This window comes from Alkalibacillus silvisoli, assembly GCF_039521975.1.
GTDB classification, from domain to species: Bacteria; Bacillota; Bacilli; order Bacillales; family Alkalibacillaceae; genus Alkalibacillus; species Alkalibacillus silvisoli.
Map to the genome: position 1 here is coordinate 1 of NZ_BAAACZ010000005.1, position 57,671 is coordinate 57,671.

Annotated in this window: 58 protein-coding genes and 3 pseudogenes (1 of these 61 running past the window's edge); 22 read left to right on the forward strand and 39 right to left on the reverse strand. The window is 36.4% G+C overall.

Translation table 11 applies throughout. The annotated features are described in order from the left end of the window. Window positions 1-126: 126 nt before the first annotated feature. The 5 genes from ctaF to cyoE all read right to left on the reverse strand — a co-directional run bounded on the left by ctaF (window position 127) and on the right by cyoE (window position 5,184). A complete protein-coding gene (gene ctaF / locus ABDZ63_RS02205) occupies window positions 127-456 on the reverse strand; it encodes a cytochrome c oxidase subunit IVB (RefSeq protein WP_343781481.1) in 330 nt (109 codons plus the stop codon). Window positions 457-459: 3 nt separating this feature from the next. After that, window positions 460-1,080, reverse strand: a complete 621-nt coding sequence (locus ABDZ63_RS02210) for a cytochrome (ubi)quinol oxidase subunit III (protein ID WP_343781483.1) — start codon at window positions 1,078-1,080, stop codon at window positions 460-462. Continuing rightward, window positions 1,073-2,929 carry a cytochrome c oxidase subunit I gene (gene ctaD, locus ABDZ63_RS02215; protein ID WP_343781485.1) on the reverse strand — a complete coding sequence of 619 codons (1,857 nt, stop codon included), beginning with the start codon at window positions 2,927-2,929 and terminating at the stop codon, window positions 1,073-1,075. The genes ABDZ63_RS02210 and ctaD overlap by 8 nt, the downstream gene beginning before the upstream one ends. Before the next feature lie 37 nt (window positions 2,930-2,966). Further along, window positions 2,967-4,148, reverse strand: coding sequence for a cytochrome c oxidase subunit II (coxB, locus tag ABDZ63_RS02220; RefSeq protein ID WP_343781487.1), 1,182 nt, complete (start codon window positions 4,146-4,148; stop codon window positions 2,967-2,969). 97 nt (window positions 4,149-4,245) lie between these two features. After that, on the reverse strand, window positions 4,246-5,184 hold the full coding sequence (gene cyoE / locus ABDZ63_RS02225) for a heme o synthase (protein WP_343781488.1): 939 nt from the start codon (window positions 5,182-5,184) through the stop codon (window positions 4,246-4,248). Between the two features lie 346 nt (window positions 5,185-5,530). On the opposite strand from cyoE, the gene ABDZ63_RS02230 reads away from it, so the two are divergent. Beyond that, on the forward strand, window positions 5,531-6,451 hold the full coding sequence (locus ABDZ63_RS02230; RefSeq protein ID WP_343781489.1) for a COX15/CtaA family protein: 921 nt from the start codon (window positions 5,531-5,533) through the stop codon (window positions 6,449-6,451). A gap of 219 nt (window positions 6,452-6,670) precedes the next feature. Here ABDZ63_RS02230 and pyc read toward each other — a convergent pair whose 3' ends face one another. The 3 genes from pyc to glsA all read right to left on the reverse strand — a co-directional run bounded on the left by pyc (window position 6,671) and on the right by glsA (window position 11,635). Next, a complete protein-coding gene (gene pyc, locus ABDZ63_RS02235) occupies window positions 6,671-10,114 on the reverse strand; it encodes a pyruvate carboxylase (protein ID WP_343781490.1) in 3,444 nt (1,147 codons plus the stop codon). A 200-nt stretch (window positions 10,115-10,314) separates the two neighbouring features. Then, window positions 10,315-10,605, reverse strand: coding sequence for an Fpa/YlaN family protein (locus ABDZ63_RS02240; protein WP_343781491.1), 291 nt, complete (start codon window positions 10,603-10,605; stop codon window positions 10,315-10,317). Window positions 10,606-10,705: 100 nt separating this feature from the next. Continuing rightward, a complete protein-coding gene (gene glsA, locus ABDZ63_RS02245) occupies window positions 10,706-11,635 on the reverse strand; it encodes a glutaminase A (protein ID WP_343781492.1) in 930 nt (309 codons plus the stop codon). A gap of 107 nt (window positions 11,636-11,742) precedes the next feature. Here glsA and ABDZ63_RS02250 point away from each other — a divergent pair, with 107 nt between their 5' ends. Next, on the forward strand, window positions 11,743-12,219 hold the full coding sequence (locus tag ABDZ63_RS02250; protein ID WP_343781493.1) for a hypothetical protein: 477 nt from the start codon (window positions 11,743-11,745) through the stop codon (window positions 12,217-12,219). Between the two features lie 68 nt (window positions 12,220-12,287). Further along, window positions 12,288-12,896: a YhcN/YlaJ family sporulation lipoprotein gene (locus ABDZ63_RS02255; protein WP_343781494.1), complete on the forward strand. Its 609-nt coding sequence runs from the start codon at window positions 12,288-12,290 to the stop codon at window positions 12,894-12,896. 92 nt (window positions 12,897-12,988) lie between these two features. On the opposite strand, the gene ABDZ63_RS02260 is transcribed toward ABDZ63_RS02255, so the two are convergent. Continuing rightward, on the reverse strand, window positions 12,989-13,249 hold the full coding sequence (locus tag ABDZ63_RS02260; protein WP_343781495.1) for a hypothetical protein: 261 nt from the start codon (window positions 13,247-13,249) through the stop codon (window positions 12,989-12,991). 144 nt (window positions 13,250-13,393) lie between these two features. Here ABDZ63_RS02260 and ABDZ63_RS02265 point away from each other — a divergent pair, with 144 nt between their 5' ends. Next, complete coding sequence (locus tag ABDZ63_RS02265; RefSeq protein ID WP_343781496.1) at window positions 13,394-13,606, forward strand: YlaI family protein; 213 nt, start codon at window positions 13,394-13,396, stop codon at window positions 13,604-13,606. A 284-nt stretch (window positions 13,607-13,890) separates the two neighbouring features. Here ABDZ63_RS02265 and ABDZ63_RS02270 read toward each other — a convergent pair whose 3' ends face one another. Beyond that, a complete protein-coding gene (locus ABDZ63_RS02270) occupies window positions 13,891-14,229 on the reverse strand; it encodes a YlaH-like family protein (protein ID WP_343781498.1) in 339 nt (112 codons plus the stop codon). A 131-nt stretch (window positions 14,230-14,360) separates the two neighbouring features. Here ABDZ63_RS02270 and ABDZ63_RS02275 point away from each other — a divergent pair, with 131 nt between their 5' ends. Then, window positions 14,361-14,546: a DUF5325 family protein gene (locus ABDZ63_RS02275; RefSeq protein ID WP_343781499.1), complete on the forward strand. Its 186-nt coding sequence runs from the start codon at window positions 14,361-14,363 to the stop codon at window positions 14,544-14,546. Between the two features lie 52 nt (window positions 14,547-14,598). On the opposite strand, the gene ABDZ63_RS02280 is transcribed toward ABDZ63_RS02275, so the two are convergent. Next, window positions 14,599-15,399 (reverse strand): inositol monophosphatase family protein, encoded by an 801-nt coding sequence (locus ABDZ63_RS02280; protein ID WP_343781500.1) that lies wholly within the window; start codon window positions 15,397-15,399, stop codon window positions 14,599-14,601. A gap of 156 nt (window positions 15,400-15,555) precedes the next feature. On the opposite strand from ABDZ63_RS02280, the gene ABDZ63_RS02285 reads away from it, so the two are divergent. Beyond that, complete coding sequence (locus tag ABDZ63_RS02285; protein ID WP_343781502.1) at window positions 15,556-16,197, forward strand: YktB family protein; 642 nt, start codon at window positions 15,556-15,558, stop codon at window positions 16,195-16,197. Between the two features lie 34 nt (window positions 16,198-16,231). Here ABDZ63_RS02285 and ABDZ63_RS02290 read toward each other — a convergent pair whose 3' ends face one another. The 9 genes from ABDZ63_RS02290 to ABDZ63_RS02330 form a co-directional block, all read right to left on the reverse strand. Next, on the reverse strand, window positions 16,232-16,504 hold the full coding sequence (locus ABDZ63_RS02290; protein WP_343781503.1) for a UPF0223 family protein: 273 nt from the start codon (window positions 16,502-16,504) through the stop codon (window positions 16,232-16,234). A gap of 11 nt (window positions 16,505-16,515) precedes the next feature. Continuing rightward, complete coding sequence (locus tag ABDZ63_RS02295; RefSeq protein WP_343781504.1) at window positions 16,516-17,472, reverse strand: NAD(P)H-dependent flavin oxidoreductase; 957 nt, start codon at window positions 17,470-17,472, stop codon at window positions 16,516-16,518. Window positions 17,473-17,625: 153 nt separating this feature from the next. After that, on the reverse strand, window positions 17,626-17,736 hold the full coding sequence (locus tag ABDZ63_RS02300; protein WP_343781505.1) for a GapA-binding peptide SR1P: 111 nt from the start codon (window positions 17,734-17,736) through the stop codon (window positions 17,626-17,628). Window positions 17,737-18,000: 264 nt separating this feature from the next. Next, window positions 18,001-18,900: a polysaccharide deacetylase family protein gene (locus ABDZ63_RS02305; RefSeq protein WP_343781506.1), complete on the reverse strand. Its 900-nt coding sequence runs from the start codon at window positions 18,898-18,900 to the stop codon at window positions 18,001-18,003. A 208-nt stretch (window positions 18,901-19,108) separates the two neighbouring features. Then, entirely contained in the window at window positions 19,109-20,518 is a 1,410-nt protein-coding gene (gene lpdA, locus ABDZ63_RS02310; RefSeq protein WP_343781507.1) for a dihydrolipoyl dehydrogenase, read from the reverse strand. Between the two features lie 4 nt (window positions 20,519-20,522). After that, on the reverse strand, window positions 20,523-21,821 hold the full coding sequence (locus tag ABDZ63_RS02315; RefSeq protein ID WP_343781508.1) for a dihydrolipoamide acetyltransferase family protein: 1,299 nt from the start codon (window positions 21,819-21,821) through the stop codon (window positions 20,523-20,525). 29 nt (window positions 21,822-21,850) lie between these two features. Beyond that, window positions 21,851-22,828: an alpha-ketoacid dehydrogenase subunit beta gene (locus tag ABDZ63_RS02320; RefSeq protein WP_343781509.1), complete on the reverse strand. Its 978-nt coding sequence runs from the start codon at window positions 22,826-22,828 to the stop codon at window positions 21,851-21,853. A gap of 3 nt (window positions 22,829-22,831) precedes the next feature. Continuing rightward, the gene (gene pdhA, locus ABDZ63_RS02325; protein ID WP_343781809.1) at window positions 22,832-23,875 is read right to left on the reverse strand and encodes a pyruvate dehydrogenase (acetyl-transferring) E1 component subunit alpha; all 1,044 of its coding nucleotides are present in this window, start codon (window positions 23,873-23,875) and stop codon (window positions 22,832-22,834) included. Window positions 23,876-24,361: 486 nt separating this feature from the next. Next, a complete protein-coding gene (locus ABDZ63_RS02330; RefSeq protein WP_343781510.1) occupies window positions 24,362-25,018 on the reverse strand; it encodes a YkyA family protein in 657 nt (218 codons plus the stop codon). A gap of 327 nt (window positions 25,019-25,345) precedes the next feature. Here ABDZ63_RS02330 and def point away from each other — a divergent pair, with 327 nt between their 5' ends. The 4 genes and pseudogenes from def to ABDZ63_RS02350 all read left to right on the forward strand — a co-directional run bounded on the left by def (window position 25,346) and on the right by ABDZ63_RS02350 (window position 29,789). Next, window positions 25,346-25,903 (forward strand): peptide deformylase, encoded by a 558-nt coding sequence (gene def / locus ABDZ63_RS02335; protein WP_343781511.1) that lies wholly within the window; start codon window positions 25,346-25,348, stop codon window positions 25,901-25,903. A gap of 410 nt (window positions 25,904-26,313) precedes the next feature. Then, entirely contained in the window at window positions 26,314-26,523 is a 210-nt protein-coding gene (locus ABDZ63_RS02340; protein ID WP_343781513.1) for a DNA-dependent RNA polymerase subunit epsilon, read from the forward strand. A gap of 3 nt (window positions 26,524-26,526) precedes the next feature. Further along, window positions 26,527-28,194, forward strand: coding sequence for a ribonuclease J1 (gene rnjA, locus ABDZ63_RS02345; RefSeq protein WP_343781514.1), 1,668 nt, complete (start codon window positions 26,527-26,529; stop codon window positions 28,192-28,194). A gap of 366 nt (window positions 28,195-28,560) precedes the next feature. Beyond that, window positions 28,561-29,789, forward strand: a pseudogene (locus ABDZ63_RS02350) (ISL3 family transposase). A gap of 67 nt (window positions 29,790-29,856) precedes the next feature. On the opposite strand, the gene ABDZ63_RS02355 reads toward ABDZ63_RS02350, so the two are convergent. From ABDZ63_RS02355 to ABDZ63_RS02365, 3 genes are all read right to left on the reverse strand, one after another. Continuing rightward, window positions 29,857-30,525 (reverse strand): potassium channel family protein, encoded by a 669-nt coding sequence (locus tag ABDZ63_RS02355; RefSeq protein ID WP_343781515.1) that lies wholly within the window; start codon window positions 30,523-30,525, stop codon window positions 29,857-29,859. Window positions 30,526-30,649: 124 nt separating this feature from the next. Beyond that, complete coding sequence (locus ABDZ63_RS02360; protein ID WP_343781517.1) at window positions 30,650-32,473, reverse strand: ABC transporter ATP-binding protein; 1,824 nt, start codon at window positions 32,471-32,473, stop codon at window positions 30,650-30,652. Window positions 32,474-32,488: 15 nt separating this feature from the next. Then, complete coding sequence (locus ABDZ63_RS02365) at window positions 32,489-34,240, reverse strand: ABC transporter ATP-binding protein (protein ID WP_343781519.1); 1,752 nt, start codon at window positions 34,238-34,240, stop codon at window positions 32,489-32,491. 378 nt (window positions 34,241-34,618) lie between these two features. On the opposite strand from ABDZ63_RS02365, the gene ABDZ63_RS02370 reads away from it, so the two are divergent. Next, window positions 34,619-35,608 carry an ATP-binding cassette domain-containing protein gene (locus tag ABDZ63_RS02370; RefSeq protein WP_343781520.1) on the forward strand — a complete coding sequence of 330 codons (990 nt, stop codon included), beginning with the start codon at window positions 34,619-34,621 and terminating at the stop codon, window positions 35,606-35,608. Further along, the gene (locus tag ABDZ63_RS02375; RefSeq protein WP_343781521.1) at window positions 35,605-36,417 is read left to right on the forward strand and encodes an ABC transporter permease; all 813 of its coding nucleotides are present in this window, start codon (window positions 35,605-35,607) and stop codon (window positions 36,415-36,417) included. The genes ABDZ63_RS02370 and ABDZ63_RS02375 overlap by 4 nt, the downstream gene beginning before the upstream one ends. Window positions 36,418-36,739: 322 nt before the next feature. Here the strand turns inward: ABDZ63_RS02375 and ABDZ63_RS02380 are convergent, their stop codons facing one another. Both ABDZ63_RS02380 and ABDZ63_RS02385 read right to left on the reverse strand, forming a co-directional pair. Then, complete coding sequence (locus ABDZ63_RS02380; RefSeq protein WP_343781522.1) at window positions 36,740-37,180, reverse strand: TlpA family protein disulfide reductase; 441 nt, start codon at window positions 37,178-37,180, stop codon at window positions 36,740-36,742. Window positions 37,181-37,267: 87 nt separating this feature from the next. After that, on the reverse strand, window positions 37,268-37,810 hold the full coding sequence (locus tag ABDZ63_RS02385; protein WP_343781524.1) for a peroxiredoxin: 543 nt from the start codon (window positions 37,808-37,810) through the stop codon (window positions 37,268-37,270). A 209-nt stretch (window positions 37,811-38,019) separates the two neighbouring features. Here ABDZ63_RS02385 and ABDZ63_RS02390 point away from each other — a divergent pair, with 209 nt between their 5' ends. Then, the gene (locus tag ABDZ63_RS02390; RefSeq protein WP_343781526.1) at window positions 38,020-38,841 is read left to right on the forward strand and encodes a mechanosensitive ion channel family protein; all 822 of its coding nucleotides are present in this window, start codon (window positions 38,020-38,022) and stop codon (window positions 38,839-38,841) included. 76 nt (window positions 38,842-38,917) lie between these two features. Continuing rightward, entirely contained in the window at window positions 38,918-40,255 is a 1,338-nt protein-coding gene (locus ABDZ63_RS02395) for an FAD-dependent oxidoreductase (RefSeq protein ID WP_343781528.1), read from the forward strand. Window positions 40,256-40,725: 470 nt separating this feature from the next. Here ABDZ63_RS02395 and ABDZ63_RS02400 read toward each other — a convergent pair. The 4 genes and pseudogenes from ABDZ63_RS02400 to cbpB all read right to left on the reverse strand — a co-directional run. Continuing rightward, window positions 40,726-40,866, reverse strand: a pseudogene (locus ABDZ63_RS02400) (methyl-accepting chemotaxis protein); the annotation flags it as partial. 327 nt (window positions 40,867-41,193) lie between these two features. Then, on the reverse strand, window positions 41,194-42,306 hold the full coding sequence (locus ABDZ63_RS02405; RefSeq protein ID WP_343781529.1) for an N-acetyldiaminopimelate deacetylase: 1,113 nt from the start codon (window positions 42,304-42,306) through the stop codon (window positions 41,194-41,196). An 84-nt stretch (window positions 42,307-42,390) separates the two neighbouring features. Next, entirely contained in the window at window positions 42,391-43,107 is a 717-nt protein-coding gene (dapD, locus tag ABDZ63_RS02410; RefSeq protein WP_343781531.1) for a 2,3,4,5-tetrahydropyridine-2,6-dicarboxylate N-acetyltransferase, read from the reverse strand. Window positions 43,108-43,205: 98 nt separating this feature from the next. Further along, a complete protein-coding gene (gene cbpB / locus ABDZ63_RS02415) occupies window positions 43,206-43,655 on the reverse strand; it encodes a cyclic-di-AMP-binding protein CbpB (RefSeq protein ID WP_343781532.1) in 450 nt (149 codons plus the stop codon). Between the two features lie 142 nt (window positions 43,656-43,797). Between cbpB and trhA the strand changes: the two genes are divergently transcribed. Next, entirely contained in the window at window positions 43,798-44,436 is a 639-nt protein-coding gene (trhA, locus tag ABDZ63_RS02420; protein WP_343781533.1) for a PAQR family membrane homeostasis protein TrhA, read from the forward strand. Between the two features lie 39 nt (window positions 44,437-44,475). On the opposite strand, the gene fadH is transcribed toward trhA, so the two are convergent. Next, window positions 44,476-45,243, reverse strand: coding sequence for a 2,4-dienoyl-CoA reductase (gene fadH / locus ABDZ63_RS02425; RefSeq protein ID WP_343781534.1), 768 nt, complete (start codon window positions 45,241-45,243; stop codon window positions 44,476-44,478). A 194-nt stretch (window positions 45,244-45,437) separates the two neighbouring features. Between fadH and ABDZ63_RS02430 the strand changes: the two genes are divergently transcribed. Continuing rightward, a complete protein-coding gene (locus tag ABDZ63_RS02430) occupies window positions 45,438-46,310 on the forward strand; it encodes a metallophosphoesterase (protein ID WP_343781536.1) in 873 nt (290 codons plus the stop codon). Between the two features lie 99 nt (window positions 46,311-46,409). Continuing rightward, window positions 46,410-47,012, forward strand: a complete 603-nt coding sequence (locus ABDZ63_RS02435; RefSeq protein ID WP_343781538.1) for an SCO family protein — start codon at window positions 46,410-46,412, stop codon at window positions 47,010-47,012. A 74-nt stretch (window positions 47,013-47,086) separates the two neighbouring features. Here ABDZ63_RS02435 and ABDZ63_RS02440 read toward each other — a convergent pair whose 3' ends face one another. Both ABDZ63_RS02440 and ABDZ63_RS02445 read right to left on the reverse strand, forming a co-directional pair. Beyond that, window positions 47,087-47,278 (reverse strand): hypothetical protein, encoded by a 192-nt coding sequence (locus tag ABDZ63_RS02440; RefSeq protein WP_343781540.1) that lies wholly within the window; start codon window positions 47,276-47,278, stop codon window positions 47,087-47,089. A 75-nt stretch (window positions 47,279-47,353) separates the two neighbouring features. Beyond that, entirely contained in the window at window positions 47,354-47,701 is a 348-nt protein-coding gene (locus ABDZ63_RS02445) for a hypothetical protein (protein ID WP_343781542.1), read from the reverse strand. 75 nt (window positions 47,702-47,776) lie between these two features. On the opposite strand from ABDZ63_RS02445, the gene ABDZ63_RS02450 reads away from it, so the two are divergent. After that, on the forward strand, window positions 47,777-48,931 hold the full coding sequence (locus ABDZ63_RS02450; protein WP_343781543.1) for an aminotransferase A: 1,155 nt from the start codon (window positions 47,777-47,779) through the stop codon (window positions 48,929-48,931). 59 nt (window positions 48,932-48,990) lie between these two features. Here the strand turns inward: ABDZ63_RS02450 and ABDZ63_RS02455 are convergent, their stop codons facing one another. Further along, on the reverse strand, window positions 48,991-49,179 hold the full coding sequence (locus ABDZ63_RS02455; protein ID WP_343781544.1) for a Spo0E family sporulation regulatory protein-aspartic acid phosphatase: 189 nt from the start codon (window positions 49,177-49,179) through the stop codon (window positions 48,991-48,993). 303 nt (window positions 49,180-49,482) lie between these two features. Here ABDZ63_RS02455 and lepB point away from each other — a divergent pair, with 303 nt between their 5' ends. Further along, a complete protein-coding gene (lepB, locus tag ABDZ63_RS02460) occupies window positions 49,483-49,992 on the forward strand; it encodes a signal peptidase I (protein WP_343781545.1) in 510 nt (169 codons plus the stop codon). Between the two features lie 103 nt (window positions 49,993-50,095). Here the strand turns inward: lepB and ABDZ63_RS02465 are convergent, their stop codons facing one another. From ABDZ63_RS02465 to ABDZ63_RS02475, 3 genes are read right to left on the reverse strand one after another with little or no spacing between them, the layout of a single operon-like run. Continuing rightward, the gene (locus ABDZ63_RS02465) at window positions 50,096-50,299 is read right to left on the reverse strand and encodes a YvrJ family protein (protein WP_343781546.1); all 204 of its coding nucleotides are present in this window, start codon (window positions 50,297-50,299) and stop codon (window positions 50,096-50,098) included. Window positions 50,300-50,327: 28 nt separating this feature from the next. Beyond that, window positions 50,328-50,546: a DUF2922 domain-containing protein gene (locus ABDZ63_RS02470; protein WP_343781548.1), complete on the reverse strand. Its 219-nt coding sequence runs from the start codon at window positions 50,544-50,546 to the stop codon at window positions 50,328-50,330. A gap of 16 nt (window positions 50,547-50,562) precedes the next feature. Then, window positions 50,563-50,787, reverse strand: a complete 225-nt coding sequence (locus tag ABDZ63_RS02475) for a DUF1659 domain-containing protein (protein ID WP_343781549.1) — start codon at window positions 50,785-50,787, stop codon at window positions 50,563-50,565. Between the two features lie 429 nt (window positions 50,788-51,216). On the opposite strand from ABDZ63_RS02475, the gene ABDZ63_RS02480 reads away from it, so the two are divergent. The 3 genes and pseudogenes from ABDZ63_RS02480 to ABDZ63_RS02490 form a co-directional block, all read left to right on the forward strand. Next, window positions 51,217-52,395 (forward strand): zinc ribbon domain-containing protein, encoded by a 1,179-nt coding sequence (locus ABDZ63_RS02480; RefSeq protein WP_343781550.1) that lies wholly within the window; start codon window positions 51,217-51,219, stop codon window positions 52,393-52,395. A gap of 10 nt (window positions 52,396-52,405) precedes the next feature. After that, window positions 52,406-53,575, forward strand: coding sequence for a S1C family serine protease (locus ABDZ63_RS02485; protein ID WP_343781551.1), 1,170 nt, complete (start codon window positions 52,406-52,408; stop codon window positions 53,573-53,575). A gap of 90 nt (window positions 53,576-53,665) precedes the next feature. Then, a pseudogene (locus tag ABDZ63_RS02490) lies at window positions 53,666-53,773 on the forward strand (YjcZ family sporulation protein); the annotation flags it as partial. Between the two features lie 109 nt (window positions 53,774-53,882). Here ABDZ63_RS02490 and ABDZ63_RS02495 read toward each other — a convergent pair. The 3 genes from ABDZ63_RS02495 to ABDZ63_RS02505 form a co-directional block, all read right to left on the reverse strand. After that, window positions 53,883-55,838 carry an EAL domain-containing protein gene (locus ABDZ63_RS02495; RefSeq protein ID WP_343781810.1) on the reverse strand — a complete coding sequence of 652 codons (1,956 nt, stop codon included), beginning with the start codon at window positions 55,836-55,838 and terminating at the stop codon, window positions 53,883-53,885. Between the two features lie 45 nt (window positions 55,839-55,883). Continuing rightward, window positions 55,884-57,260 (reverse strand): TrkH family potassium uptake protein, encoded by a 1,377-nt coding sequence (locus tag ABDZ63_RS02500; protein ID WP_343781553.1) that lies wholly within the window; start codon window positions 57,258-57,260, stop codon window positions 55,884-55,886. Window positions 57,261-57,404: 144 nt separating this feature from the next. Then, window positions 57,405-57,671 carry the 3' portion of a YwpF family protein gene (locus ABDZ63_RS02505; protein ID WP_343781555.1) on the reverse strand. 162 nt of this gene lie beyond the right edge of the window, so the window shows 267 of its 429 coding nt (coding positions 163-429); its start codon lies beyond the right edge, outside the window; its stop codon occupies window positions 57,405-57,407.

A 57,671-nucleotide genomic window follows, 5' to 3' on the forward strand; every position in this document is an offset into this window, starting at 1 on the left:
CGCCAACGGCCGCCATCCAAAACCTCACTCTGAATTGTGTCTCTACCCCAACAAATATTGTAGAGCCAATTTTTTAAACAAAAAAAGAAGGCTCAGAACTTAATCTGAACCTTCTTAAAGTAATTTTTACCACCATACAATTGTTGTTAAAGCAAGGATTGTTAATGTTGCGGCAAAAATTCCTGAATAAATCATTGTAGCTGACCACTGATGCCCTTCTTCAGCCATATGCATAAAATAATACAATTGGAAAAGGACTTGAACACCAGCTAATATTAAAATAATTGGAACTGTAAACATTGCATCAACTTCAGCCATGACTAAGCCAAAAGCTAAAAGTGTAAAGGCAATCATCATCGCAAAAGTGACAACTTGATGCTTCATCTGCTCTTTATGCTTTTTCTTATAAAACTGCTTCTTCTCAGTTTGATTAGCGGAATTGGTGTTGTCTGCCATTGTTTAGCCCACCTTTCCCATCAAGTATACAACTGTAAAGATGAATACCCATACAACGTCAATGAAGTGCCAGTATAATGAAGCGATATAGAACTTCGGTGCGTTGTATAAGTTTAAACCACGTTTTGCATTACGTATCATTAACGAAATGATCCATACTAGACCAAACGCAACGTGAGCACCGTGGAAACCGACTAATGTGTAGAAGGCTGTAGAAAATGCTGACGTTGTAAATCCAAAACCATAATCATTCACGTAATGAACAAACTCATAGATCTCTAACCCTAAGAAGGCAAAACCTAACACGACTGTAATACCAAGCCAAAGTTGCATTTTCTTAAAGTCATTATTCTTCATATGATACATAGCATAAACGCTTGTTAATGAACTTGTTAATAGGATAACCGTCATTAAGAAAACTAATCCTAAACCAAAGATTTCCTGACCAGTTGGCCCATCAACAGTTGAGTTTCTTAATGCTAAATACGTACCGAATAAACTTGCGAATAAAACAGTTTCTCCGCCTAGGAAGAACCAGAAGCCCATAAACTTGTTACGGCCTTCAAGGGTGGCTCTTTCAGGGTTTTCTGGCAGATTACCTGATTTTAACACGTCTTCAGCCATTAGAACCATCCCCCTCTTCTTCTAATTCCTCTTTATGAACGTGATAACCGATGTCATCTTTTAATGAGCGATGTAGCATTGAGCCTGCTGTAATACCGAAACCAATTACAGCTAGAACCCACATAGCACCTTGATACATGACACCAAAGCCTGCGATAAATAAACCAAGAGAGATCATAAATGGTACAAATGATCTATTAGGCATGTGAATATCACCTAGTGGTTCTGCAGGTTTAATCTTACCATCGCCTTGCATTTTTTCTACCCATAAAGGATCTAAACCACGTACTAAAGGTTCTTGTTTAAAGTTATAGAATGGTGGAGGTGATGGAATTGCCCACTCTAAAGTTCTAGCATCCCAAGGGTCTGCTGATACTTTTTCACCTTTCATTTGAGTCATGACAACGTTAATTAAGAAAACAATTGTACCGAATGCCATACCAAATGCACCGATTGTACTAATTAAGTTAAATAGATCTAAACCTTGGTCCGATAAGAACTTCCAGTAACGGCGTGGCATACCCATTAAGCCTAAGAAATGCTGGAAGAAGAAAGTTAAATGGAAGCCAATAAAGAACAACCAGAAGAACCAATGGTTAAGCTTTTCATTTAACATCGTACCAAACATTTTCGGCCACCAGTAAATAATACCAGCGAAAATACCAAGTATCGTACCACCAACAATTACGTAGTGGAAGTGTGCTACTACGAAATACGTGTCGTGATATTGGAAGTCAGCTGCTGCTGCTCCTAACATAACACCTGTCATACCACCAATTGTGAAGGTAGGAATGAAACCTAGTGCAAAGACCATAGGTGATGTTAGTCTGATACTTCCACCCCACATAGTAAATAACCAGTTAAAAATCTTAATACCAGTAGGAACGGCAATGGCCATGGTGGCTACTGAGAATATTGAGTTCGCGATTGGGCCTAAACCTACTGTAAACATGTGGTGAGCCCAAACCATGAACCCTAAGAATGCGATTAAAATAGTCGCAAATACCATGGATGAATAACCAAACAGACGCTTCTTAGAGAATGTCGGAATAATTTCACTGAACACACCAAACGCAGGTAAAATTAAAATATATACCTCAGGGTGTCCAAAAATCCAGAATAAATGCTCCCAAATAATCACGTTACCGCCCATCTCTGGGTCGAAGAAGTTACCTTCGAATAAACGGTCAAATGTTAATAGGAATAAACCAACTGTTAAAGCTGGGAATGCAAATAAAATAAGTACACTTGCAATAAATGAAGTCCATGTAAACAATGGCATACGCATGTATGTCATACCAGGCGCACGCATGTTAATGACTGTTACTAAAAAGTTAATACCACCCATTAATGTACCGAAACCAGCAATTTGTAGACCAATTGCATAATAGTCTACTCCGTGGCTTTCAGAGAATAATGAGAGTGGTGCATATGCTGTCCATCCTACATCAGGTGCTCCTCCTGCAAACCATGAGATATTTAAGAAAATACCTCCAAATAAGAACAACCAGAAACCTAAAGAGTTAATGAATGGAAACGCAACATCGCGTGCTCCAATCTGTAGTGGCAACACAGCGTTCATTAGCGCAAAAATTAATGGCATAGCTGCAAGGAAGATCATCGTCGTTCCGTGCATGGTTAACACTTCATTGTAAAATTGCGCTGAGATAAATTCATTATCAGGTACAATTAGCTGGATACGAATTAACATCGCCTGTAGTCCGCCAAGGATAAAGAAAAACAATCCACCGATTAAATATAAGACCGCGATCTTTTTGTGGTCAACTGTCGTTAAATAATCCCATAAGACGGAGCCAAAGCCAGCTTTCTTATCTGCTGTCGTGCTCACGCTTGTAACCTCCCTTTATCATTAATAACTAAAATAATTACTCTTCTTCATCTTCGTCTTCTTCTACTTCATCAGACTCCTCTTCATCTTCTCCCTCTTCTTCTTCAGGGAATAGATCACTTAAATCAGAGTCAATATACACGCCATTGTCTGCACTTTCTGGCGTAACTTCACTTGGACTTAAAGTCATAAGATACTCAATAATATTATTGATTTCTTCTTCTTCTAAGTCATAAGGTGCACTAACCATCAAGTTACCTGGTTTCATTTCTTCACCTTTTGTATCAATCCACTCATAAAGATTTTCTTCTGTCATATCAAAGACACCTGCTAACTTATCACGATCAGCGAAGTTCGTTAAGTTAGGTCCAACCTTATTTGGTGATGAACCAATTGCGTGACAAGATAAGCAATTTTCTTCAAATGATTCTTGACCAGCTAGTGCTGTATCTGTTTCAGGCTCTTCTTCACCTGTAACACCTTGCATGTCTTCAACCCACTCTTCAAATTCACCCGGACTTACTGCTATTACTTTGAAGTCCATTAATGAGTGTGATGGACCACATAACTCAGCACATTTACCCCAATAAACGCCTTCTTCTTCTGCTTGAAGGAACATTTCATTACGGTTACCTGTAGGGTTTACGTCCATCTTACCTTGTATTGCTGGTACCCAGAATGAGTGAATAACATCATCTGAAATCATTGATAAGTTTACACGGCGATCAGTCGGGATATAGAGCTCTTGACTTGTCGTTATGTCTAAGTCTTCATATTCAAAATGCCACCAGTATTGTTTACCAGTAACATCAATCCATATTTGATCCATCTCTTCTCCCTCTTCATTCACTTCCGGACTCATATCCTCAAAAGCGAATGTATACTGAATTGTTGGCACCGCTAAGATTAATAGTAAAATAATTGGAATAACTGTCCATAAAGTCTCAAGTGCATGACTTCCTTCTACTTGCTTTGGAATGAAGTCTTCTTGTCCTTTCTTCTGACGGAACTTAATCACGACGTATATGTAGATCAGCATTACGACTACAAATACGAATAACATGATGACAAAACTTAAGATTATTAACTCTAATAACTTCGCAGCACCTTCTCCACTTGGTTGCAGTGTACTTAAGAATGGTTCACCACAACCAGAAAGGATTAGGGCCAATACAGTTAAAGCCATTACTGCCTTAAACCGACTTATCCAGCCTTTCATTTTGCTCGATACCTCTCTTTCTCTTTATTCATTGTTGTTATGCATTAAAGCATATTTATTCATAATTTAAGAAAAGGAAAACCTCTTCTTAATTGAATCACAGAAATGAAGGGATTGTTGCAACAACTAATCCGATAAAAAATAAAGTTAAATAGTTTAATGAGTAGATGAACATCCATTTAGCCCACCTGTCATCATTTTTCATAAAGAATCCATAGCCCGCTAAGATTAGCCAACCTATGTTTAACAATGTTGCAAACACAATAAACGCTGTTCCAAGTGAAAAGAAATAAAACGGTAATGGTAATAAACAGATTGTATATATGAACATCTGTCGTTTTGTGATGCCGTTTCCATGAACTGATGGTAACATCGGAATGTTAGCTTTTGAATATTCTTCTTTTTTCCTTATAGCTAACGCTAAAAAGTGTGGTGTTTGCCATAAGAACATTATTAAAAATAATATAAACGCAGCTGGATGTAAAGTACTCTCAACAGCTGCCCAGCCAATTAATGGTGGTGCAGCACCTGAAAAACTTCCAACTACTGTATTGATTGTATATTTTCTCTTAGACCACATTGTATACAAAACAACATAGAAAAACCAACCAATTACCCCAAATAATGCGGCTAATGGGGATGCAAAATATAATGTTATAAAACCAATAACAGAAAATGCAATACCTAAACCTATTATAACAGGTAACGGAATTGTACCTGTAATAGTTGGGCGTGATTTTGTTCTAGACATTTTAAAATCAATATCGCGATCATAGTAGTTGTTAATAACACAACCACCTGCGATTACTAATGCGGTTCCTAGCATAACTAAAATAAAGGATTGCCAATGGCTTAAAGGACTTTGATTAGTAAAGTATAATGCTAACCAAAAACCAGCAAAAGTAGTAATTAAATTTGAATTAATAATCCCTATTTTAATTAATGCAAGAAAGTCAGTCCATAACGTTTTTATATTAGTTTGAGGACTATCCACTATCTTTGATGTTGCCGTTTCTAAAGAGCGTGGTTCACTCATACTGTTCGACCTTCCTCTCAGCCTTATATAATCGAGTCAAAATTTGTTGAATGTTAAATTTAATTTACATAGATATTGTATCATGTAATTACCTACACATCTATTTAATCATATAAAAAGGCTAAAGTTGTGAAGAATATGTGAAAAATATGTGAGAAATATATTCAAAGATTAAATTAGCATATTTCGTCAATTTATGTAACTATTAAAAGAAGTCTTTTTAAGATTTTTCAATTGACAACAAATTGTTATAAATTTGTAACCAAATCTATTTTCTCTAACAGTTATTCTGTATTAAGATGTATACAGAAGCTTCTCAGGCAAAAGTGAGGTGTATTATTAAACAATGAAAAAAATATTCCATCCTAAAGTTACAGCTGTTGTCTCAGTAATTACTATGCTATTCGTTTTAGTTGGAGGAGCTATTGTGACTAAAACCGAATCAGGATTAGGTTGCGGAAGAAGCTGGCCTTTATGTCATGGTCAACTCATTCCTTCTGATATTAACATTGAGCTTATTATTGAGTACAGTCACCGAATAGTGTCTGGTTTAGCGATTATTATTATTCTTTTTCTATCTTATCAGGCATGGAAACATTTCCGACATGTTAAAGAAACAAAATTTCTTATTATCGTAACTTTAATATTTATCGTCATTCAATCGTTATTAGGTGCTGGGGCTGTTTTATTTGAACAATCTGATTTGTTTAAAGCCTTACACTTTGGAATTTCGTTAATCTCTTTCGCTTCAGTATTCTTGCTAGCTATCATTATCTTTAACTTGGATGAAAGGTTTAATACCGCAGCAGTGAACATACCAAAAAGTATAAGAATTCACTTTTATAGCTTGTTTGTCTACACTTTAATTGTAGTCTACACAGGTGCATTAGTTAGACATAAGCAATCTAGTTTAGTTTGTGGTGATTGGCCGTTCTGTTCGAATGACCAACCATTTGATATTGGCTCCTATTCAGTTGAACAGGCCGTTCAAATGGGGCATAGAGTATTAGCTGGTTTTCTATTTATTTGGGTAGTTGGCTTATTAATTTACATTTATAAAAACTATAAAAACGAGAAGTTCCTTGTAAATGGTTGGCTAATTGCGACACTTCTTATATTCTCTCAAGTCGTATTAGGAGCATTAATTATCTTTACAATTCTTAATCCGACTATAGCTCTAATGCATGCTATCATGATCTCATTATACTTTGCATTGTTGTGCTACTTTATTATGTTAGCATTGAGAGTCGCTAACAAAGAGAATTAATTACTATTATTTAACCGATAATTGTTCGCTTGAAATAACCCTCAGTTAATTGACTTGATCTGTCATTAGCTGGGGGTTATCTTATGTAATCAATTCAATCTAAATACCTAAAGCTGATCCGCAATAATAGAAAATCCGAACGAATCATCATCGTTGACTCGTTCGGATTTTTGCGCTTCAATACTGCTAATCAAAACGCCTCTTCTTTCGATCACTTCACTATTCAATTTCGATTAATAAATCACCTGTTTCTAATGCATCACCATCTCTTACGTGAATCTGTTTTACTTTTCCTTCAAATGGTGCTTGAATTGTTGTCTCCATTTTCATTGATTCAGTAATCATTAAGTGGTCATTCTTCTTAACTTGTTCTCCTTCTTTAACTAATACATTTACAACCGTACCTGGCATGGATGCCCCTATGTGGTTCTGGTTTTGTTCATCAGCTTTCACACGAGATGACGTCACATCTTGAACACTTTCATCTCTAACAACAACTTCTCTTGGCTGTCCATTTAGTTCAAAATAAACGACACGTGTACCATCTTTTTGGGCTTCACCAATTGAAACCAATTTCACCATTAATGTCTTACCTTGTTCTATTTCAACCGCAATTTCTTCACCTAACCTTAATCCATGCAAGAACGATGGTGTATCGAGTACGGATATATCACCATATTGCTCTACAAACTTTTGATAATCCATAAATACTTTTGGATATAATGCATAAGAAATAATCTCATAAGGTGTAACTTGACGTCCTAGTTGCTCATAAAGCTGTTCTTTTAACGCTTCGAAGTTGACAGGCTTCAACTCTTCACCTGGTCTATTATCAATCGCATGACGACCTTTTAATATAATTCTTTGTAATTCTTTCGGGAAGCCTTGATATGGTTGTCCAATGTAGCCTTGGAAAAATTCAACGACCGAATCTGGGAAATCTAATGACTCACCCTTTTCATAGACATCATCTACCGTTAAATTATTTTGCACCATAAACAACGCCATATCACCAACGATTTTAGAGGATGGTGTAACTTTAACGACATCACCAAACATATCATTAACCGTTCGATACATCTCTTTTACTTCATCCCATCGCTCACCTAAACCAACAGCTTTAGCTTGTTGCTGTAAGTTACTATATTGTCCACCAGGCATCTCATGGAAATAGACTTCCGGGTGAGGTGCATTTAAGCCACTTTCAAAATTACTATAATAATGACGGACATCTTCCCAATAACGTGCTAACTTATTATAAGAAGCAATATCAACTTGAGGTTGGCGCTTCGAATGTTCTAAAGCATAGTATAAACTATTGGCACTTGGTTGAGATGTGTTTCCAGCCATAGAACTAGCTGCAACATCCACTGCATCCACACCAGCTTCAACTGCCTTAGCATACATCATTATTCCGTTTCCACTCGTATCATGTGTGTGTAAATGAATGGGAATAGAGATCTCTTCTTTTAATGCTTTAATTAACTTAAAAGCTGCCTCTGGCTTAAGTAATCCAGCCATATCTTTAATACCCAAAATATGAGCACCACTAGCCTCTAATTCTTGAGCCATCTTTATATAATAATCTAAGTTATACTTATCACGTTTAGGATCTAAGATATCTCCTGTATAACATACTGAAGCTTCTGCAATCTTATTTTGTTTACGGACTGCTTTTATTGCAGGTTTCATTCCTTCAACCCAGTTCAAACTATCAAAAATTCTAAATACGTCGATCCCCGCTTCTGAACTCTTCTCAACAAAATCTTCAATAACATTATCAGGGTAATTTTTATAACCTACTGCATTACTTGCACGCAATAACATTTGGAATAATACATTTGGCATTTTTTCGCGTAACGTCTGTAGACGCTCCCAAGGATTTTCTTTTAGGAAACGGTATGAGACATCAAACGTTGCCCCGCCCCACATTTCAACTGAGAACAAGTTAGGTAATAATTTAGCTGTCGGTTCTGCAACTTGATATAGATCTTTAGAGCGAACGCGTGTAGCTAATAACGACTGATGGGCATCACGGAATGTTGTATCAGTTAATAACACTTCTTCCTGCTCTTTCAACCAATCCGCTACCGCTTCTGGTCCCAACTCATCAAGTATTTGCTTCGTCCCCTCTTCAAAAGAAAATTGGCGGAAGGCTTCTGGTAATCGCGGTTTTGGATAAAGAGGCTTCTTCTCAATCCCAGTAGCAGCAGGACTATTAACAGTTGTATAACCTAAGTAAGATAATAGCTTGGTTCCTCGGTCATGTCGTTTAGGAAAGACGAATAACTCAGGTGTTGAATCAATAAATGTCGTGTTATACGTTCCATTAATAAAGTCATTGTGTTGAATGACATTTTCTAAGAATGGAATGTTTGTTTTAATACCACGAATTCTAAATTCTTTTAAGTTACGAACCATTTTATTAGCTGCTTGTTCAAACGTTAAAGCCCAAGTTGATACTTTAACAAGTAAAGAATCATAATGAGGTGATATAACAGCACCTTGGAAACCATTACCTGCATCTAAACGAACGCCAAAGCCACCACCAGTACGGTAAGCCATGATTTTACCGGTATCAGGCATGAAATTATTTAATGGGTCTTCTGTTGTAACACGAGATTGAATCGCATAACCATGCGTTATTACATCAGCCTGTTTTGGAATTCCTACCTCAAAACTGCTGAGAGTATGACCCATCGCAATTCGAATTTGTGATTGGACAATATCGACACCTGTGATCATTTCAGTAATCGTGTGCTCTACTTGTACGCGTGGGTTAACTTCAATAAAGAAAAACTCATCGTCAGTGACTAGAAATTCAACTGTTCCGGCATTAACGTAATCAACCGATTCCATTAATTGAACAGCCGCCTCGCAAATCTCTTCACGCTGCTTTTCATCTAATGAAATACTTGGTGCAATTTCGACTACTTTTTGGTGGCGTCGTTGTACAGAGCAATCACGCTCGTATAAATGAACGATCTCTCCTTCATAATCTCCTAAAATTTGCACTTCAATATGTTTAGGGTTTTCAACTAGCTTCTCAACATAAACTTCATCATTACCAAAAGCCGCTTTAGCTTCTGACTTAGCACGTTCATAAGAGTCCTTTAGTGAACTACGAGAGCGAACAACTCTCATCCCTCGGCCACCGCCTCCTAAAGCAGCTTTAATCATTATTGGTAGTCCATGTTGATCGACAAATTGCTCGACTTCATCAATTGAGGATACCGGTCCGTCTGTTCCTGGTATAACCGGAATATTAGCGTTAATCGCTGCCTCACGCGCCCTTACTTTATCACCAAAAGTATTTAACATACCACTTGAAGGCCCGATAAAAGTAATGCCTTCTTCCTCACAACGTTTAGCAAACTCGATATTTTCAGACAAGAAGCCATAGCCAGGGTGGATTGCATCAACGTCTACTTCTTTTGCTAAATTAATTATCCCTTCAATATCTAAATAGGCATCAATCGGCTTCTTTCCTTGACCAATTAAGTATGATTCATCTGCTTTATAACGGTGGTAAGATCCTGTGTCTTCCTCAGAATAAATTGCCACAGTGCGAATATCCATTTCAGTACATGCACGAAAAACACGAATTGCGATTTCGCCACGATTAGCCACTAGTACTTTGTTAAAAGGTTTGATTTCTGCCATTTTAAAACCTCCATTTTTAGTCAGATTACATCCACAACATATTAATTCTACAAATTTATACTTCTTTTCTTGCAAATTATGAATCACAATTCATCTTTATCTGAATATTTACACATTACAATAAAATCCGACATTTGTCTATATGATTTCCTACTAAAAAAACCCAAACTAATGTTAACAACCATTAGTTTGAGTTTAAGTTAAGAAGACTTTTGTGCTTGTGCTGCTTCATGTAATGCACTAAGTTCACGTTCTAAGTTTTCCATGATTTCTTTACCTGTTTGTTCATTAATTAAATTTAAACGAACAGCAAAATTGATCTCACGAGATAGACCAAACATTTGTGTATCTAAAACCTCTTCATAAAGAGGACATTGAGGCATTGTCAAATTGTCCATTTGCACTTTAATTAATTGTAGTATCTTATCCGCATCTGCCTTTAAGAGGGCGACTGCTTGTTCGTTTTCTTCAAGTGCAATATTAGATGACATGAGAATTCCCCCTCACCTATTAATCCTATCTACATAATTATACTATCGTGTTCGGATACAAAATGCAAGAAATCTAGTTTTTTCTTTAATTTCTAGTCATTTAAAATATTGACCACTGCTTTTCTTGTGCTAACTTTTCTAACAGATGAATACCAACAACACTATTACCTTGATCATCTAATGCTGGACCAAAAATAGCCAGTCCACCTTCATTTTTCACAATCCCTATTATCGCACCTGAAACACCGCTTTTTGCCGGGATTCCAACGTTAATAGCAAACGTACCCGAAAAGTCATACATTCCACATGTAACCATAAATGTTTTACAAACCCGGGCAACTGTCGCTGGGATGATTGGGTTATTCGTATTGGGGTCGCGACCATCATTAGCAAATACAGCAGCAATCCTAGCCAACTGTTTAACATTCATTTGAATCGCACATTGCTTAGTATATACATCAAGTAATTCCTCGACACTTCCAGTTATAATCCCATTTTGTTTCATAAAATAAGCTAAAGAACGATTCAAAAAAGCAGTCTCAAATTCTGATTTAGCCACATCCTCATCATAAGTAATACTTTGATCATCACAAAGCCTTCTCACAAGCTCTAACATTTCGTTGACCATTTCATCTGAAGTACGGCCTCTAATCATATTTGTTACAGCCAAGGCTCCTGCATTAATCATTGGGTTTAAAGGAATTCCCGGTTCTTCTAATTCAAGTTTACGAATCGAGTAAAAAGGGTCACTTGATGGTTCCTTACCAACACGAGAAAAAACAGCACTCTCACCATGTTGTATTAAAGCTAAGGCTAAGGTTAATACTTTCGAAATACTTTGGATTGTAAAGGTATACTCAACTTGTCCTGCACTATTGCATTCGCTATCAAAAGAATAAAATGCCGCAGCACTTATTTCTGGTTGCTGATTAGCTAAAGCCGGTATATAGTCAGCTACCTTACCGTTGTTTGCGTATACCCGAACATGTTCTAACCAATAATTCAATTCTTTTTCAGAAATAATTGACATGAGAATCTCTCCTTAATGCATTAAACATTATTTTTCGATATAATCATACATGCAAGTTAAATTTTTGACTAATGTTAGTCTTATTTCCAAGAAAGAGGTGCAACGTCATGATCGTACAAATTCAAGGCAATGTTGGATTTTCTATAACATTAGATCCAACTGTTTGGATATTTGATGACCGTAAAATTGAACTTGAACAAGCATTTTATGATGGTGATCAAGAACAACAAAGGAATGAAGAACAAGATGTCTGGGACCGTAATGAGTATCAACAGAAATTAAGACCTCCTGTCAACCAAAGTGTCACGCGTTATAACAGGAAAAAAGTATTAGAAAATAGTTATGTGATGCCAATTCATCATTTTCTCAAAAATGCTGAACCTAACCATGATGCGAATGAGGCAATCTTACATACAGCTAATGGTGATTACACGATTACATTTGAACAATTAGAACAATCGTATTTATTATTCTCAATTGATGGTAAACCATTAACAGAAAATGGACCAGTTCATGTCATCTTTAACGATGGATCTAATAAAGATGCGCCCTTCACAGGTGTTGAACATATTTCAATTGTTTAATTAACTATATTTACTAATTATAAAAACTCCTTTTAACTGCAAAATAAGGTAAAAAGGAGTTTTCTTCTATGCGATACAACTTATTAACGACTACCGTTTTAACGGTGATATTATTAGTAGGATGTGGCCAAGGTGGAGGCCAAGGGCAAAACACTCAAAACCTAAACAATGACATTAATGAGGATCACATTATTCAAGTACGTGATTCAGAAATTGAACAAAACCGTGATCATACTAATACAGAAGCAGCGCAACGTCTATCTAGAATAGCTTCAGATGTAAATGAAGTTAATCGCGCAACAGCTGTTGTTTTTGGTGCTTATACAATCGTTGGAATCGATGTAACCGATGATTTAGACCGTTCACGCGTTGGCAGTGTCAAATATACAGTAGCAGAAGCGATAAAAGATGATCCCTATGGTCATTATGCATTTGTCATTGCAGATGGAGATGTCGTGGCAAGGCTAAACGAAATTAACAGAGGGATCCAAGATGGTCAAGCAAGTCATGTCATTGTAAATGAAATTGCTAATTTAATTGGGCGTTATATCCCTGAAACACCACCAACTGACCAAAGACCAGCTGCGCCATATGAGGAACAAATTGAAAATGAGCAACAGCGACAAGAAGAAGAATATGATACAGACATTGACCCAGAAGATATTGAGGCAAATTAATTTCACTCAAAAAACACTCGAAAGCTCCCAAAAGCGAACCTTTTGGGAGCTTTTTATGTTCTTGTTGTGTTTCAACTCTTCAAAGCGAATTTTCATGATTGGTCAGCTTTTACTTCATTATAATATTGAACACCAAATTGTGAACCCTCAGCTACCATTTCTGAATTCTTAATGTCATCTAATTCTGGATTACCAGCTTCTTCAATTGGTAAGTTTGTCTTGGGATTAGAACCATTAGTCCATTGTTTTGCCTTATTAACAATCCTATCTCTTCTATTTTCATCAATTAAAACATATGAAGTTAAAGCAGCACCTAAAGCGATGACTGATGAAAAGACTAACTTTTTAGCCATATTGAACCCTCCATTTTAATTACTAAATTCAATTCTTATTAATGTCATTCCCTCAGTGTACAAATTCAAACATCACTTAACTATAAACATTTAAAACATGTTACAATAACAGCAATATTAAAACTTTAGCATTTAAAAGTCGAGGTGAAAGTATTGCGCGCCAAATGTATTCTATGTGATCAAGTCGATAAAATCGAACCTTTCTCATTATTAGCGAAACAATTACGTAAAAAACGCAAATTGTCTTACTTATGTGATGATTGTTCTGAACGAATTACCCAGCAAACAAATGAACGGAAAAAAGATGGGAACTTCAACCTATATAAAGAAGAAAAAACAGAAGATTATATACGTTAAAAGAGGCTATCTAGAACATAGTAATGAAGAGTTGTTAAATTAAGAACAATTAGAAAGATGAGCAGCTACTAGGGCGAAATTAAAATGCGATGACACCTGATTAGTGAAAACGCCTCGTCCTCAAGCACCACTGACTGATACTAGCACGTCCAGGTCGCCTTAAATCGTGGCGTGTTGATGTAGCGGTGACGAAACACAAAAATCCGAACGAAATCATTTATAATGAATCGTTCGGATTTTCTAATTTTTTACCTCTTAATTTAAGAGTATCCACCAACATACTTCTATTCCGCTTCTTTTTCATTTCTTTCACGGTGTAACCTAAATCGATAAATTCCTAACACTAACGAAATAATGATTAACACTTCTACAATTGGTAATGAGAAAATCGCGAATAAAATTAGTAAGAAACAACCTAAAATGAGAAGTATGTAAACAATTAATGATTTTAATAAGGGTAATTGTTTTGCAAATCCAAGCTTATATGTGAGCACTGCGAAAACAGCAATAGTTAAAAATAATAACCAAAATCCAGCATCTCCACCTATATCAACTAAAAAGTACTTTTCAATCGGAGCAAAACTAAAATGCTGTTCAGCCGCTTGTACTGATTCTCTATCCATAACCTACCTCCTTTAATAAACCGTCTATCCTTCATTATCATACTAAAACAAAAAAAATAACGCCATATATAAAATGAATGTTTTCAAAATTTGTCACATCATGTACACTTAAACTATTGAGGTGAAGAAAGATGAAACATGAAATTAAAATGCTCTTACTCGCAATAGCCGTCGTATCATGCTTTATTGCAGCAGCAATTGTGATTAGTTATCGTAGCTATGGACTATTTACTCTACTCCTCTTTGCAGGATTTGCTTTAATGGGCTTCGGATTTAAATTAAAGAATAATTATCAAAAACAAAGCGATGATAATTAAAGAAATTAAGCGCAAACCATGAAATAAGGTGAGCGCTTTTTTTACGTTTCTTTTATTTAGTTTCAATGAAGCTAATCAATTCTTCATGAATAGCTTGATTTGAACAAATTACTGTATTTCCTGTTAGCATATTAATTTCAGTACCATCTACACGAGTTGTAATGCCACCCACTTCACCGACAATTACCATCCCCGCAGCAATATCCCATGGTGCTAATCTCATCGTAATATAAGCATCAATGATCCCTTCAGCAATATAAGCAAATTCTAATGCAGCAGACCCATAAGAACGAGTTCCTCTAACTTTTCGAACTAAATCATGTATTTTCTCTTCATTTAACTTACGATTAGGAATTGACCACGAATTATTAAGCCCAATTAACGCATCCTCTAATGCCTTATTTGGATCAATTGGCTTAAGACGCTGGCCATTTTTATAGGCACCTTCCCCGAGAGTACCTTCATATAAGTCATCAGCCATAACATCATAGATTATTCCAATTTCTCCTACACCATCAATGTAAATTCCAATTGAAATCGCAAAGAACCTCTCCTGGTGAATAAAATTCATCGTTCCATCAATCGGGTCAATAATCCATACCGTTCCATCTAATGATTGAACTTCATCTCCCATCCCTTCCTCACCTAACACTTTGTGATCAGGATATGTTTCATGAATTTTATCAATAAAGAATTGTTCTGTTTTACGATCTACCTCAGTCACTAAATCCTTTCTATCTAATTTTGTATCTACTTCAAACGGTTTGTGCATACTTTTCTTAATTAATTGTCCAGCTTCAATTGTCCACTGTTTAGCCTTTTCTCTTAATTGGTGAATTGTTTCTTGACTCATATATTTACAAGCTCCTTTTTGACTTAACTCATGTTTTTTTGTAACAAAAATAGTTATGTAAAGTTGAATCATTAAGTACCATTAGTCGAATTGTGTTAAAATATGTTTTAGCTAATAATGATAACAATCTAATAATCAAGGTTAAGGAGTGATTTCATGACAGCTTTTAACGGATTTGAACAAGCAGATTTTGATGTATTTATGATCGATGGTTTAGAAGAGCGTATGACTGAACTTAAAAGTCGCGTATCTCCTAAGCTTGAAGCTATTGCAGAAAACTTAGAACCAACTTTATCTTCTTTAGCCGGTGATGAAATGTATGTTCACGTTGCAAAACATGCTAGGCGTAAAACCAATCCACCTAGTGATACTTGGGCAGCATTAGCATCTAATAAACGCGGATATAAAAAGCTTCCTCACTTTCAAGTAGGAATGTGGGAATCACACGTATTTATATGGTTTGCGGTCATTTATGAGAGCCCAATTAAAGGTGATTTTGCCAAACAGCTAAAAAACAATAAAGATGAGGTTTTAAATACTATACCTGAGCATTTTGTTTGGTCAAAGGATCATACAAAACCAGATACGGTTTCCCATATAGATATGAAAGAAGGGAAATTTGATGAAATTGTAGACCGTTTAGAAAATGTTAAAAAAGCTGAGATCCTTTGTGGACAAACGTTTAACCGTGACGATGAACGTTTAAAAGATGGTGAAGCTTTTATTAAAACATGTGAAGAAACGATCGAAACATTAATGAGCTTATATAATCTAACGAAACAAGTGCATCAAGATTAGTAATAAATCGCCCCAAAAAGCCTACTTTTTGGGGTTATTTCATTGAAACCTTCGCATTTATATCTGCTTCCTGTGCTCGCTTTACAACTTGATATGGAATGTATCCGGATTGTTTTTCGAAGTCTTTAAACATCGATTTCTCGTCACTTTTAGCTGGAATTACTTGTTTAAACTTCTTGTAATGATCTAGTATTTGCTCTTTAACGACATGATCTTCATACGCCTGTTCAATTGTATTAAAAAATTGCACAACATCCATTACTTCCTCAGTTGTCCAATCTGGGTCTATTGGATAATGATAATTCATGTTTTCACCTCTTAGAAGTTGCTCCATTTCATTTGTATTTGTTTAACTTCATTTTTAATTTGTTTAAATAATTGTAAAACAGTTGGAACGTCTTGTATTCGCATTGAAACTTGACCAGCCCACGCAAAACCATCAGAGTCTATACCATCATGAATGTAGCGTTTATTAGCTTGCCCACTTATATAATCTTTAAGACCTTCATAGCCAACTTCTTGTTCTTCTAATTGTAAAATTCGCTCAGTCCATTCGTTTTTTAACGCTCTTGCTGGTTGATTTAAAGATTCTTTGATGACGACCGTTGATTTTTCATCTGCTTTTAGTAAAGCTTGTTTATATTCTTCGTGTGCATGAACACATTCTAAAGTGGCAATAAATCGTGTTCCCATTTCAATACCTTCAGCACCTAAGGCTAAGGCTGCCATTAACCCTCTACCGTCACTAATACCTCCAGATGCAATGACTGGTACATCAACAGCATCGACTACTTCTGGGGTTAAAACAAATGTGCCAATGTCATCTCGCCCTAAATGGCCTCCACCTTCATGACCAACAACCATGACAGCATCAGCACCTAATTCTGCTGCTTTAATCGCCTGACGCTTAGCAGCAACTAAAACTAACCTTTTAATAGACGTTCCTTCAACTAGATCTAAAACTGGTTTTGGATTGCCACCTGTTACAGAAATAACAGGCACACCCTCATCAATTGCTACTTGGACTCGCTTTTCAAAGGATCGATACCCTTGTCCAATAGCAAAATTGACTCCAAAAGGCTTATCTGTTAGTTGTTTTACTTTATGTATTTCATCTCTTAAAGCATCGTCACTCGGTAAACTCATAGCCGTAATTTGACCTAGTCCGCCAGCATTTGATACAGCCGCAGCTAAATCTGCATAAGCCAAATGAGCTAGTCCTCCTTGAATGATTGGCCACTCAATATCTAATAATTCTGTTACTTTTGTTTTCATGACACCCTTTTCACTCCCTTTCTAATTAGTATAGCATTGTTCGTTTTAACCTAACAACTAAGCCGAAATTTTAAAAAGCACATGAACTAAAATCATGTGCTAAAAGCTTAAATTATATCTTATCGTTTATTGTAATCGGTTGCAAATAATGGTTTAGTTTTTCTTCTTTTGACATGAACAGTGACTACTATATAACACTGTCACCTTTTCATAGTCAAAATGATCAATTACTCGCTGGCATTTTGAACAAAGAATAGTCCCCATTTTTACATTCCCCTTTCAAATGATGCTATAATAATTAAGTTAATTACAGTATATTATGTCATACTAATTATTGCAATAGGATATATAAATTAATTATTTATAACATACTAATTGATTGATTATCATATAATATTGATCATTATAAATCGTTATAATTGGGTTTTGGTACAATTGTGCATGTCGCTCTCATTCAATATAAAGTCTAGCCTTAACCAAAACTAAAAAAACTGAACGGCACAATGCCGTTCAGTCATAATTAACCATTTATTCTTCATCTTGAGGTGTTAAAATTGACTCCGGGTCCAACATTTCATAACCTTGCTCTCTTAATCCTTCAACAATGTCTTCTAAAGCATCATTAGTCCACTCTCGATCATGCATTAATAAGTTTGCGCCATCTCTTAACAATGAATTAGGAACATCGATTTCAGGAGCTTTACCTGAGATCATCGCTTCTTGTAGTTTTTCTGCCTCCATATAAGGCTCAAAATAGTCATAGCCATATGTCCAATTCATTAACAGCATACCTTCTTCTTTAACTAACTCACTTGCATAGTCTGTGTTAGCACCATGTGGAGCTCTGAAAAACTTAGGCTTCTCCCCTATTACTTCTTCAATTAATTCATTTAAACTGATAATTTCTTCATACTGTTCTTCTTCACTTAAGTCTTGTAAATTATGATGGCTATAAGTGTGATTCCCAATCGCAAAGCCCATGTCATGAATTTGCTTGATAATCTCGCGGTCTTTTTCGTTTTCCATAAAAATTCCATTAACAAAGAAAATAGCTGAGGCATCTAATTCTTTTAACGTTTCGGCCATTTCTAAAGCCTGTCCATCTGGGACATCATCAATCGTTAAGAGGACAACTTCAGGATCTCCATCTTCTATTGGTGTAAACGTCCATTGATCTGTCATTTGATACTGCGGCTCTATTTCTTCTACTACTTCTTCTTTATCTGCTTGTTCTTCTTTTTGATCAAGATTTTCTTTCTCTTCTTTATTCTCAGCGTCATCATCTCTTTGTTCATCTCGGTCTTCACTATTTACCTCTTCAACATCTTCTTCCTTATTATCTTCACCTTGTTCTGCACTATCTTCACTATTACATGCAGCTAATACAATAATGACCAATAACATTGTTATAAGCAGTAGTTTCTTCATGTCTTGTTCCCCCTCTAGTATCTACTAGTCTTATTATAAAGCAGGTTTAGTGCAAAAAAATACATCATTTATCACTTTTCACCCAAAAAATTACCATGAATTTAAATTTGTCCAATGAAAAAGCTTTAAAGATTAGTAGTTGTGATCAGCGCTCAAATAAACACAAAAACCCCTTGGCTAAAATTCGCCAAGGGGGTTTTTATCTTCATTATTTCGCAATATGAATTGGCATACCAATTGCCACTTCTGCTGCTTCCATTACTGTTTCACCTAGAGTTGGGTGAGCATGGATGGTAAGTGCTAAGTCTTCAGCTGTCATGCCAGCTTCAACTGCTAAACCTAATTCAGAAATTAAATCACTCGCATTTGGACCTGCCACTTGAGCACCGATCACAAGACCATCAGACTTACGCGTAACTAATTTTACGAAACCGTCTGAGTCATTAAGTGATAGTGCACGACCGTTAGCTCCGAATGGGAATTTAGACGCTTCTGCCTCAAAACCAGCTTCTTTAGCACTATCTTCAGTGTGCCCAACGCTTGCTAGTTCAGGGTCGCTAAAGACAACTGCTGGAATACCTAAGTAGTCAATTTCAGACTTCTCACCACTAATCGCCTCAGCAGCAATCTTACCTTCATAAGAAGCTTTGTGCGCTAGTGGAGGGCCTTCAACGATATCACCAATTGCATAAACGTTATCTAGGTTCGTACGGCATTGTTTGTCGATCTTAATTAAGCCTTGATCATCCATTTCAACGCCGATTTCCTCTAAACCAATTTCATCTGTATTCGGGCGACGTCCTACTGTAACAAGTAAGTAATCTGCTTCTACAGTCTTCTCTTCACCTTTTTCTTCATAAGTGACTTTAACGCCGTTGTCTGTTTCTTCTACACCTTGTGCCATCGCTTTCGTTACAACGTTAACACCTTTTTTCTTTAGACGCTTTTTCACAAGCTGTGTCATTTGTTTTTCAAAGCCGCCTAAAATGTCTTTCTCACCTTCAAGGATTGTCACTTCAGTACCAAAGCTTGCATACGCGCCCCCAAGCTCAGTACCAATGTATCCACCACCGATGACAACCATCTTTTCAGGAATTTCATCTAAAGCTAATGCGCCTGTTGAATCAAGTACGCGCTTTGAATATGGGAATGGCTTTAGTTCTACTGGACGTGAACCAGTTGCCACAATTGCGTGTTTAAACTTATACGTTTGAGACTGTTTATCATCCATAATCTTAGCTGTGTTTTGATCAACAAAGTAAACTTCACCTTTTACAATATCGGCTTTGTTTGCTTTTAATAACCCTTCAACACCGCCAGTTAGCTTATCAACTACTTGACCTTTCCATTCTTGTACTTTAGAAAAGTCAACTGATACTTTTTCTGCTACGATTCCCATATCCTCAGAACCGTTTGCATGCTCATAGCGATGACCTGCAGAAATAAGTGCTTTTGAAGGAACACAACCAACATTTAAACAAACGCCACCTAAGTTGTCTTTATCAACGATTGTTACACTTTGGCCCATTTGTGCTGCTCGGATCGCTGCAACATATCCACCAGGACCTGCACCTACAACAAGTGTGTCTACCTCTACCGGGAAATCTCCTACTACCATAAATCTACGCCTCCATCATAATTAGTTGTGGATCATTTAGTAAACGTTTTACATGGTTCATAGCATGTTGTGCTGTTGCACCATCAATCATACGATGGTCGAAGCTTAATGAAATAGCTAACACTGGAGCTGCTACTACTTCGCCATCACGTACAACTGGCTGTTCACTAATACGACCAATTCCTAAAATAGCTACTTCTGGATGGTTAATAACTGGTGTAAACCATTTACCTCCAGCTGAACCTATATTGGTGATTGAACTAGATGCACCTTTCATTTCTTCTGAAGATAGTTTACCATCACGAGCTTTAGTTGCCAACTCGTTAACTTCATTTGAGATTTGGAAGATGGACTTACTCTCAGCGTCTTTTACGACTGGTACTAATAAACCTTTATCTGTATCGGCTGCAATACCAATATTGTAGTAATGCTTTTGAATTAATTCTTCAGTATCATCATCAAAAGATGTATTTAACACTGGATACTTCTTAAGTGTCGATACTAAAGCTTTTACAACGTAAGGTAAGTAAGTTAGCTTAATGTCCTGCTCTTTTGCAACCTCTTTAAACTTCTTACGGTGATTAACTAGTTCTGTTACATCAACCTCGTCCATTAACGTAACGTGAGGGGCTGTATGTTTAGAGTTAACCATTGCCTTAGCAATTGCTTTACGAATACCACTAATTTTCTCACGTGTTTCAGGGTATTGTCCTTCTAAGACAGGTTCTTTTTTACTTTCTGCCTGTTCAGACGTTGCTTCTTCTGATTGTGATTCAGTTGCTGCTTCAGCTTTTTGATCTCCACTTAAGAATTGATCAACGTCTTCTTTTAAAATACGACCGTTTTTACCTGATGCTTGCACTTGAGAAATATCGACGTCATTGTCACGAGCATATTTACGGACTGATGGCATTGCAATTACACGTGTGCTAGCATCTCTTTCTGTTTTATTACTGCTATCTTTTTCACTTGCTTTAGCTTTTGCTTCTTCTTTAGAATCTTCCTTTGACTCTTCTTTAGACGCTTCTTCACTAGAGTCATCTTCTGAGTCTTCAGATTCATAACCTTCTGCATCAATTGTAACAATTGTATCGCCAACAATCGCGACTTCACCTTCATCTACTTTCACATCTTTAACAGTACCTTCAACTGGCGAAGGGATCTCGACTACTGCTTTATCGTTTTGAACTTCACATAATACATCGTCTTCTTGAATTTCATCACCAGGTTTAATAAACCACTTGGCAATCTCACCTTCATGTATACCTTCACCGATATCCGGTAGCTTAAATTCAAAGGCCACGATAATACCCTCCTATTCTAATGGTTTTATTAAAAATTAATCGATTGCTTCGCTTTCTCCACGATATCATTATGATTTGGTAACCATACTTCTTCAGCTTCAGAGAATGGATAAACTGTATCCGGTGCAGCAACACGTAGTACTGGAGCTTCTAGGTGTAAAATAGCACGCTCCTGAATTTCCGATACGATACTAGCCGCAACACCTGCTTGTTTTTGTGCTTCTTGAATAACAACTGCACGGTTTGTTTTTTCTACTGATTCAATAATAGTATCCATATCAATTGGGCTTACAGTACGTAAGTCAATTACTTCTGCTTCAATTCCTTCTTCTTTCAACTCATCTGCTGCTTTTAATGCTGCATGAACCATAGCACCATATGCAACAAATGTGATGTCATTACCTTCACGTTTTACATTAGCTTTACCTAAATCAATTGTGTACTCTTCTTCTGGTACTTCTTCACGGAATGAACGATAAAGTTTCATATGTTCTAAGAAAATAACAGGATCGTTATCACGAATAGACTGGATTAAAAGTCCTTTTGCATCGTATGGGTTTGATGGAATGACAACTTTTAATCCAGGTTGCTGTGCCATTAAACCTTCTAAACTGTCTGCGTGCAATTCTGGTGTATGAACACCGCCACCAAACGGTGAACGAATAGTAATCGGAGCATGCCAACGACCACCAGAACGATAACGCATACGAGCTGCTTGACCACTTACAGCATCCATTGCTTCATAAACGAAGCCGAAGAACTGTAATTCAGGAACTGGGCGTAAACCTTGTGTTGACATACCAACAGCAAGACCAATAATGGCTGATTCAGCTAACGGTGTATCAAATACACGTTCTTCTCCAAACTCTTCTTGCAAGCCTTCTGTCGCACGGAATACACCGCCGTTTTGACCGACGTCTTCACCGAACACAAGGACGTCTTCATCATTTTTTAATTCCGTATGAAGGGCATTTGTAATTGCTTGAATCATCGTCATTTGTGCCATTGTTTACTTCGACTCCTTTTCTTTATATTCTTCCATCTGTTCATTTAGGTTTTGTGGAAGTTCCTCATACATAATTGACATTAAGTCAGTAACTTTCTGTTTATCTTGCTGGTCTGCTTTCTTAATTGCCGCTTTAATTTCTTCTTTTGCTGTTTCAACTACTTCATTTTCTTTCTCTTCTGACCATAAGTCTTTACCTTCTAAGTACTTACGGAAACGCACTATAGGATCACGCTTCTCCCATTTATCATCCATATCATCTGTACGATAACGAGTCGGGTCGTCACCTGCCATCGTATGTGGTCCGTAACGGTAAGTCATTGTTTCAATTAACGTTGGGCCTTCACCGTTAACTGCACGATCACGAGCCTCTTTAACGATTTGGTATACGGCTAATACGTCCATACCATCAACTAAGTAGCCTGGTACACCTGCAGCTGCTGCTTTTTGTGCAATTGTTTTAGCAGCTGACTGCTTTTCTACAGGTACTGAAATCGCGAATTGGTTATTTTGCACTACAAAAATAGCAGGAGCTTGATAAGCACCAGCAAAGTTAACACCTTCATAGAAATCACCTTGTGATGCACCACCATCACCTGTGTATGTTATAGCTACATTTGATTTACCTTTACGTTTAAATCCTAATGCAACACCAGCTGCTTGTGTAATTTGCGCACCAATAATAATTTGCGGGCTCACTGCATTCACATCTTCTGGCATTTGGTTACCATGATAATGTCCGCGTGAGAATAAAAATGCTTGATATAATGGTAGACCATGGAAAATTAATTGAGGTACATCACGGTAAGCTGGTAATATGAAGTCCTCCTTCTCCATAGCAAAATGACTACCTAATTGTGAAGCCTCCTGACCAGCAGTTGGAGCGTAGAAACCTAAACGCCCTTGACGATTTAAAGCAATAGAGCGTTGGTCTAATACACGTGTATAGACCATACGACGCATCAATTCAACTAGATCGTCATCTGATAAATCTGGTACATTGTCTTTATCAACAATTTGACCATCTTCATCTAAAATTTGAATCATTTCAAACTTTTCTTCGATACCTTCAAGTGGATTTTTAAAACTCACTCTAGTCACCTCTTCCTTCCTAGCTTAAGATTATTACTTATTATAAGTTTGCCAATTCTTAGAGTACTAATCCTACCTTTTATATATGTACCCATTATTAATTAGCCTTAATCATAGAGAACTGTTACATTACTCAATTGAAAAGTGATTAGTACAATATTCACCTAATGAGTAGTTTATCTTAAAGCGACTTCATTAGTCAAACACTTTTATTGCAAAGGGTTTTCACTATATCCCTACTAAATCTACTAGTTAAGTTTATCAATCTGTTATAATATTTAATGCTAACTGTTTTATAACAGATATCCCTTGAATTCAAACTAAACAAAATTGATCTATCTCTTAATATCACTTTACTCTGCAAACGCTTTCTAAATTGGTTAATCAATAAAAACAGTGCATACTATTAAAAGTATGCACTGTATTACAACAACTATTGGATTAATCAACGAATTCTACTTCTAATTCAACCGCTTCATAAAATTCGCGTTTTATTTCATTAAACTCATTTGTGTGTTCGTTAAACGTTTCTTGTGCTTCAGTAATATCATCATAACTGCTATTCACTAAATCAACTTGTTCATCTAAAGTTTCACCTTCAAGTTCTTCATCTAATAACATTTCGTATAGCTCTTGATCATAATCTAATGATTGCATGTACGCATCGTATAATTCAACAAATGAATCGTAACGTTCGTTCATCTTTTCTAACATTTCATTAGCAATAGATTGCGTTTCTTCCTCTAAATCCTCTATATATTGCTCGACTTGATCAAACTCTTCTTTAGCCGCATCAATACTTTCCATTTCTTGTTCCATTAATTGACGACGTTCTTCAAGTAATTCTAATGCTTCATTCACTGTTCCTTCAATCTCATCTAACTCATCCACATTCACTTCAATCATTTCATTATAAAGTGCATGCTCTTCTTGTTCTAACTCCACTAATTCAGCTTGTGTTTCATGGAATGCTTCTTCAATTTCAACCGATGATTCTAAATGGTCATACATGTTTTCAGCTGCTTGGTCGCCACCATTACATGCCGCTAATACGATTAAGCCTAGTACTAAAACCGTTGATAATAATAATTTCTTCATTGTTTAACCCCTCTTTCATACGTCCTCTAGTATTACCGCACACCCGTTCATAATTTTAGTTATTGCCTTTGTTAAAGTATAATGATTATATTTAAACCTTTGCACTTAAATCACGACCTTCAACAAAGCTTAGTTATAAATAATTAACTACATAACGTTCTTTACATGTGGTTCACTAGATGTAACAGGCATATTCTAAAAATTAGTATACCACAATTAACTATTCAAAAATATTATGGATTAATTAAGAATTAAAATATTTTATGATAAAATTAATAAGGATCTAAAACGAACTAAGAACTTAACTCAATTGAAAGGATGAATTTAATGATTACTATGGAGGACATTGTAAAAGAAGGTCATGACGTATTAAAACAAAAAGCAGACGAAGTTTCCCTTCCTCCTTCTAAAGAGGATCAGGACACTTTAGCACAAATGTTAGAATACGTTAAAAATAGTCAAGATGAAAAATTAGCCGATAAATTTAATTTAAGACCAGGTGTTGGTTTAGCAGCCCCTCAAATCGGTTTGTCAAAACGTATGATTGCTGTACATTTTACTGATTTTAATGAGCGAGAATATAGTTATGGATTATTCAATCCAAAAATAATGAGCCACTCTGTTGAAGAGACTTACTTACCCGATGGTGAAGGTTGTTTAAGTGTAGATCGTGAAGTTCCTGGAATCGTTCCAAGATATGCACGCATTACTGTTAAAGCGACAACACTAGAAGGTGAAGAAGTGAAATTAAGACTAAAAGGTTATGCAGCGATTGTCTTACAGCATGAAATCGACCACCTTAATGGTGTCATGTTTTATGATCATATCAATCAACAATCCCCATTGACCCCTCCAGCTAACGCGATATCTGCAGAAGAAATATAACACGATAATTTAAGTGCTGAATTTTAGTTTTCAGCACTTTTTTATATTTATCATTTTAATTCTATGTTCTAACAGTATATAATAAAGGTAAGAAGTGGATAATAATTAAAAGAATTTGCAGTAATAATCACAATCTCTTAAGTAGCAAACGTTCCTATATCATACTGGAAGGAGATGTATGATATAATGTTAAAACGTTTAAGAGACAAGATTAAAAACAAATTAAAAAAATTATTACGATCAAAACAAGGTTTAAAAGCTTGAATCAAACCTTTTTTATAACTTTATTAAATTCTCTTACACAGCTAAGTAATTAACACTTAACATATTTTATAATGCATATTTGCATTTAATATAGCTATACGGGTAGGAATGCACGTTCTAAAACAACAAAATAAGGAGAGTAAACAATGATTTTTAAAGTGTTATATCAAGAAGACATTTCAGAATCACCTGTACGCGAAGAAACTCAAACGTTGTACATTGAAGCTGAAAGCAAACGTGAAGTCCGTAAAAAGCTAGCAGACCGTAATTACAATATCGAACATGTCCAAGAGCTGAGTGAGGATCATTTAGCTTATGAACAACAATCCGAAGATTTTACAGTGGAGAATCTCTAACAAATGAAATTCGTCAAAAATGATCAAGTCGCAATCTTTGCCTTAGGCGGTCTTGGTGAAATTGGTAAAAATACGTATGGTGTTCAATTTCAAGATGAAATTATCTTAATTGATGCCGGGATTAAATTCCCAGAAGATGAATTGCTTGGAATCGACTATGTCATTCCTGACTATACGTATTTAATCCAAAACCAAGACAAGATTAAAGGATTGTTTATTACACACGGACACGAAGACCACATTGGTGGGATTCCATATTTACTAAGAGAAATGAATATTCCAATTTACGGTGGAAAGCTAGCTATAGGACTACTACGCAACAAGTTAGAAGAACACGGTTTATTACGTGGTGCTAACTTAAATGAAATTCAAGAAGATGACGTCATAAAATTCCGTAAAACGTCCGTCACGTTTTACCGCACGACCCACAGTATTCCAGATTCATTCGGAATTGTCGTTAAAACACCTCCTGGTAACATTGTTCATACAGGAGACTTTAAATTTGACTTCACTCCAGTCGGTGAACCAGCTAACTTAACTAAAATGGCTGAAATCGGTGCTGAGGGCGTCCTTTGCTTACTTTCCGACAGTACAAATAGTGAAATCCCAGGATTCACTTTATCAGAAAGTGTTGTTGGAAAAAGCATACAAGACATATTTGACGACGTTGAGGGGCGAATTATTTTTGCGACATTCGCCTCAAACATATATCGCTTACAACAAGTCGTCCAATCTGCAGTCCAAAACGGACGTAAAATAGCGGTGTTTGGACGTAGCATGGAAAATGCAATTAAGATTGGTCAAAAGCTAGGATACATCCAAGCTCCAAAAGATACATTCGTAGAACCAAATCAAATTAACAAAATTCCTAGCGAAGAGTTAGTTATTTTATGTACTGGTTCGCAAGGTGAAACATTAGCTGCATTATCAAGAATTGCTAATGGTACACACCGTCACATTCAAATACAACCAGATGATACAGTCGTATTCTCTTCATCTCCAATTCCAGGGAACACGATTAGCATTAATCGAAATATTAATAAACTATATCGTGCCGGGGCGAATGTCATTCACGGTTCATTAAATGATATTCACACATCTGGTCACGGGGGCCAAGAAGAGCAAAAATTAATGCTACGACTTATGAAACCTAAGTACTTTATGCCGATCCACGGTGAATATCGCATGTTAGCTGAACATATTAATTTAGCTGAGGATTGCGGTGTTCCACGTAATAATAGCTTCATCATGGACAATGGTGATGTCCTAGCAATTGGCAAAAATAAAGTAGGTGTAGCAGGTAAGATTCCATCTGGTTCTGTATATGTTGACGGAAGCGGTATTGGCGATATCGGGAATATTGTCTTAAGAGATAGACGTATTTTATCAGAAGAAGGGTTAGTCATTGTGGTCGTAAGTATTGACATGAAAGAATTTAGAATCGCATCTGGACCTGACATCATTTCAAGAGGATTCGTATATATGCGAGAATCTGAAGACTTAATTAAGGATGCACAAGGTTTAGTTGCAAACCATCTAGAAAAGGTTATGGAACGCAAGACGACACAATGGTCAGAAATTAAAAATGAAATTACTGATACAATTCAACCGTTCTTATATGATAAAACAAAGCGTCGCCCAATGATTTTACCAATTATTATGGAAGTATAATATCATTCATTCCTATCCACATAGCAAAAAGACCCCGCAATAGCAAAATAGCTATTGCGGGGTCTTTTCTTTTGGCTCTACAATATTTGTTGGGGTAGAGACACAATTCAGAGTGAGGTTTTGGATGGCGGCCGTTGGCGTCAGGTGATCCGCTTACGGTGGATGCTTGCCCGCGGGCACGGCTCGAGCCTCCTCGGCCGAAAAGCGTGGCCTGCGGGGTCTCGAGACGCGTGCTGTTCCCGCAGGCGTCACCACCGACGCTCCTCAACTGACACCAACTTAGCGGTTTGTTGAAACAAAAAAAGCACGCAAACTCCTTATTTGTTATCCTTGTTTTATACCACCAAAACAAAGCAAAGGAGCTGCGTGCATATGCATCATAACATGACCTTACCAGGATTGGAAAGCTTTCACGTCATTGAAACGCGAGACGAAAATGGCTATTATCACATCTATGTCGAACGTCCGCGTGAGGTGATTGCGTGTCCTGCATGCCAAACATCGACTCAAAAGGTTCATGATTATCGCTGGCAAAAAATTAAACACAATCGAGTATTCAATCGCCCTACGATGATTTGGTATCGCAAACGGCGCTATCAATGTCACCATATTACTTGCCGGAAACGATTTGATGAAACGAATGATCTTGTCGATCGTTATCAGCGCCAATCACAAGAGTTTAATCAAGCTATAGGGCTTGAAACGATTCATGGTAAAACGTTCAAAGATACAGCCCAACGATTCGGCGTTTCACCAACAACGGTGATGAGACGCTTTGATACGATTAGTGAATCCCTTCTAAAGGAAACGCAACAACTTCCTTCCATCATTGCGATTGATGATTTTAAGGGGGATACAGATGGCGAACGCTTTCAAACCATCATCACAGATCCATCAAACGAGAGCCGATTGATATCTTAAAAGATCGTAAGAAATCCACGGTCTACCATTATCTCAAAGACCACGCAGATACCGTCGATGTCGTCGTCATGGATATGAGTCCATCCTATAAGGCCGCTGTGGATCAGGCATTAAACCAACCGGTTATTGTGGCGGATCGCTTTCATTTTGTTCGTTATATGTATTGGGCCTTGGATCGCGTTAGAAGGCGTGTTCAGCACGAATTCGATGACTATGATCGTAATAAGTGCAAAAACATGCGTCATGTTTTCATGAAACGACGTAGCACGTTAAGTACTAAACAAGATTGGTATCTTCATCACTATTGTGATAAATCGGATGTATTGACCAGTGCTTATTTACTGAAAGAATGGTTTTGCGATTGGTTTGACAACGCTAAACGTTTAGGATCTGAAGCCTTAAGTACCATTAAAACGGACTTATATGATTTTTACGATACCGTAAGAGCATCAGCGATACCCGAGTTCGAGAAGGCGATTGAAACGCTTCAGAATTGGCAAAAAGAAATCATGAACAGCTTTAGTTATAACTTACACAATGGTTACATTGAAGGGATTAATAATCAGACGAAAGTGATTAAGCGCCAAGCGTTTGGTTTTCGGCGGTTTGATCGCCTGCGACGAAAAGTGTTATTGCATCATAAATATAAGAATATACAAGGCCAAATGGCATAACTAAGGAGTGCTCTTAAGAGAGCACCCCAACATTTGACTTAGAACCTTTCTTTTATACTTTCAATGGTTAATCTTCAATCACTAACGCTTTCTCAAAGCGGTGAATGTCTTTATCTGCACCAATGACAATTATAATGTCTCCTTGCTCAATCACATCATTTGCCATTGGAGAAACGTTTATCTCTTTGCCTCGTTTAATAGCTACAACGTTACAACCGAAACGGGCACGAATGTCTAAATCAATTAATGTATTACCATCCATCTTCTCTCCTGCTTTTACTTCAACAACGCTATGTTCATCAGATAACTCCAAATAGTCTAGGATATTACTTGAAATTATGCTATGCGCAATTCGTTTTCCCATATCTCGTTCTGGGTGTACTACCTCATCGGCACCTATTTTATTTAACACTTTTTCATGGTAATCATTTTGTGCTTTGACTGTAATTGTCTCAATTCCTAACTCTTTAACAATTAAAGTTGTTAGTATACTAGCGTGCACATTATCGCCAATAGCGACAATTACATGATCTATATTGCGAAACCCAAGGTCTTTTAAAGCAATTTCATCTGTTGAATCGGCAATGACAGCATGAGAGGCTACTTCTTTAAATTCATTAACCTTCTCTTCATCATTGTCGATTGCTAATACTTCCATTCCTTCACGGCTTAGCTCTTTACAAATGCTTCCACCAAATCGTCCTAGTCCAATGACTGCATATAAGCGCTTTCTCAATCTGCCTTCACCCCTCCTAAATTGCTTTATCTGCAAATAGTCTACCATATTATAACTCATTTGTGACCATTAACGATAAATAGTATACAAAAAGTTAGCTGGCACCTGCCAGCTAACTTTTTAATTATAGATCATCTAACATTTGAAACTGTGATTTAACAAGACCATAATACTCACCTTGTTTTTCCATTAGTTCATCATGACTACCTTGTTCTAAGATCTTACCATGTTCTAGAACAATAATGTTATCTGAATCGCGAATAGTTGATAAGCGATGTGCAATTATAATCGATGTCCGCCCTTTTAATAACCTCTTTAACGCTTTTTGGATTTTAACTTCAGTTTCTGTGTCAATACTGGCAGTAGCTTCATCTAAAATGATAATTCGTGGGTCTGCCAGTAAAGCACGCGCAAAAGATAATAATTGACGTTCACCAGCCGATAAAATATTACCTCTCTCTTCTACTTCTGTTTCATAATTATCTGCTAATCGACTAATAAACTCATCAGCACCAACGACTTTAGCCGCTTCAATCACTTCATCATCAGATGCATCTGGTCTGCCGAAGCGTATGTTTTCCATAATCGTTCCTGAAAAGATAAAAGTATCTTGTAAGACGACACTAATTCTTTGTCTTAAATCATCTAGTTTCACATCTCTTAAATCATGGCCATCTATCTTAATCGCGCCCTTTGTTACATCATAGAAACGGTTAATTAAGTTAGCGATCGTTGTCTTACCTGAACCTGTGTGACCAACTAAAGCTACAGATTGACCTGGTTTCATCTCAAGTGAAATTTCGTGTAAGGCAATACGTTTTTCATCATAAGCGAATTGTACTTTGTCGAATTCAATATGCCCTTCAATATCATCTAAAGCCTTAGCATCTTCTTTTTCTTTTACATTCGGCTCTTCATCTAGAAATTCAAAAATACGCTCTGATGCTGACATCGCCATTAATAATTGGTTATACATTTGGCCAAGTCTTGAGATCGGCTCCCAGAACATATTCATAAATAACGCAAATGTGATAAAAACACCAACTGTCACATTACCAGTAATAATTAAAAACGAACCAAATGCTAATAAAATCGCAACTCCAAACGCGTTACTCATTTCAACAAACGGTCTAAACATCGCACTCTTTTTCGTCGCTGTTTTCCAATTAGAGTAATTATCAGTATTAACACCGTCAAAAAACTCTGTGTTTTCCTTCTCTTGAGCAAAAGATTGCGTAATACGAATTCCTTGTATACTTTCGTTTAAGTGTGAGTTCAAACGGGACTGTTGAATTCTTACTTGCTGCCAAGAACGGCGAATATTTTTACGTAAACGAGTTGAAATATAAAACATAATTGGAATGATCACAATAACGGCCGCAGCTAATTCAGGACTCAATACAAATAATATAATGATAATACTTACTAGCGTAATAACGTCCATGATCAAGTTGATAATCCCGTTAGTGAACAATTCTTGTAATGAGTTTATATCATTCATAATTCTTACGATGATACTTCCGGCTGAACGATTATCAAAAAATCGATTCGAAAGTCTTTGAACATGCGAGAACAAATGCTTACGTAAGTCATATATAACATTCTGTCCAAGTAGGTTAACGTATTTAATCCTAACCATGTTGCCGATATAACTCAAACCATACAATATTGCAATACCTACAATAAGTTGCATCAGTAAATTAGCGTCATTATTTTCAATAGCAACATCAAAAGCAACTGTACCAACTAAGATCGGAACAACTATTCTAACAGCTGTTGATACTAACATCGCGATAATAGCAATAGGTAAAATCGTTTTAGCATATGGTTTTAAATACTCTAATAAACGCACGAGCTGTTTCCAGTTAAACGGCTTATCAACAGCAACATCTTGTGTGTAGTGAAATCGTTTTAAATGAGGGCTTTCTTTCCTCGTCTCAGTAGCCATTCTCATCCCCTCCTTTTATACATGTTGTTTTCCTAATATTGCTTCTCTGTCTTGATATTGAATGTCATAAATGCGCTGATATGGTCCATTGTTTTGTAGTAAGAAATCGTGCTTACCACGTTCAACTATTTCACCGTCTTCTAATACTAGAATTTCATCTGCATGTTTTAGTGATGAAATACGATGAGCAATAATAAACGTTGTACGATCGTGCATGACTTCTTTTAAAGCGGCCTGAATTTTAAATTCTGTTTGCATATCAACTGCTGATGTTGCATCATCCAACACTAGAATACTTGGATCAATCAATAAAGCACGAGCAATAGATATTCTTTGTTTTTGTCCGCCAGATAAGCCCATACCACGCTCACCTAATAGCGTGTCATATCCATTTGGCATTTCGGTAATGAAATCATGTGCCTGCGCTCGTTTAGCAGCATCAATAATGTCATCCATAGTCGCTTCTGGGTTACCGTAAGCGATATTTTCTTTAATTGTCGTTGAAAATAAGAATGGCTCTTGAAGAACGAAGCCAATATGTTTACGCAAGTCTTTCAATGAAAAATCGGATGTCGGTCTACCATCGATCAGTACTTCACCTTGTTCTGGTTCATAAAATCGTGTCATTAACTGCGTAATGCTTGATTTACCAGACCCTGTCGCACCAATAAGTCCAACCACTTTCCCAGATGGAGCATCAAACGAAATATTTTTCAAAGCTTCATCGTCATCCTCTACATAAGTTAATGTCACATGATTAAAAGTGACATGGCCTTTAATATTTTCACCTTTTGGCTTTATTGAGTCATCTAATTCTAAATCAGACTCAAGAACTTCTAATAAACGTTCTCCTGACGCTTTTGCTTGTGAGAACATATTTACGACGAATCCAAAGTTCATCAGTGGACCTAAGAACATCCAAACTAAGGAAAAGAAAGCAGCTAACTCACCAGGTTGTAAACTACCCTGCATAACGAGAAAACCACCGTAAGCTAATAAAGCTACGACAGATACGTTACCGACAAACTCCATAAACGGCATATATTTTGACCAAATCTTAGCAGTTTTTAAGTAATGATCGCGGTAATTTTCTCCTTTTTCTTCATACCTTCCAATTTCAAAGTCTTCACGTGACAATGACTTAACAGTGTTCATCCCTGAAACATTCTCTTGCACACGTGTATTCATTCGACCGAACGAACGGCGTATCCCTAAAAATGCAGGGTGAACACGTTTATCAAACATATAAACTGATACGGCTAAAAACGGCATAGCCGCCATTGTGACAAGTGCAAGTGGTACAGAATAGTAGAACATAACTAATAAGCTAACTGTCACCATTGAGAAGATCCGTAACATCTCTGCAAAACCAAATGATAAGAAGAAACGAAAGCCTTCTACATCAGCTGTTAAACGAGACATTAAATCACCTGTTTTAGCGTTATCATAGTATTTAAAGGATAGACGTTGTAGTTTTTTATACAAGTCGTCTCGTACATTATAAACCGTTGAAATACCGAATAAGTCGCCTAAATACTGTTGAGTATATACCGTTAAAGCTTTGATCCCCATTAACACTATAAATGCTATTACGATCATAGGTATTAATTCAAAGTTTCCAGGATAAATAACTTCATCAATCGTCAACTGAAGCACAACCGGATATGCAGCGGTAATTACCGTTACAAATATCATCGAAATTAACGAAAGTATTAAAAACCGTCGATAAGGCCAATAATACTTTTTTAGTTTTTTTAATATGTCCAAGCCTTCTCCCTCACTTTCTGTTTAATCAAAAATGGTGCTTTTATAAATATATCGGGATACGAAATAAATTTCCACCCTTTTGCTTAAATTTTTCGAAAAAAATTTATTTTATAACTATTTTATCATTTTTCGAATAGAACAGCGCAGATCAAACTCAAAATATCCTAAACAAAATGATTAATCGTTATTGACTGTAAAATCGATAGGTCACGTAAACCTACAGATGAACGAAAGACCTATTAATAGGGTGAGCCAAGGAATTCGATTAACAATTCTAGTTAATGAACCAATAGACTGAATAAATTTCAGTCCCAAGTCTAACGTTCTCTTTTGATGACTGTGTTAATATCAATGAGTATGAACAAGGAGGGAAATCAAATGAAAGACACCAACACCACATTCGCTGTTGAGGCGAATAATATGGTAAAAGAGTTTGGAAAAGAACGTGCCGTTGACGGGATCAGCCTTAGAGTGCCTAAAGGGATCGTCTATGGATTTCTCGGTCCAAATGGCGCAGGTAAAACGACCATGATTCGTATGTTAGCAACACTGTTAAAACCAAATGAAGGGCATGCAAAAGTGATGGGGTATGACCTCGATCAAGAAGCCAATTTTGTCAGACAGTCCATTAGTTTAACAGGACAGTTCGCTTCTGTTGATGAAGAACTGTCTGGAAAAGAAAATTTAATCTTCATTGGTCGACTTGTTGGTTATTCAAAGAAAGAAGCAAAGATTCGGGCAAAGGATCTATTAGCAGCATTTAAACTAGAAGATGCCGCTAAACGCCAAGTGAAAAAGTATTCAGGTGGAATGAGACGCCGACTTGACATAGCCGCTAGTATCGTCACTTCCCCAGAACTACTATTTTTAGATGAACCAACAACAGGACTTGACCCAAGAAGTCGAAATGAAGTATGGGATATTGTACGTACTCTCGTTAAGAACGGTACGACGGTCTTTTTAACGACTCAATATTTAGAAGAAGCCGATCAATTAGCAGATTTGATTGGGGTTATTGACCAAGGGAAATTAATTGCAGAAGGAACAAGCAAGGAATTAAAAGCTTCGATTGGTGCAGGTAGTTTAGCTATTCATTTCGATGATGAAAAAGAGCTCGAAAAAGCAGTTAGCATATTTAAAGAACAATTTAACCAAACAGCTACAATAAAAGAAGAGGACATTTCATTAACTGTTACGATTACTGAACACGCAAAGGCTGCAAGAGCGTTAGGTGAATTAGCGAATGCTAACGTTCAAATTAAAGACTTTTCAATGAGTCAACCGAGCCTAGATGAAGTTTTCCTAACATTAACCGGTAAAACTTCAGACCAAGAGCAAGCACAAATAGAAGAGGAGGTGGCTACATGAAAAACCAATCATCATTAGAAAATGCCATTAGTCATACCGATCGACCTAAAAAACCAAGTGCTATCAGTGCTTCTGCTACATTTGCTTGGCGTTCTTTACTTCGGATCCGCTATGTGCCAGAACAGCTCTTTGATGTGACGATTTTTCCGATTATATTTTTATTAATGTTCACCTACTTATTTGGCGGTGCGATCTCAGGTTCGACAGGTGAATACTTAGATTACGTATTGCCAGGCATCCTCGTTATGACCGTTGCTATGATTACGATGTACACTGGACTTGATTTAAACAAAGATATTGAAAAGGGTGTGTTTGACCGCTTTCGGACATTACCGATATGGCAGCCTTCCGTTTTAGTCGGGGCATTGTTTGTTGATTTAGTACGTTATACACTTGCATCAACCATCATGATTACACTTGGCTACATTTTAGGCTTTAGAGCTGAAGATGGATTAAGTGGTCTCATATTTGCCGTTAGTTTACTACTATTGTTCGCATTTAGCTTATCGTGGGTGTGGACGATGTTAGGTATTATTGTCCGATCAGAAAAAGCATTGATGGCAATTAGTATGATGATCCTGTTTCCATTAACATTTCTAAGTAGTGTGTTCGTCGATCCATCAACCATGCCAAATTGGCTTCAGTATTTCGTCGATATTAACCCTATTACCTTCGTAGTTGATGCTGTTCGTGGACTTATTCATGGAACCGCTACAACAAGCGACATTATGATCATCCTATATATATCGATTGGCCTAATTCTTCTATTCGGAACCTTAACCATGTACTTCTTCCGAAACAAAAATTAACAAAGGTTTGAGACAAAAGATATACTTATGATGCCATTCGGCGCATTCATCAAAGCGCCTTAAACCAACGCTCTGTTAAAGTCCGTTGTTGTTATTGTGATTCGCTTTCGGTGGACGCTTTCACCCGCAGGGCGGCCGCCATCCAAAACCTCACTCTGAATTGTGTCTCTACCCCAACAAATATTGTAGAGCCAAAATAAAACCCGAACGAAATTATATTTTCGTTCGGGTTTTGTGTATTAATGCTTAGTTTTGTCAACCTCTTATACATTTTATTAAGTATATGATGTTATAAAGTCTATAAAGCTAAAACAGCTTTAAACTATTTACCTAAAACACGGTTAACACGTTTCGTTAACATTTTCATGCCGCTTCCACCAGCTTGAAAGTGACGTAGGTTACCCTCAGCATCAAATACATAATAGGCAGGGACATATTCATTCTCAAATGCGTCAGTTAATTTGTGTTCATTGTCAACGAAAATAGACTGAGTAATACCATGCTCTTCTGCTACTTCTTTAATTTGTTCAAGGTCTAAGTCCTTCTCAGAACGTGGCATATGAACAGCGATTACATTTAATTCATCCGCATAATCATCTCTGAATTGATTAATCTGTGGCATCGCTTCTTTACACATGCCGCAACTGACTGACCAGAAATGAATTAACGTTGGTTTATCGCCAACTAAGTCTTCTCGTGAAACTTCACCGTTAAGCCATTCTGTTGCGCCTGTAATTTCAGGCATTGGTGTACGTAATTTCATGTTTAATCCTCCTGAATCGTTCCTTATAATGAAAAAGGCCTAACACTAAAACGAATGTTAGACCCTTTTTATTTCACTACCCTTAACTTATAGAGTCTTTTGTCCTGGCTTCCAGTTTGCTGGGCAAAGACCGCCAGTTTGTAGTGCTTGTAATACACGTAGAGTTTCGTCTACATCACGACCAATGTCGTTATGAAATACTGTAGCATACTTTAATTCGCCTTCAGGGTCAATGATAAATAGGCCACGTAAAGCGATACCTTCTTCTTCAATTAATACACCATAGTCTTTAGATACTTGATGGTTCGTATCTGCTGCTAATGGGTATTTTAATTGTTCAAGACCGTTATCTTCACGGCTCGTGTTAATCCAAGCTAAATGCGTGTGGATTGTATCAGTTGAAACACCGATTACTTCTGCATCTAAGTCTTCAAACTCATCATAACGATCAGACATCGCTGTAATTTCCGTCGGGCATACGAAAGTGAAGTCCATTGGATAATAGAATAGGACTGTCCACTTATCTTCTTTCATATTCTCTTCAAGAGATACTTTGCCAAACTCTTTGTCTGCCATTACTGCATCCATTTCAAAGCGTGGTGCTTGTTTACCTACCATACGTTCTGCCATGATCAATACCTCCATTAATATGTATTTATTGTTTAGAACAAATATAAATTATAACAAATCTATACCATTCGTCAAGAATATATATTTGACACATACTTATCTATCAGTTTCATTGTTACCTATTTACCATTTTTTAAACATATGATTAGATAGGTTAAGAATGTGGTATATACTTAAAGAAGTAATAAAAAAGAAAGGGTTTTTAAACTATGGACTTTATTAACTTTGAAGCTATGATCGATTCATTACTTACAATAGGTGGACAACTTTTATTACTCATCATTGTCTACTTAATTGTTGCCCCACTTGGTAAAAGGTTAGTTGCTTCAAGCATTCAACAAGTAGCCAAAAGGCAAAAATTAAGTGAAGGACGCTCCAAAACGTTAGAGAACCTCTCATTGAATGTGTTTACATACGTTTTACTGTTTTTCTTTATCGTGACTTTCTTAGGCATTTTAGGTATTCCGCTTGGCCCGATATTAGCTGGTGCTGGTGTTGTCGGTTTAGCGATCGGCTTTGGTGCTCAAGGGTTAGTGAGCGATGTTGTAACAGGATTCTTTATTTTAATCGAAAAACAAATTGATGTAGATGATTATGTCACAGCCGGTGGTCATGATGGAGTTGTTGAGGAATTAGGGTTAAGAACGACTAAATTACGCGGCTTTGACGGGACTTTACACTATATCCCAAACCGTAACATCCAAGTCGTAAACAATCATACCCGCGGAAATATGCGTGCATTAGTTGATATGAGTATTGGATATGGAGAAAATATCGACGAAGCTATTCGTGTTCTTCAAAATGTATGTGACCAATTTACCAGTGATGAACGACTAAAAGAAGGACCTGATGTTGTTGGTGTACAGAGCTTTGGCTCATCTGATATTGTCCTACGCGTAATTGCCCAAACTGAAAAAATGGAACAATGGGCTGTTGAACGCGACTTACGTAAAGCCATGAGAGAGGCGTTAGATGAAGAAGGTATAGAAATTTCATTACCTCATCGCGTTGTTTTAAATAAAGATGAATAACAAGAAGTATTGAGCTCATGTTTATTAGCATGAGCTCTTATTTTATGTGAATATTATAGTCAAGAGGTGATTTAAAATGAAGTATGTCATTATAGGTGGGGATGCTTCTGGGATGAGTGCAGCTATGCAAATAACACGTGGAAGTGAAGATTCAAACGAGATTATTACATTAGAACGCGGTCAATATTATTCTTATGGGCAATGTGGCCTTCCTTATGTCATTAGTGGTCAAGTGGAATCTACTGAGGATGTGATTGCTCGTCCTGTTGAGGTTTTCCGTGAGAAATATGGCATTGATGCTCGTATTCATCACAACGTTACAGAGATAGATGAAAAAAAACAGATGGTAAAAGGTATTGAAACGATTTCTGGTAAGCCTTTTCAAATAGAGTATGACAAGCTTTTAATCGCAACTGGCGTTAGTCCTGTCCAACCAGATTGGGAAGGTATTAAATTAGACGGCATTTTATCAATGAAGGACATTCCTGATACTAAAGAGATTCTAAACTATATTGACCACCACCAACCTGAAACAGTTACGATCGCTGGCGGTGGTTTCATCGGCTTAGAATTAGCAGAAAACTTTAAAGAGATTGGGAAAAACGTCCGTATCATCCAACGGAGTAACCAGTTAATGAATCCAATTGATTATGATATGGCTGAACTAATTCATAAGGAGGCTGAAGAAAAAGGCGTAGAGCTTATCTTTGAAGAATCAGTTCAATCATTTAGCGGAGATCACCACGTTAATGCCGTTGTTACTGATCAAAACAAATATCCTACTGACATGGTCTTAATTAATGTAGGGGTTAAACCAAATACAGAGCTAGTATCAAGAGCTGATTTTCATCTTGGATCAAAAGGTGAAATGATTGTTAATTCATATATGGAAACAAACATACCAAATATTTATGCCGCTGGGGATTGCGCCAGTCATTACAATAGAGTTAAACAACTAAATGACTTTGTCCCACTTGGTACTACAGCAAATAAACAAGGTATGATTGCTGGTATGAATATGGTTGGACAGCATAGAGCATTTCAAGGAATTGTTGGAACGTCCATCTTAAAGTTTTTGGATTTAGATATAGGAAGAACAGGATTATCAGAGAAAGAAACTAAACAATTAAACATTCCATATGACACCGTTAAAGTCGAAACGAACGCGATTGCCGGCTATTATAAAAAAGGTCAAAAAATTACGGTTAAAATTGTGTATGAAAAACAATCTAAACGATTATTAGGAGGACAAGTAATTGGCGTTAAGGGCGTTGATAAACGAATTGACGTCTTAGCTACAGCTTTATATCATAACATGACAACTGAACAGCTACTTAACTTAGACTTATCTTATGCCCCACCCTACAACGGCGTGTGGGACCCTATTCAACAAGCTGCAAGAAAAACACTATAATAACCCTATCTATAAGCTTCCAAATAATTGGGGGCTTTTTGGTGCAGGATCATCGTTTAAAGATACAGAGTTTTACAAAAGTCTTTAAATTGTGAAAAGATATGACATCCTCTTCAACTATACTGGAACTTTTTCCGATATAATAAAACAATAGAAGCAAGACTTTTAATCTAGGGGGGCGTTTATATTGGGGAATAAAAAATTCCGCTTCAGTTTACGTTTAAAGCTTGTGATCTTTACAACAATCTTAGCCACTATTACTTAATCAACGAGTGGATTTTTCATTTGCGTACTTAATGATTATTTAAGTCATTATATTAATTTATCTGAAGTAGTCTTTACCTTAACAACACTAACATTAGGAGTGATTTGGTCAGGTATTTTAGCGTATTTCGCCGCTAGAGTAATTACTAAGCCGTTGAACAAGCTCGAGGAAGTAGCTGCGGAAGCTTCAAAAGGCAACATCGCTTGAGTAAATTTGTTTGTTCTGCTATGTCACCAACTAGTGAAATAATTTGCTCAACTTTATTAGCATTGTCTACTAATCTGTTAAATGACTCTAAAGAGGATTCTTGTTGAGAAGCGAGTTTGTGTATGCCATCAATTAATGACTGCGTAGGGTTTCCACTAGCCGTTTCTAGCATTCGAGGCATCGCGTGAGGCGGCGACTCCTGCGGGAACAGCGCGAGCCGAAGATCCACTTTGGCAAATGCTTTTCTTGCCAAAGTTAGCTGAGGCCGTGCCCGCGGAAAGCGTCCGCCGGTAAGCGATGCCTCGAATGCCTCCACCCAAACTTGTCAGAATTTTATCCAAACCCCAATATATATTAGAGCCTTTTAAAAAAAGGGTGGCACACTTTACGTCACCTCTTTTCCTAAAATATATCAGCGGTCGTATATACACCAGCACTAGAGAGCTTTTATCAGGCTCACCCACTACTAACTCCTCATCATTTTAGTCACAGCTTCAATTCCTACTTCAATTGCGTCTTCTTTTGGGTTAAGTTTGCTATTGTGAAGCCCGTGTGGTGAATTAACCCCTAACCAAAACATAAAGCCTGGTAATTCCTTTAGCATATAACCGAAGTCTTCTCCTGTCATTGCTTCTTCTGCTTCAATAAACTGAATGCTAGAATTAGTTACTGCTTCTTTAAATTGTTCGACATATATTCCGTTATTATAAACCATATAGTAATTAGCCCCATAGTCAACACGCGTCCTACAGTCATAACGCTCTTCAATGCCCCTAAGGATTCGCTCTATTGATTCTTTAATCTGTGGCATCGTTTTAGCTTTTGTTGTACGAATCGTTCCTTCAACGCGTGCTGATTCAGGGATAATGTTTTGAACTGTCCCTGCTTCCATCTTCCCTAACGTTACAACTGCATTTTCTAAAGGATTAACCATACGTCCGACGACTTGTTGTAGCTGCACGTTAAAGGTACTTGCTGCCATCATCATGTCTTTCGTTTCATGAGGATACGCAGCATGGCCACCTTTACCATGAAAATCAATAAATAATTCACTCGTATTCGCAAAAAGCAGCCCCTCTTTAGACGCAACAGTTCCCACTGGCCTGTTTGGGTCAACGTGCAAAGCAAAAATATAATCGATCTCATACTGTTTCATTTCGTCACTTTCAAGCATTGGTAAAGCCCCACCAGGTCCTTCTTCGGCTGGTTGGAATATAAATAATGCGTTATGTTCAATTCGTTCATGGACTATTTGCGTTAAAGAACCTAGTGCGATCGTCATATGAAAGTCATGTCCACACGCATGCATGCGTCCATCATGTTGCGAGATAAAATCTAGGTCTGTTTGTTCTGTAATTGGTAAGCCATCGATATCTGCGCGGTAAGCTACCGTTTTCTCCCCTACTACTCCCTTAACATAAACAAAAATCCCTGTCTTCCAAGTTGTCACTGCCATATGTTCTTGTGGAAGTGTATTAAGATAATCGAGTAAGTACTGTTGTGTTTTATATTCCTGAAAGCCTAACTCTGGAATTTGGTGAAGATCACGTCTTATTTTAATCCAATTAGTCTTTGTCATCATTCTTCCGACCTTTCCTTATGTATATCAAAAAAGCGGAAATCACAAAAGTGACTCCCGCTTTTAATTATGAATGATGACCTTTTAGTTGTCTAGCTTACGTAGTTCTTGTTTGATCTCTGTTTTATTACGTGTTTGTTCATCAATTTCTTTAATTTTCTTAGCTGGTGTACCAGCAACAACTGTGTTTGGTGCAACATCTTCTGTAACGATTGAACCAGCTGCAACTACTGCCCCTTCTCCAACTGTTACACCTTCTAAAATTACAGCGTTAGCACCAACAACTGCACCATCTTCTACAATTACTGGCTTAGCAGATGGTGGCTCAATCACACCTGCTAGAACAGAACCAGCACCAATGTGGCAATTTTTACCAACTGTTGCACGTCCACCTAGGACAACGTTCATATCGATCATCGTACCTTCACCGACAACTGCACCAATATTAATAGCTGCACCAAGCATAATAACTGCACCGTCTCCAATTTCAACTTGGTCACGAATAATTGCACCTGGTTCAATTCGTGCGTTAATATTTTTCATATCCAACGTTGGGATCGCAGAATTACGACGGTCATTTTCAATCACATAATCTTTAATAGCTGATTCATGCTTAGCTAATTCTTCTTTCACAACGCTCCACTCACCAAAGATTACACCAGAATTGCCTGTAATAAATGCTTGCACATCTTCATGAAAGTCAACATTATCTAAATCACCTTTAACGTAAACTTTCACTGGTGTTGATTTCTTTGCGTTTGAAATAAAATTAATAATCTCGTTTGCATCCATTTGGTTCATCGTACAATCCTCCATCATAAGTTCTTTTTACTATTTTAATTTATCAAAGGTCCCATATTTGTTACAAGTGAAAGATTCCTTTAAATTAAATTAAGTTTTTATGCTTTATTTTGTGAACGATAAAATTCATTACGGTATTGCTTCAATAACTGTCTTCTTGTGACGATTCCTTGCATTTGTTGGTCTTCATCTACTACACAAACAAAGTTGTAATCAATTAATTCGTGTAAGGCTTGCTCCATTGTGTCATGAACTAATAAAGTAGGAACTTCATGGTCCATACAATCACCAACTGTATTTTCTTCTAATTTTTCAACTTCAATCTTTTCAACACCAAACATAGCTTCTAGAATATTTGATTTGCTAATAATGCCTTCAAACTTCCCATGAAAATCTAGTACGGGTACGGCGTTATAACCTGTTTTAGTCAAAACTAATAGTGCGTGTTCTAGTGGGTTTTTGTTTTGAACGTGTGCGACCTTTTCAGCATCAATCATCATTTCTTTTACAAGAGTTGTGGTTAAATCAAACTCTTTAGCTTCTAGCATGTTTGTCCTCCTCATTAAACGAAACAGTTAAAATTTGTCTCGTTTCCGATAATGATTTTAACACAAATCAAGAAAAATGGGTATTGTTTCGCTAAGTTGAAAAATGAGCTATACTAGATCAATAGAAATGAGGTGGTGTTTGATGCCATATGAATACTCAAGAAAAGAAGAAACTGTCAATGCTCTAACTCATGGGCTTGGGGCTTTTTTAAGTGTTCTTGGGCTTGTTGTATTAATTGTATTTGCTTCACTAAATGGTAGCCCTTGGCAAGTTGTTTCTGTATCGATTTATGGAACGACGATGTTATTAATGTATTTATCTTCAACTATTGTACATAGTTTAAAGTCAGGTAAAGCGAAGGATATCTTTTTATTTATTGATCACTCTTCCATTTACCTGTTTATCGCGGGGACATATACTCCTATATTACTCGTACTGTTACGCGGACCTATTGGTTGGACCCTTTTAGGCGTTGTTTGGGGTGTTGCCATTTTAGGGATTGTGTTTAAAGTGTTTTTTGTTAATAGATTTATGGTTGTATCAACGTTAATTTATATCTTCCTCGGTTGGTTTATTGTATTTGCGTGGCGCCCGCTCTCAGCTGAGATGGATTTAATGGGCTTAATTTATTTAATTATTGGCGGAGTTTTATATTCTGTTGGTAGTATTTTTTATATGTGGCGAGGGTTCCCATATCATCACGCTGTCTGGCATATGTTTGTCATTGCCGGTAGCGCGTTTCACTTCTTTGCGATTTTGTTTTATGTAGTGTTGGCTTAATTTAACCGGTGAGGCTTTCTCACCGGTTTTTTAGCTTAATTAAAAAGGATACTGATTTAGTGACTGTCCACCATCTAGCGTAATCACTTCACCGTTCATGTATTTTGCTTTATCTGACAGCATGAAAAAGGCTAGCTCTCCAATTTCCTCTGGCTCACCTAATCGCTCTAAAGGCACTGACTTAATCGTACGTTTTGCTGCTTCTTCAGATTCCCAAAGTTTATCAGCTCCACCCGTACGATCAATTGGACCTGGTGCAATCGCGTTAGCTCGAATACCGTAACGTCTTCCCCATTCAACTGCTAACGTTCTTGTCATTGCTAAAACACCAGCTTTAGCAGAAGCTGAATGAATCACACCAGGACCTGCATCCCATGCGTAAGTTGCAACCATGTTTAAAATTGTTCCTTTAATACCTTTCTCAATCCAATAGTTCCCAACTGCCTGACTACAATAATAAGTCCCATTTAATACAATATCAATCACTGTATTCCATCCATTTGGTGATAGCTTTTCAGCTGGCGTAATAAAATTACCCGCAGCGTTGTTAACTAAGTGGTCAATTTGTCCAAAATGCTCTGTCACATCTTGAACCATCCTTTCCACATCTTCTAAATGACGAACATCCATAACCACTGTATGTACATCACCTGTTGCATCTTTTAAGATCTCCTTTTTAGCTTCTTTTAACTTATCTTCATTACGTCCCGTAATGGCAACACGTGCCCCTTCTTGAGCAAACTTTTTCGCCATATATTTCCCCATACCATTCGAACCGCCTGTTACAATGACTACTTCATTTTTCACTTAAACCTCTCCTCCATCGTCGATAATTAATCAAAACGTGTTAAAATGAATGAATATTCATTCTCTTTTATTGTAACGAACTACACTTCCCTTTTCAAAATTTTAAGACTAAAATTAACAATTTCATTAAGGTATCTAAAAGAGCACCTAAACATGCTATAATGCTAGTAAGATCAATAAAGGGATGGCAAAACATGGCTGAGAAAATAACAAGACGTTCATTTATAAAAAAGACTACAGTTGGTACATTAGGTACGATCGCCACAGCTTATGGTGGTTACTATTATGCCCATGATGTTGAACCGTTTTGGTTAAAAACCATATCTAACAACATTAAATCACATCGAATCCCAACTGAATTCAATGATTTTAAAATTGTTCAATTCACCGATACACATATCGGTTTTCAATATCGAAACAAAGATTTAAAAAAATTAATTAATGCAATTCAAAATCAACAACCCGATCTAATCGTTTTTACAGGAGATTTAACAGATGACCCTTCATTAGTTTCAAATGATAAGTTTGAAGAAATAGTACATGAGTTAAGTCGGTTAGAAGCACCTTACGGAAAGTATTGGATATACGGAAACCACGATCATGGTGGTTATGGAACTAATACAATCTTAGATGTCATGAATCAATCTGGTTTTTCTCTATTAATGAATGAGACTGAACAAATTACGGTTGATGAACAACATATTAATTTATCCGGTTTAGATGATATCCTACTCGGTAATCCTTCTCTTGAGGGGTTGGTTTCACATGATGAAGCAAGCTTTAACATATTGTTATGTCATGAGCCTGACTATGCAGATGAGGTTGTTGATTATCCTTTTGACTTACAATTATCAGGTCATAGCCATGGTGGACAAGTACAAATTCCTTTTTATGGATATGTTGTCACACCAACGCTTGGACAAAAGTATGTCGAGGGTAAACATACATTAGGAAATCGTCCGCTTCAATTATTCACTTCTCGAGGCGTTGGGACGACAAGGCTGCCATTCCGCTTTTTATGCCGTCCAGAAATTAATGTTTTCACACTAATAAGCGAATCTATTTAGCCTTTGTCAATAAATTGTTAAAATATGCTACATTGTTTTACTTATATCAACTGTTGGTCATGTTACAATATGGGTGATTAGGAAATGGAGTTGATCTACATGTTTAAACAACGATATGGTTTATTTATTTTAAGTTTAATAGCCGTAATGTTATTTTTAGCAGCATGTAATGGAAGTGAAGCAAGTGAAATTGAACAAGAGATTAGCTTAGATATCGAGCCTTTTGAATATACTAACCAAGATGAAGAAGCTGTTTCATTGGAGGATTTAGAAGGTACATATTGGGTAGCTAACTTTATTTTCACAAATTGTGATACAGTTTGCCCGCCTATGACAGCTAATATGGCAGGCCTTCAAGAAGAAGCAGACGAAAATGATCTAGATGTTCGTTTCGTGTCATTTTCAGTAGACCCTGAATATGATGACCCTGAAACGTTGAAAACATTTGCAAATCAATTCGGTGCTGATTATTCAAATTGGGATTTACTAACAGGCTATTCTCAAGAAGAAATTGAAAGCTATGCAGCTAGCTCTTTCCAATTACTTGTTTCTAAGGTTGATGGTCACGACCAAGTGAGTCATGGAACTTCTTTTTACATTGTTAATCCAGAGGGAACTGCAATTAATACCTACTCTGGAACAAGTTCAGAGGAAATGGATCGATTAATGAATGATTTAAACATTCTATTACAAGATAACTAAATTAAAATTCACAAAACACCAATCACGGTCACAGACGATCTTGATTGGTGTTTTGTTTTATTACCACTTATACTTTAATCATTTCTAATGAGCAGATATACAATTAATCCTAAAATCGGGAACAATATAGTACCGAACAAAGTAATCATAGCATATTCGCTACTTTTCCCTTTCCGAATAGCATCTCGATATGCCCAAACACTTGTAAATATGTTCAAGATAAACAGAGCTAATATGATCAATAGAACCAATGCAATGAGTTCCATACACTTCCCCCTTTAACTTTTACTATTGTATGATAAATGAGGGAGTGCATGAAACCATTTTGTCAATTTTTCATTTTAAGATGTCGTGTTTCTGTTGCGTATAAATTGTGATAAACTTTTACCCATGGAATAAACCATTAACACAATACCAAAAGCAGTTACCGATAATAATAGACTTACGATGAGTTGTTTCATCCCTTCAAGGCTACTGACTAAACTGTGCTCTGTTAAATACAAATAACCAACAATGATGACAAAAATTGTTGTACTAGACACCCAGTAAGTCAACGTATGAAGGCAATCACGACTCATCCAAAAATGAATTAACGGCTTTATTAAAAAATATAAACAGACCATCATGGTTAAAAACAAGCCGATAAATAAATTATTCGATAGGATTAAACCATATAATTCATCGAACATACTATCCCCTCCTATCACCATTATCAACGGTTGTAGGGTATTTTAAACATAAATCTAGAAAGCAAGGTGACATAAGTGGAACAATATTTAAACGATCATGTTAAAAATATTGAAATTTCAGGTATTCGAAAGTTTTTTAATTTAGTCTCAGGTAAGGATGACGTTGTTTCATTAACTATTGGACAACCAGACTTTCAAACTCCTGAACATATTAAAGAGGCAACAAAAAAAGCAATTGATGACAACCAAACCGTCTATACACCTAATGCTGGAATCTTACCTCTACGTCAAGCCATTCATGATGTAACAAAAGAAAAATATGGTTTGTCTTATGACCCTGAAGAAGAAATCATCGTTTCAGTTGGGGCTTCTGAAGCCATTGACATAACACTTAGAACTATTGTGAAGCCGGGCGATGAGGTACTATTACCCGGCCCAGTCTACCCAGGTTATGAACCATTAATTAAACTAGCTGGTGCTACGCCAGTTCACATTGATACGCGTGATTATAACTTTAAGTTAACAGCTGATTTAATTAAAGAGCATATCACTGATAAAACGAAATGTGTCATTCTTCCATATCCATCAAACCCTACTGGCGTAACATTGACAAAAAATGAACTTAAAGAAATTACACAGTTACTAAAAGATTTACCAATATTTATCTTAGCGGATGAAATATACAGTGAATTAACTTATGGAGTAGAACACGTATCCATTGCAAGTTTTGAAGAAGTTAGAAAACAAACGATCGTTATTCAAGGTGTATCTAAGTCACATTCAATGACAGGGTTTAGAATCGGATACTTGTTAGCTGATAGTGCCATTAGAAAACATATTTTAAAAGTTCACCAATATAATGTTTCTTGCCCAACATCTATAAGTCAGTACGCTGCTTTACAAGCTTTAACAATGGGTAAAAATGATAGTCATATTATGCGGGAAGCTTATTCAGAAAGACGCGTTTACGTATTAAAGCGTTTGGAGAAAATGGGGTTAGAGGTTGTGGAACCTGATGGCGCATTCTATGTTTTTCCTAAAATTAATATACCTAACTACACTTCCTTTGAATTAGCGTTAAGATTAGTTGATGAAGTCGGATTAGCTTTAGTTCCAGGAGATGCATTTAGCGAATATGGTGAAGGTTATTTGCGCTTATCCTATGCTTATCATATGTCAGTTTTAGAAGAAGGACTCAACCGTTTAGAACAATTTTTAACTAAACAGTAATATTCAAATAAATATTTAAAGCCCGGCTTTTTAAGTAAACCACTTAAACACCGGGCTTTTTAATCAATTATTTGTTTACGCCCTTTTGGTTCTAATTTTAAATACTCATTAATTAATCCGTCCAACTCCTGTGAAAGCCTAACCGATTCATAGCTTGTATAACCTTTCTCTGATGCCACTTCAATCATTTCTTTACGTAATACTTCTATTTTAGTCTCTAAATAAATTAATCGCTCTTGCTCTTTCAATTACTGTTTCCCCCTCAGTGTAAACACCATAGCCTAATTAAAATATTTTATTGCTAAAATTCAATTATGTCAAAGGTTTATTAAGCAAAAATTTAATTTGTTAAATAAAATTAATATACTATAAACATTCTGTTAACAACCAGCAAATTAGTCATATGTTTATAGAAATGATTTATAAGCTTTATGTATGATGAAATTAATTACACGAATATACTTATTATATGATAGGATATATAATAAGAGGTTGTTAGATTTATTTTACATAATAATTGGGTATTTTGAAATGAGAAAGGAAGAGCCTTCTTGAAAAGAGAAATATGGGAATGGACAAAAGCGATTGTCATAGCATTAGTCATAGCTTTCATATTACGAACTTTCATTTTTGCTACGTCTGTTGTTGAAGGTGCAAGTATGGTCCCGACACTAGAAAGCGGAGAACGCGTTATTTTCAATAAAGCTGTCTACTTAATTGATGAACCAGACCGCGGAGACATCGTCATCATTCAGCACCCACATAAAAACTATGTCAAAAGAGTAATCGGCTTACCTAATGAAACTTTAGAAACGCGAGATAATGATTTATATATAGATGGCGAGCGAGTTGATGAAGAATATTTAACAGAGGAAGAATTACAAGGCACTGGCGATATTGAGCCAATTGTCATTCCAGATGGACAATACTATGTCATGGGGGACAATCGTGAAATCAGTAAAGATAGCCGAAATGGTCTCGGTTTAATTGAAGAAGACGATATTATTGGGCGTTCAGAAATTATTATCTTTCCATTCACAAACATGTCATTAACTAGATAGTTTAAAATCAAGATCACTTAATTAAACTGATACAAATTCGAACTTCAAAAATAAAGGTCTGTCCCATTTAGCCAAAACTACATGACTTTGGGGACAGACCTTTTTATTGTTCGATTAAACTTGGGATTTTCATAATTGATTTATTGAGTTGCTCTAGCTTCTTTTCAATTCGATGCAACAAATAAAATGTTACAAGAATCGGAAACCCCACATCCGGTACCCAATTAACCCATGCCTCCATCACAATCTTTAACCACCTTTCTCTTTCTAGTTCTTGAGTCTCTAATCTTAAAAAGGGGTGACCCATTATGAGTCACCCCATTAACTTAACTTATTTAATTAATTGGCACTTCCTCAACAGTACGTTCAACTACTTGCGCAAAATCAATTTCAGAAAGTGCTAAGCCATTTGAAGTGAAGATATCTTGCTCAATGATGGTTTCCATTGCTTCTTTAACTTGCTCAGCATTTACAGGTTCTACAGGATGATCAATACTGATTGTAGACATACGACCTTCTTCATTCCTAAATTTAAGCTCTAAACGCTTACTCATTTACTCTTTCCCCCTTTTATTGATTACCAACTAATAATAATTGATCATTTCGTAACGCCTCGTGTAGAGGGTCTTGACGAAGTTCTGATAATACTTGTGCTACTGCTTGAACGGCTTCATTTTCTGCTTCTGGCTTTACATTGTTATAGCTTCGACGCTGCAACACCTCTTCTCCCTCATCATCAATCCCTGTTACAAATACTAACTGCAGTTGACTATTGATTTTTTGTGCGTTTGTCATATCGTCAACCTCCTTTCACCCTTATAATCGTATGGAAATAAAAAAAGTGTGAAATGTTTTGAAACATTCCACACTTTTTCTTCGTCTAATATTAAAGAGTTCACAATCACTAATTAATGCTTTACGTTATCAATTACGCACGATCCAATAAAGTACGCAATTACGCCTAAAGATACAATTCCTAATGTTAAATTGATCGCATCCACTGTGGTGCACCTCCTAGAACAACTCATACGTTATTTACTAAAGCTATTTTATCAAAAAATATTGCTATTGAACATTATCATCTCATTAATGTTTTAAATAATGAAGACCGAAAAGACATTTTTGTACAAATTGTAACAATTAGTTCTTAAATCCTACACTGAAAAAGAGCAATTCGTGTTAAAATTTACATATACAAGAAAGGAACACAATAGGTGATAAATCATGATGTACTGCCCTAGATGCGGATCAAAAATTAAAGAAGACGAATCCTACTGTGTCATTTGTGGTGCTCAACTCCCAAAAGACATTGACGAACGTACACAAACGCAAAGTGGCCTTAACCGTTGGTGGTTAACCCCTATTGTGACACTTGTGTGTGTGTTAATTGCTGGAATTGGCCTCCATTTCTATTTAGAATACAATAATTCTTCTGCACAATCATTATACGATGAAGGTGTAGAACATGCTTTAGAAGGCCAGTACAACAGAGCTCAAAGTCTATTTGAAGAAGCAATTGATTATAATCCTAACTTTGAAGCTGCACAAGTCAATTCTGAATTTATGACTGTTGCTCTTGAAATTAATGAGAAATTAAATAATGTTGACACCTTAGTTGACCAAGGTGCATTTCAACAAGCTGTTCAAATAACAGAAGAAGCTGAAAGTCAGTTAAACTCTTATAATGGTGATATTATAAACCACTTATTAGAATCTATACTGGATAAGCGAAATGAAGTACGGATCACCCAAGTTGAACAGCGTTTAGCTGAGGAACCGGGAATTGAAGAGTTAAAAATCCTATTATGGCAAACTCAGTCCATCGAACATAACGAGGCAGAAGACTTAGAGAATTTAATGAAAGAAAGAATTGTAAGTCGTACAGCTAATGAAGCAAATGATAAATTACAAACGAACCAGTTTACTGCTGCTATTTCTATTGTTGAAGATGGATTAAGATACGTCCCTGAAAACGAACGACTAGACAGTTTAAAAACGACAATATCAAATCAACAGGCTGATTTTGAAACGCAGCAACAAGAACGAATTGAACAAGCTTTAACACAATATGAATCTGAACAAGAGCAAAATGAAAACGACGCAGTAGAGTTAAATGAAATCGAAGTTACAGTAAACGATTATGATGAAGTGAATGTATATGGTGAATTAACGAGTGTTGCAACTCGCCCAATCCATTCGATCTCAGTACAATATGTTTTATTAGATGACGATGAAGATGAAATTTTAGAAAATGAAACGTTCGTCTTTCCTGATACACTTTATCCTGATGAGACAGGTCAAATCGACCATACTCATAGTGATTTACCAGATGATTTTGATTCAGATGAAGTAAGTATATCAGTTGAACAAATCTCTTGGTTTCTAGACGGCCAAGAGGATTAGAGGTGATATGATGAACTACCAAATTAAAAAAACTGTACCTCTTATACTTTCCATGATGATTTTACTCATCGGGACCTTTGCGATTGTTTCTTATTACAACAGTTGGCAAGAAACAGCTTTAGGTTCTGATAATGCCATAGTTGAATCTGTAACAGATGAAGAAAGCGAAGAGCCTAATTTACAAGAGTTAATCCATGAAGCACAAAAGAGTGTTGTTCAAATCGAAGCAACTGGTCCACATAGCAGTCAAGGCTCTGGTTTCGTTTATAACGACCGAGGCGACATCATTACCAATGCCCACGTTGTTAAAGATGCTGATTCTGTATATGTGAAAACCTCAGAAGCACAAACTTATCCAGGTGCTGTGATTGGGATTGGTAATTCACAGGACATAGCGGTAATTCGTGTTCCACAACTTGCTAATAGTTCCACTCTAGAAATTGACCCTAATTTTGAGCCAAACATTGGCGATGAAATCCTTGCAGTAGGCAGCCCGCATGGATTTCAAAACACTGTTACATTGGGTCATATTTCTGGTACAGGTCGTGATATATCAGTTGACCAATATGAATATGCAGATCTCTACCAAATTTCAGCTAATATTTCACAAGGAAATAGTGGTGGACCTTTAATTCATGAAGAGTCAGGTAAGATTATCGGTATTAACTCTGCAGCTACTAATGAAGGGACAATTGGTTTTAGTATTCCAATCTCACAAATCTATGAGAGAGTTGCCATGTGGTCAGATACAGCCAATGATGATGATTTAAACTATGATGGAGACCCAACAACTTACTCAGAGATTGATCAACAATCGTTAAAACAAGACAGTGAGTATTTAATTAAATATTTCTATGAAACATTAAATGTACGTGATTATTTCACCGCGTATTCCTTATTAGGTATTGATGTACAATCAAATTATTCGTATCAAGATTTCCGTGAATTAATCGTTCATTCCATTGATATTGAAGTAACTGATCAAGAATTGCAAACTACCAGCGATCATGTAGCAACATTTGAAGTCAATTCTGATCATTCAATTCGTACAGATGAAGATACGCGCGAAACACACCATTACAAAACCATTTATGAAGTGGGATACGAAAATGATCAATTGAGGATTTTAGACTTAGACAGAGAACTATTATCTAAAACAAGTCATTCGACTTCAAATTAAATTGGTTTATTTAGGTGAATAACCATTCAAATAGACATAGGTCACCATATAGATATATTACATGTCTTGGGAGGTGATTTTATGTTTAAGCCAGGTTATTCACAGGCTGGATATGGTCATGGGGGGCACAACAACTTTGCCTTAATTGTTGTGCTTTTCATCTTATTGATTATCGTAGGTGCCGCTTTCTACTGCTAACACCTTACATGCATACGAGAGTTTGATGGACTGCTCACATCGAACTTTTCTCCCTCAATAATAGAAGGTTGACCGACTCAAGTAAGAGTTAGGTCAACCTTTTATTTGCTTATACATTGACAAAGCCAAGTACTTCATTTGCTGGTAATGGCTTACTGAAATAAAAACCTTGTACTTCATCACAACGTTCATTTACCAAAAAGGTTAAATCTTTCTCATTCTCAACACCTTCTGCAATAACTTTTAAATTTAACGCATGTGATAAATGAATGATTGTTTTTACGATCGCAATATTTTGTTTGTTTTGGTTTTGAATAAACGTTCGATCAATCTTGATTTTGCTTAAGGGAAATTGACTTAAATATTTAAGTGAGGAGTAACCTGTTCCAAAGTCATCTAACGCTACTTGAACACCGAGCTCTCTAAATTCTTTTAAAGTATCGATAATATAACGTTCGTTTGACATTGCGATTGACTCAGTAATCTCTAATTCAAGATACTTAGATTCTAAACCTGTCTCCTCTAGAATCTCACTGACACGCTCTACTAGATTTCGTTGTAAAAACTGTTTTGCTGACAAGTTAACACTTACTTTTACTTTCTCAAGCCCTTCATTTTGCCAGAGTTTATTTTGCCTGCACGCTTCATAAATGACCCAATCACCTATTTCTAAGATCAGACCTGTCTTTTCAGCTAGTGGAATAAACCGATCAGGTGGTATATAGCCCATTTCCTCATGATTCCAACGACATAAAGCCTCAAATCCAGTAATTTCATTCGATTGCAGATCATACTGAGGTTGGAAGTGTAATTCAAAGTTATCTTCTTTAATCGCCTTATGTAATTCAGTTTCTAGGCGTAACCGTTCTTTAAAACCTTTCTTCAATGAGTGTTTAAATAATTGAAAGTCATTGCGACTTTCTTCTTTTATGACATGCATGGCTGAATCAGCATGTTCAATTAATTGTGACGTTGTTGTAGCCGACTCAGGATACAGACTAATACCTACACTAACTGTCGTATAAATTTCATAACCATCAATTTTAACTGGATTGCGAAATAAATCAATAATCTTCTTCGCCAACGCTTTTACATCTTCTTCTGACTTAACATTTCGTTGTAAAACTAAAAATTCATCACTCGTCATTCTTGCAATAAATAAATCTTCATAAAGCAACTGCTTTAACCTGGAAGCACAGCTTCTCAGTAATGAATCACCAACTTGATAACCTAACGTATCATTAATATGTTTAAAGTAATCAATATCGATAAAATGAACCGCCAAATATTCTTCATTCTGTTTCGCATTGTTCAATTCATCTTCTACTACAATTTGAAAATAATTACGATTCGGCAAATCGGTTAATTGATCATAATAAGCCATGAACTCTATTTGCTTTTCATTTTCAACCCGTTCAGTAATATTGCGCACAATAGCAATCCTTAGTCCATAATCTTCTTCTTGGACAGGTTCTGGCAGTACTTCTGCATATATAACTGAACCATCACTTTTATAACCACGTAAAGGGTATGGTGAATCGTGTTGTCCTTCTGTCATATTAGTTGATAAAATGTTGTGATCGTCTTGGTGTACTAGATCAAAAATTGACTTCCCGACTAAATCTGCTCGTTTATAACCAAGCATGCTACAAAAAGCGTAGTCGCAGTCGATAATTTGGCCACGATCATGCATGATAATGCCTTCAAAAGGACCATTCCTTGCATGATTCAAAGTATAGATTAAAGAATCTTTTTTTTCTTTAAGTCCACCTTCTCTTATAATGTAACAATTTAAATTTCCAATTTGTCGTCTATTCATGATGATTAATTTCTCTGGTATCGTTTTTGTCCAAACAAGATTATCATGATCTGTTTTTTTAACAACAGCTTCAAAGTTAATGTAGTCAATAACTTTTACCCTTTTGTCTTGAAGTCTAATCTGAAGCAATTCTAAAGCCTTTTGATTACCCGCTACTACATATCCTTCTTTGTTTTCAAAAATTAGAGCATCTGATACATTCTCAAGCAACCATTCGTGTATAGGTAATTGAAGTTGATCTATCATTTTGAACACTGTTTTTCCCCCTAAATCAAGCTCGACTGCGTCTAATTAGCCAATATTAATCTTCTCTTTCGGATAACGATAGCGGTCTTTTGTTTTACCTCTATTAAATGAGAATAAAAATGTTAAAATACCAATTCGTCCGATTAACATTAATGTAATTAATAACCATTGACTAAAGGTTGATAATTCATCTGTAATTCCCATTGATAGTCCTGTTGTTCCGAATGCAGAACTAACTTCGAAAATAATACTTGTAAGCGACAAATGACTATCTACCGCTGTAATTACAATCACAACCGCAAAGAACATGATCATAGCTAACAAAGTTACGACAACGGCTTTAAATAAGTCACTTTCTTCAATTTCACGACCAAATATTCTTACACGATTCCTCCCGCTTGCAAAAGTTAAAATAAAAATAATCACTAAAGCAAACGTCGTCGTTCGTATTCCACCACCAACACTACTCGGAGAGGCACCAATAAACATCATAGACGATAAAAACAATTGAGTTTGTGTTGTAAATTCATTCATATCCATTGTAGATAAACCACCACTTCTCGCTGTTGTGGACTGAAACAAACTATAAAACAGTGTCTCATGCCACGTCTTATCTGCGAAGAAGTGATTAAATTCTAAGATGATAATCACTAAAAATGAAAAACCTAATAATACAAAGTAAGTTAAAGATGTTAATTTCGTAAATAGAGAAAAACGCTTTAAATTACGTTCCTCTTGAGAGATTTGTAAATACTCTTTAACTTCGATCAATACTGGAAAACCTATTGCACCAGTGATAATTAATAACATATTGATAAACTGAACAAAGTAATCATTTTTAAACGGCTCTAATGATGATCCTGTAATATCAAATCCGCCGTTAGTCGTGGCGCTAACAGAAGCAAAAAACCCTTGATAATAAGCTTCTAAAGATGAATCAAAATAATTTAAATAGTATGTTCCTAAAATAAGGAATCCAATAAATTCGATTGTCAAAATGACGATAAACATCTCTTTAACTAACCGAACAATGCCAGAAATTGACTTTGTATTTGTATCTGTCATAATTAACCGTCGTTCTTTAAATCCGATCTTCTTGCCTAACACAATCCAAATCAATGTACCAAGTGCCATCACACCAAGTCCACCAATTTGAAGCGCTAATGCGATCATAAACACACCAAATACACTAAAAGTATCCGCTGTTTCAACTACTGTTAATCCTGTTACACTAACTGCACTTACAGCAGTAAATACGACCTCCATAAAGGTTAACTCAATACCGTTCTTATGAGAAATCGGTAAAGATAGAAGGAATGTTGCAATCGAAGCTGCTAGAAAATAATATAATGATATTAATTGTACTGGCGTCAATTTGTCTAAAACTGATTTATTCGGTGTTAGTCGATCGATCTTGCTCATAATATAAATTTCTCCTTCGAACACGTAAATTCCTTCACTTTTTTGAAAAAAGATGTCGCAAATTGTTTAAATTATTTATAATCTAAGAAAAAACCCCATCTGTTATCAGGACAGAATAGGGTTGGTGCTATATGCTATATTATTTTAAAACAGACTCTCTTGGTTTTTCTCTTTAAACTTCTTTAACAGAGAAGAACCTTGATAACCTGCTTCAATTAAATCTTGTAACGTCTCTTCTACTTGTTCACGTTCACGATTAACCATATTCCCAGTTAAGATGATATTCATTTCATCTTCTATTTCATTAACGGCTTTAACATTGGCTAAAATCGTCGCTTTCGGGTTCGACTCTTTTGTAATGCGCACTTGAGTTACGATTTCTTGCTCAGCCTGAAGTTTTTGCTTAAAGAA

Bases quoted from the DNA above. Each gene is read 5' to 3' on its own strand.
- ABDZ63_RS02230 (WP_343781489.1), top strand. From the start codon at position 5,531: ATGAAAAAAATATTCCATCCTAAAGTTACAGCTGTTGTCTCAGTAATT.
- ABDZ63_RS02330 (WP_343781510.1), bottom strand. From the start codon at position 25,018: ATGAAGAAATTATTATTATCAACGGTTTTAGTACTAGGCTTAATCGTA.
- ABDZ63_RS02240 (WP_343781491.1), bottom strand. From the start codon at position 10,605: ATGTCATCTAATATTGCACTTGAAGAAAACGAACAAGCAGTCGCCCTC.
- cbpB (WP_343781532.1), bottom strand. From the start codon at position 43,655: ATGCTAGAAGCTAAAGAGTTTGATTTAACCACAACTCTTGTAAAAGAA.
- glsA (WP_343781492.1), bottom strand. From the start codon at position 11,635: ATGTCAATTATTTCTGAAAAAGAATTGAATTATTGGTTAGAACATGTT.
- ABDZ63_RS02290 (WP_343781503.1), bottom strand. From the start codon at position 16,504: ATGAATTATCATTATCCAATAGACCCAGATTGGACAACTGAGGAAGTA.
- ABDZ63_RS02495 (WP_343781810.1), bottom strand. From the start codon at position 55,838: ATGATAGATCAACTTCAATTACCTATACACGAATGGTTGCTTGAGAAT.
- ABDZ63_RS02260 (WP_343781495.1), bottom strand. From the start codon at position 13,249: ATGGCTAAAAAGTTAGTCTTTTCATCAGTCATCGCTTTAGGTGCTGCT.
- ABDZ63_RS02285 (WP_343781502.1), top strand. From the start codon at position 15,556: ATGACAGCTTTTAACGGATTTGAACAAGCAGATTTTGATGTATTTATG.
- ABDZ63_RS02430 (WP_343781536.1), top strand. From the start codon at position 45,438: ATGGCTGAGAAAATAACAAGACGTTCATTTATAAAAAAGACTACAGTT.
- ABDZ63_RS02250 (WP_343781493.1), top strand. From the start codon at position 11,743: ATGATCGTACAAATTCAAGGCAATGTTGGATTTTCTATAACATTAGAT.
- ABDZ63_RS02295 (WP_343781504.1), bottom strand. From the start codon at position 17,472: ATGAAAACAAAAGTAACAGAATTATTAGATATTGAGTGGCCAATCATT.
- ABDZ63_RS02255 (WP_343781494.1), top strand. From the start codon at position 12,288: ATGCGATACAACTTATTAACGACTACCGTTTTAACGGTGATATTATTA.
- ABDZ63_RS02470 (WP_343781548.1), bottom strand. From the start codon at position 50,546: ATGAGTAAGCGTTTAGAGCTTAAATTTAGGAATGAAGAAGGTCGTATG.
- ABDZ63_RS02395 (WP_343781528.1), top strand. From the start codon at position 38,918: ATGAAGTATGTCATTATAGGTGGGGATGCTTCTGGGATGAGTGCAGCT.
- trhA (WP_343781533.1), top strand. From the start codon at position 43,798: ATGCCATATGAATACTCAAGAAAAGAAGAAACTGTCAATGCTCTAACT.
- ABDZ63_RS02280 (WP_343781500.1), bottom strand. From the start codon at position 15,399: ATGAGTCAAGAAACAATTCACCAATTAAGAGAAAAGGCTAAACAGTGG.
- ABDZ63_RS02320 (WP_343781509.1), bottom strand. From the start codon at position 22,828: ATGGCACAAATGACGATGATTCAAGCAATTACAAATGCCCTTCATACG.
- ABDZ63_RS02475 (WP_343781549.1), bottom strand. From the start codon at position 50,787: ATGACAAACGCACAAAAAATCAATAGTCAACTGCAGTTAGTATTTGTA.
- pdhA (WP_343781809.1), bottom strand. From the start codon at position 23,875: ATGATTCAAATTTTAGATGAAGATGGTCAAATTGTTGATAAAGACAAT.
- ABDZ63_RS02370 (WP_343781520.1), top strand. From the start codon at position 34,619: ATGAAAGACACCAACACCACATTCGCTGTTGAGGCGAATAATATGGTA.
- ABDZ63_RS02485 (WP_343781551.1), top strand. From the start codon at position 52,406: ATGAACTACCAAATTAAAAAAACTGTACCTCTTATACTTTCCATGATG.
- pyc (WP_343781490.1), bottom strand. From the start codon at position 10,114: ATGGCAGAAATCAAACCTTTTAACAAAGTACTAGTGGCTAATCGTGGC.
- ABDZ63_RS02270 (WP_343781498.1), bottom strand. From the start codon at position 14,229: ATGGATAGAGAATCAGTACAAGCGGCTGAACAGCATTTTAGTTTTGCT.
- cyoE (WP_343781488.1), bottom strand. From the start codon at position 5,184: ATGAGTGAACCACGCTCTTTAGAAACGGCAACATCAAAGATAGTGGAT.
- dapD (WP_343781531.1), bottom strand. From the start codon at position 43,107: ATGAACCAAATGGATGCAAACGAGATTATTAATTTTATTTCAAACGCA.
- lpdA (WP_343781507.1), bottom strand. From the start codon at position 20,518: ATGGTAGTAGGAGATTTCCCGGTAGAGGTAGACACACTTGTTGTAGGT.
- ABDZ63_RS02375 (WP_343781521.1), top strand. From the start codon at position 35,605: ATGAAAAACCAATCATCATTAGAAAATGCCATTAGTCATACCGATCGA.
- ABDZ63_RS02500 (WP_343781553.1), bottom strand. From the start codon at position 57,260: ATGAGCAAGATCGATCGACTAACACCGAATAAATCAGTTTTAGACAAA.
- ABDZ63_RS02380 (WP_343781522.1), bottom strand. From the start codon at position 37,180: ATGAAATTACGTACACCAATGCCTGAAATTACAGGCGCAACAGAATGG.
- ABDZ63_RS02465 (WP_343781546.1), bottom strand. From the start codon at position 50,299: ATGGGTCACCCCTTTTTAAGATTAGAGACTCAAGAACTAGAAAGAGAA.
- ABDZ63_RS02275 (WP_343781499.1), top strand. From the start codon at position 14,361: ATGAAACATGAAATTAAAATGCTCTTACTCGCAATAGCCGTCGTATCA.
- ABDZ63_RS02210 (WP_343781483.1), bottom strand. From the start codon at position 1,080: ATGGCTGAAGACGTGTTAAAATCAGGTAATCTGCCAGAAAACCCTGAA.
- coxB (WP_343781487.1), bottom strand. From the start codon at position 4,148: ATGAAAGGCTGGATAAGTCGGTTTAAGGCAGTAATGGCTTTAACTGTA.
- ABDZ63_RS02300 (WP_343781505.1), bottom strand. From the start codon at position 17,736: ATGGGGACTATTCTTTGTTCAAAATGCCAGCGAGTAATTGATCATTTT.
- ABDZ63_RS02445 (WP_343781542.1), bottom strand. From the start codon at position 47,701: ATGTTCGATGAATTATATGGTTTAATCCTATCGAATAATTTATTTATC.
- def (WP_343781511.1), top strand. From the start codon at position 25,346: ATGATTACTATGGAGGACATTGTAAAAGAAGGTCATGACGTATTAAAA.
- ABDZ63_RS02305 (WP_343781506.1), bottom strand. From the start codon at position 18,900: ATGAAGAAACTACTGCTTATAACAATGTTATTGGTCATTATTGTATTA.
- rnjA (WP_343781514.1), top strand. From the start codon at position 26,527: ATGAAATTCGTCAAAAATGATCAAGTCGCAATCTTTGCCTTAGGCGGT.
- ABDZ63_RS02360 (WP_343781517.1), bottom strand. From the start codon at position 32,473: ATGGCTACTGAGACGAGGAAAGAAAGCCCTCATTTAAAACGATTTCAC.
- ABDZ63_RS02385 (WP_343781524.1), bottom strand. From the start codon at position 37,810: ATGGCAGAACGTATGGTAGGTAAACAAGCACCACGCTTTGAAATGGAT.
- ABDZ63_RS02480 (WP_343781550.1), top strand. From the start codon at position 51,217: ATGATGTACTGCCCTAGATGCGGATCAAAAATTAAAGAAGACGAATCC.
- ctaF (WP_343781481.1), bottom strand. From the start codon at position 456: ATGGCAGACAACACCAATTCCGCTAATCAAACTGAGAAGAAGCAGTTT.
- ABDZ63_RS02435 (WP_343781538.1), top strand. From the start codon at position 46,410: ATGTTTAAACAACGATATGGTTTATTTATTTTAAGTTTAATAGCCGTA.
- ABDZ63_RS02440 (WP_343781540.1), bottom strand. From the start codon at position 47,278: ATGGAACTCATTGCATTGGTTCTATTGATCATATTAGCTCTGTTTATC.
- ABDZ63_RS02390 (WP_343781526.1), top strand. From the start codon at position 38,020: ATGGACTTTATTAACTTTGAAGCTATGATCGATTCATTACTTACAATA.
- ABDZ63_RS02340 (WP_343781513.1), top strand. From the start codon at position 26,314: ATGATTTTTAAAGTGTTATATCAAGAAGACATTTCAGAATCACCTGTA.
- ABDZ63_RS02405 (WP_343781529.1), bottom strand. From the start codon at position 42,306: ATGACAAAGACTAATTGGATTAAAATAAGACGTGATCTTCACCAAATT.